The organism is Mycobacterium ostraviense (assembly GCF_002705925.1).
Classification (GTDB): Bacteria; Actinomycetota; Actinomycetes; order Mycobacteriales; family Mycobacteriaceae; genus Mycobacterium; species Mycobacterium ostraviense.
On sequence record NZ_NKRE01000001.1, the window covers coordinates 3,646,704 to 3,703,192 of the forward strand.

52 protein-coding genes, 2 tRNA genes and 9 pseudogenes are annotated in these 56,489 nt (G+C 65.1%); 32 read left to right on the top strand and 31 right to left on the bottom strand.

All coding sequences use genetic code 11. The features are described 5' to 3' along the window. Positions 1-98: 98 nt before the first annotated feature. A pseudogene (locus tag CDN38_RS29545) lies at positions 99-1,556 on the top strand (histidine phosphatase family protein); the annotation flags it as partial. Positions 1,557-1,913: 357 nt separating this feature from the next. Here the strand turns inward: CDN38_RS29545 and CDN38_RS30950 are convergent. The 3 genes from CDN38_RS30950 to CDN38_RS16945 all read right to left on the bottom strand — a co-directional run bounded on the left by CDN38_RS30950 (position 1,914) and on the right by CDN38_RS16945 (position 2,994). Then, entirely contained in the window at positions 1,914-2,156 is a 243-nt protein-coding gene (locus CDN38_RS30950) for a hypothetical protein (protein ID WP_233026913.1), read from the bottom strand. Then, entirely contained in the window at positions 2,153-2,788 is a 636-nt protein-coding gene (locus tag CDN38_RS16940; protein ID WP_075513045.1) for a nucleotidyltransferase domain-containing protein, read from the bottom strand. The genes CDN38_RS30950 and CDN38_RS16940 overlap by 4 nt, the downstream gene beginning before the upstream one ends. A gap of 140 nt (positions 2,789-2,928) precedes the next feature. Further along, positions 2,929-2,994 (bottom strand) — tRNA-Leu (locus tag CDN38_RS16945). 405 nt (positions 2,995-3,399) lie between these two features. On the opposite strand from CDN38_RS16945, the gene CDN38_RS16950 reads away from it, so the two are divergent. The 4 genes from CDN38_RS16950 to CDN38_RS29550 all read left to right on the top strand — a co-directional run bounded on the left by CDN38_RS16950 (position 3,400) and on the right by CDN38_RS29550 (position 4,893). Continuing rightward, complete coding sequence (locus CDN38_RS16950; RefSeq protein WP_201258302.1) at positions 3,400-3,741, top strand: hypothetical protein; 342 nt, start codon at positions 3,400-3,402, stop codon at positions 3,739-3,741. Then, a complete protein-coding gene (locus CDN38_RS16955) occupies positions 3,741-4,160 on the top strand; it encodes a PIN domain nuclease (protein ID WP_075513043.1) in 420 nt (139 codons plus the stop codon). The genes CDN38_RS16950 and CDN38_RS16955 overlap by 1 nt, the downstream gene beginning before the upstream one ends. Before the next feature lie 17 nt (positions 4,161-4,177). Next, positions 4,178-4,465 (top strand): hypothetical protein, encoded by a 288-nt coding sequence (locus CDN38_RS16960; protein ID WP_075513042.1) that lies wholly within the window; start codon positions 4,178-4,180, stop codon positions 4,463-4,465. A 266-nt stretch (positions 4,466-4,731) separates the two neighbouring features. After that, positions 4,732-4,893, top strand: coding sequence for a hypothetical protein (locus tag CDN38_RS29550; protein WP_161951696.1), 162 nt, complete (start codon positions 4,732-4,734; stop codon positions 4,891-4,893). A 361-nt stretch (positions 4,894-5,254) separates the two neighbouring features. Here the strand turns inward: CDN38_RS29550 and CDN38_RS16970 are convergent. After that, a tRNA-Thr gene (locus tag CDN38_RS16970) sits at positions 5,255-5,326 on the bottom strand. Between the two features lie 27 nt (positions 5,327-5,353). After that, positions 5,354-6,076, bottom strand: a complete 723-nt coding sequence (locus CDN38_RS16975) for a hypothetical protein (RefSeq protein ID WP_075513040.1) — start codon at positions 6,074-6,076, stop codon at positions 5,354-5,356. A 161-nt stretch (positions 6,077-6,237) separates the two neighbouring features. Here CDN38_RS16975 and phoP point away from each other — a divergent pair, with 161 nt between their 5' ends. Continuing rightward, the gene (phoP, locus tag CDN38_RS16980; protein WP_075513048.1) at positions 6,238-6,960 is read left to right on the top strand and encodes a two-component system response regulator PhoP; all 723 of its coding nucleotides are present in this window, start codon (positions 6,238-6,240) and stop codon (positions 6,958-6,960) included. A gap of 31 nt (positions 6,961-6,991) precedes the next feature. Continuing rightward, positions 6,992-8,425, top strand: a complete 1,434-nt coding sequence (locus tag CDN38_RS16985; protein WP_075513039.1) for a sensor histidine kinase — start codon at positions 6,992-6,994, stop codon at positions 8,423-8,425. On the opposite strand, the gene CDN38_RS16990 is transcribed toward CDN38_RS16985, so the two are convergent. Both CDN38_RS16990 and CDN38_RS16995 read right to left on the bottom strand, forming a co-directional pair. After that, on the bottom strand, positions 8,413-8,817 hold the full coding sequence (locus CDN38_RS16990) for an HIT family protein (protein ID WP_075513038.1): 405 nt from the start codon (positions 8,815-8,817) through the stop codon (positions 8,413-8,415). The two genes, CDN38_RS16985 and CDN38_RS16990, sit on opposite strands and share 13 nt — an antisense overlap. Before the next feature lie 36 nt (positions 8,818-8,853). Next, positions 8,854-10,227 carry a PE-PPE domain-containing protein gene (locus CDN38_RS16995; RefSeq protein ID WP_075513037.1) on the bottom strand — a complete coding sequence of 458 codons (1,374 nt, stop codon included), beginning with the start codon at positions 10,225-10,227 and terminating at the stop codon, positions 8,854-8,856. 293 nt (positions 10,228-10,520) lie between these two features. Between CDN38_RS16995 and CDN38_RS17000 the strand changes: the two genes are divergently transcribed. Next, positions 10,521-11,975 carry a hypothetical protein gene (locus tag CDN38_RS17000; RefSeq protein WP_075513036.1) on the top strand — a complete coding sequence of 485 codons (1,455 nt, stop codon included), beginning with the start codon at positions 10,521-10,523 and terminating at the stop codon, positions 11,973-11,975. A gap of 5 nt (positions 11,976-11,980) precedes the next feature. Here CDN38_RS17000 and CDN38_RS17005 read toward each other — a convergent pair whose 3' ends face one another. The 8 genes from CDN38_RS17005 to CDN38_RS17040 form a co-directional block, all read right to left on the bottom strand. Beyond that, positions 11,981-12,400, bottom strand: coding sequence for a ketosteroid isomerase family protein (locus tag CDN38_RS17005; protein ID WP_075513035.1), 420 nt, complete (start codon positions 12,398-12,400; stop codon positions 11,981-11,983). After that, positions 12,397-13,524, bottom strand: coding sequence for an NDMA-dependent alcohol dehydrogenase (locus tag CDN38_RS17010; RefSeq protein WP_075513034.1), 1,128 nt, complete (start codon positions 13,522-13,524; stop codon positions 12,397-12,399). Before CDN38_RS17010 ends, CDN38_RS17005 begins: the two co-directional genes overlap by 4 nt. Positions 13,525-13,623: 99 nt before the next feature. Continuing rightward, a complete protein-coding gene (locus CDN38_RS17015) occupies positions 13,624-14,169 on the bottom strand; it encodes a hypothetical protein (RefSeq protein ID WP_075513033.1) in 546 nt (181 codons plus the stop codon). Positions 14,170-14,182: 13 nt separating this feature from the next. Then, complete coding sequence (gene fdx / locus CDN38_RS17020) at positions 14,183-14,389, bottom strand: ferredoxin Fdx (RefSeq protein WP_075513032.1); 207 nt, start codon at positions 14,387-14,389, stop codon at positions 14,183-14,185. A 2-nt stretch (positions 14,390-14,391) separates the two neighbouring features. After that, a complete protein-coding gene (cyp51, locus tag CDN38_RS17025) occupies positions 14,392-15,744 on the bottom strand; it encodes a lanosterol 14-alpha demethylase (RefSeq protein WP_075513031.1) in 1,353 nt (450 codons plus the stop codon). Continuing rightward, positions 15,741-16,583 (bottom strand): SDR family oxidoreductase, encoded by an 843-nt coding sequence (locus tag CDN38_RS17030; RefSeq protein WP_075513030.1) that lies wholly within the window; start codon positions 16,581-16,583, stop codon positions 15,741-15,743. The genes cyp51 and CDN38_RS17030 overlap by 4 nt, the downstream gene beginning before the upstream one ends. After that, positions 16,584-17,801 carry a cytochrome P450 gene (locus CDN38_RS17035; protein WP_075513029.1) on the bottom strand — a complete coding sequence of 406 codons (1,218 nt, stop codon included), beginning with the start codon at positions 17,799-17,801 and terminating at the stop codon, positions 16,584-16,586. Then, entirely contained in the window at positions 17,798-18,421 is a 624-nt protein-coding gene (locus CDN38_RS17040; RefSeq protein ID WP_075513028.1) for a TetR/AcrR family transcriptional regulator, read from the bottom strand. Before CDN38_RS17040 ends, CDN38_RS17035 begins: the two co-directional genes overlap by 4 nt. A gap of 204 nt (positions 18,422-18,625) precedes the next feature. On the opposite strand from CDN38_RS17040, the gene CDN38_RS17045 reads away from it, so the two are divergent. From CDN38_RS17045 to purD, 6 genes and pseudogenes are all read left to right on the top strand, one after another. Continuing rightward, complete coding sequence (locus CDN38_RS17045; RefSeq protein ID WP_075513047.1) at positions 18,626-20,095, top strand: aldehyde dehydrogenase; 1,470 nt, start codon at positions 18,626-18,628, stop codon at positions 20,093-20,095. A gap of 10 nt (positions 20,096-20,105) precedes the next feature. Next, complete coding sequence (locus tag CDN38_RS17050) at positions 20,106-20,858, top strand: SDR family oxidoreductase (RefSeq protein WP_099319082.1); 753 nt, start codon at positions 20,106-20,108, stop codon at positions 20,856-20,858. After that, on the top strand, positions 20,855-21,727 hold the full coding sequence (locus CDN38_RS17055; protein ID WP_075513027.1) for an NAD(P)-dependent oxidoreductase: 873 nt from the start codon (positions 20,855-20,857) through the stop codon (positions 21,725-21,727). The genes CDN38_RS17050 and CDN38_RS17055 overlap by 4 nt, the downstream gene beginning before the upstream one ends. Then, positions 21,727-22,164 carry a carboxymuconolactone decarboxylase family protein gene (locus CDN38_RS17060; protein ID WP_075513026.1) on the top strand — a complete coding sequence of 146 codons (438 nt, stop codon included), beginning with the start codon at positions 21,727-21,729 and terminating at the stop codon, positions 22,162-22,164. The genes CDN38_RS17055 and CDN38_RS17060 overlap by 1 nt, the downstream gene beginning before the upstream one ends. 100 nt (positions 22,165-22,264) lie before the next feature. Continuing rightward, positions 22,265-23,627, top strand: a pseudogene (locus CDN38_RS17065) (HNH endonuclease signature motif containing protein). 81 nt (positions 23,628-23,708) lie between these two features. Continuing rightward, entirely contained in the window at positions 23,709-24,977 is a 1,269-nt protein-coding gene (purD, locus tag CDN38_RS17070) for a phosphoribosylamine--glycine ligase (RefSeq protein WP_075513025.1), read from the top strand. 46 nt (positions 24,978-25,023) lie between these two features. Here purD and CDN38_RS17075 read toward each other — a convergent pair whose 3' ends face one another. From CDN38_RS17075 to CDN38_RS17085, 3 genes and pseudogenes are all read right to left on the bottom strand, one after another. After that, complete coding sequence (locus CDN38_RS17075) at positions 25,024-26,571, bottom strand: serine/threonine-protein kinase (RefSeq protein WP_075513024.1); 1,548 nt, start codon at positions 26,569-26,571, stop codon at positions 25,024-25,026. A 158-nt stretch (positions 26,572-26,729) separates the two neighbouring features. Further along, complete coding sequence (locus tag CDN38_RS17080) at positions 26,730-28,277, bottom strand: gamma-glutamyltransferase family protein (RefSeq protein WP_099319416.1); 1,548 nt, start codon at positions 28,275-28,277, stop codon at positions 26,730-26,732. Positions 28,278-28,344: 67 nt separating this feature from the next. Next, positions 28,345-29,214: pseudogene (locus CDN38_RS17085) on the bottom strand (alpha/beta hydrolase-fold protein); the annotation flags it as partial. 296 nt (positions 29,215-29,510) lie between these two features. Here CDN38_RS17085 and CDN38_RS17090 point away from each other — a divergent pair. Continuing rightward, on the top strand, positions 29,511-30,134 hold the full coding sequence (locus CDN38_RS17090) for a TetR/AcrR family transcriptional regulator (protein WP_099187747.1): 624 nt from the start codon (positions 29,511-29,513) through the stop codon (positions 30,132-30,134). On the opposite strand, the pseudogene CDN38_RS17095 reads toward CDN38_RS17090, so the two are convergent. Next, positions 30,135-30,866 (bottom strand): annotated as a pseudogene (locus CDN38_RS17095) (DUF429 domain-containing protein); the annotation flags it as partial. It lies immediately after the preceding gene. A gap of 66 nt (positions 30,867-30,932) precedes the next feature. On the opposite strand from CDN38_RS17095, the gene purB reads away from it, so the two are divergent. Genes purB through CDN38_RS17110 form a run of 3 tightly spaced genes read left to right on the top strand, consistent with a single transcriptional unit; the run spans position 30,933 to position 34,614 of the window. Further along, the gene (gene purB, locus CDN38_RS17100; protein WP_075510080.1) at positions 30,933-32,357 is read left to right on the top strand and encodes an adenylosuccinate lyase; all 1,425 of its coding nucleotides are present in this window, start codon (positions 30,933-30,935) and stop codon (positions 32,355-32,357) included. Continuing rightward, entirely contained in the window at positions 32,354-33,622 is a 1,269-nt protein-coding gene (locus tag CDN38_RS17105) for a cytochrome P450 (RefSeq protein ID WP_075510079.1), read from the top strand. The genes purB and CDN38_RS17105 overlap by 4 nt, the downstream gene beginning before the upstream one ends. Next, complete coding sequence (locus CDN38_RS17110; protein ID WP_075510078.1) at positions 33,619-34,614, top strand: tellurite resistance/C4-dicarboxylate transporter family protein; 996 nt, start codon at positions 33,619-33,621, stop codon at positions 34,612-34,614. The genes CDN38_RS17105 and CDN38_RS17110 overlap by 4 nt, the downstream gene beginning before the upstream one ends. Before the next feature lie 6 nt (positions 34,615-34,620). Here the strand turns inward: CDN38_RS17110 and CDN38_RS17115 are convergent, their stop codons facing one another. From CDN38_RS17115 to CDN38_RS17125, 3 genes are read right to left on the bottom strand one after another with little or no spacing between them, the layout of a single operon-like run. Continuing rightward, positions 34,621-35,049, bottom strand: a complete 429-nt coding sequence (locus CDN38_RS17115) for a type II toxin-antitoxin system VapC family toxin (RefSeq protein WP_233026914.1) — start codon at positions 35,047-35,049, stop codon at positions 34,621-34,623. Beyond that, positions 35,046-35,282 carry a type II toxin-antitoxin system Phd/YefM family antitoxin gene (locus CDN38_RS17120; protein ID WP_082277041.1) on the bottom strand — a complete coding sequence of 79 codons (237 nt, stop codon included), beginning with the start codon at positions 35,280-35,282 and terminating at the stop codon, positions 35,046-35,048. The genes CDN38_RS17115 and CDN38_RS17120 overlap by 4 nt, the downstream gene beginning before the upstream one ends. 13 nt (positions 35,283-35,295) lie before the next feature. After that, on the bottom strand, positions 35,296-35,931 hold the full coding sequence (locus tag CDN38_RS17125) for a hypothetical protein (RefSeq protein ID WP_075510077.1): 636 nt from the start codon (positions 35,929-35,931) through the stop codon (positions 35,296-35,298). A gap of 55 nt (positions 35,932-35,986) precedes the next feature. Between CDN38_RS17125 and CDN38_RS17130 the strand changes: the two genes are divergently transcribed. Beyond that, complete coding sequence (locus CDN38_RS17130; RefSeq protein ID WP_075510086.1) at positions 35,987-36,880, top strand: phosphoribosylaminoimidazolesuccinocarboxamide synthase; 894 nt, start codon at positions 35,987-35,989, stop codon at positions 36,878-36,880. Next, entirely contained in the window at positions 36,877-38,988 is a 2,112-nt protein-coding gene (locus CDN38_RS17135) for a S9 family peptidase (protein WP_075510076.1), read from the top strand. The genes CDN38_RS17130 and CDN38_RS17135 overlap by 4 nt, the downstream gene beginning before the upstream one ends. 85 nt (positions 38,989-39,073) lie before the next feature. Here the strand turns inward: CDN38_RS17135 and CDN38_RS17140 are convergent, their stop codons facing one another. Next, the gene (locus tag CDN38_RS17140) at positions 39,074-40,690 is read right to left on the bottom strand and encodes a DHA2 family efflux MFS transporter permease subunit (RefSeq protein ID WP_180276422.1); all 1,617 of its coding nucleotides are present in this window, start codon (positions 40,688-40,690) and stop codon (positions 39,074-39,076) included. A gap of 158 nt (positions 40,691-40,848) precedes the next feature. On the opposite strand from CDN38_RS17140, the gene CDN38_RS17145 reads away from it, so the two are divergent. Then, complete coding sequence (locus tag CDN38_RS17145; protein ID WP_075510075.1) at positions 40,849-41,553, top strand: DUF2334 domain-containing protein; 705 nt, start codon at positions 40,849-40,851, stop codon at positions 41,551-41,553. Between the two features lie 35 nt (positions 41,554-41,588). Further along, on the top strand, positions 41,589-43,295 hold the full coding sequence (locus tag CDN38_RS17150; protein ID WP_099319083.1) for an FAD-binding dehydrogenase: 1,707 nt from the start codon (positions 41,589-41,591) through the stop codon (positions 43,293-43,295). A 77-nt stretch (positions 43,296-43,372) separates the two neighbouring features. Here the strand turns inward: CDN38_RS17150 and CDN38_RS17160 are convergent, their stop codons facing one another. Then, the gene (locus CDN38_RS17160; protein ID WP_075510073.1) at positions 43,373-44,011 is read right to left on the bottom strand and encodes an MBL fold metallo-hydrolase; all 639 of its coding nucleotides are present in this window, start codon (positions 44,009-44,011) and stop codon (positions 43,373-43,375) included. Positions 44,012-44,266: 255 nt separating this feature from the next. Here CDN38_RS17160 and CDN38_RS17165 point away from each other — a divergent pair, with 255 nt between their 5' ends. The 8 genes and pseudogenes from CDN38_RS17165 to CDN38_RS17200 form a co-directional block, all read left to right on the top strand. Then, positions 44,267-45,019 (top strand): LLM class flavin-dependent oxidoreductase, encoded by a 753-nt coding sequence (locus CDN38_RS17165; protein WP_075510072.1) that lies wholly within the window; start codon positions 44,267-44,269, stop codon positions 45,017-45,019. A gap of 291 nt (positions 45,020-45,310) precedes the next feature. Continuing rightward, the gene (locus CDN38_RS17170) at positions 45,311-45,802 is read left to right on the top strand and encodes a 6-pyruvoyl trahydropterin synthase family protein (RefSeq protein ID WP_082277040.1); all 492 of its coding nucleotides are present in this window, start codon (positions 45,311-45,313) and stop codon (positions 45,800-45,802) included. 477 nt (positions 45,803-46,279) lie between these two features. After that, positions 46,280-46,864: a PE family protein gene (locus CDN38_RS17175; RefSeq protein ID WP_099319085.1), complete on the top strand. Its 585-nt coding sequence runs from the start codon at positions 46,280-46,282 to the stop codon at positions 46,862-46,864. Positions 46,865-47,386: 522 nt separating this feature from the next. Next, entirely contained in the window at positions 47,387-47,827 is a 441-nt protein-coding gene (locus tag CDN38_RS17180; protein WP_099319086.1) for a 6-pyruvoyl trahydropterin synthase family protein, read from the top strand. Positions 47,828-47,863: 36 nt separating this feature from the next. After that, positions 47,864-48,355, top strand: a complete 492-nt coding sequence (locus CDN38_RS17185) for a 6-pyruvoyl trahydropterin synthase family protein (RefSeq protein WP_082277039.1) — start codon at positions 47,864-47,866, stop codon at positions 48,353-48,355. An 81-nt stretch (positions 48,356-48,436) separates the two neighbouring features. Continuing rightward, complete coding sequence (gene purS, locus CDN38_RS17190; RefSeq protein WP_036406575.1) at positions 48,437-48,676, top strand: phosphoribosylformylglycinamidine synthase subunit PurS; 240 nt, start codon at positions 48,437-48,439, stop codon at positions 48,674-48,676. Further along, positions 48,673-49,347, top strand: coding sequence for a phosphoribosylformylglycinamidine synthase subunit PurQ (gene purQ, locus CDN38_RS17195; RefSeq protein WP_075510067.1), 675 nt, complete (start codon positions 48,673-48,675; stop codon positions 49,345-49,347). Before purS ends, purQ begins: the two co-directional genes overlap by 4 nt. Before the next feature lie 609 nt (positions 49,348-49,956). Next, positions 49,957-50,713: pseudogene (locus CDN38_RS17200) on the top strand (adenylate/guanylate cyclase domain-containing protein); the annotation flags it as partial. Between the two features lie 23 nt (positions 50,714-50,736). Here the strand turns inward: CDN38_RS17200 and CDN38_RS17205 are convergent. The 6 genes and pseudogenes from CDN38_RS17205 to CDN38_RS30955 all read right to left on the bottom strand — a co-directional run. Next, positions 50,737-51,219, bottom strand: a complete 483-nt coding sequence (locus CDN38_RS17205) for a hypothetical protein (protein ID WP_075510065.1) — start codon at positions 51,217-51,219, stop codon at positions 50,737-50,739. Next, positions 51,216-51,994, bottom strand: a pseudogene (locus CDN38_RS17210) (transglutaminase-like domain-containing protein). The gene CDN38_RS17205 and the pseudogene CDN38_RS17210 overlap by 4 nt, the downstream one beginning before the upstream one ends. A gap of 25 nt (positions 51,995-52,019) precedes the next feature. Beyond that, a pseudogene (locus CDN38_RS17215) lies at positions 52,020-52,454 on the bottom strand (LLM class flavin-dependent oxidoreductase); the annotation flags it as partial. Between the two features lie 11 nt (positions 52,455-52,465). Continuing rightward, positions 52,466-52,570 (bottom strand): annotated as a pseudogene (locus CDN38_RS17220) (Rv0792c family HTH-type transcriptional regulator); the annotation flags it as partial. Between the two features lie 52 nt (positions 52,571-52,622). Then, entirely contained in the window at positions 52,623-53,084 is a 462-nt protein-coding gene (locus CDN38_RS17225) for a cupin domain-containing protein (RefSeq protein ID WP_075510064.1), read from the bottom strand. Then, a pseudogene (locus tag CDN38_RS30955) lies at positions 53,081-53,212 on the bottom strand (hypothetical protein); the annotation flags it as partial. The gene CDN38_RS17225 and the pseudogene CDN38_RS30955, both read right to left, overlap by 4 nt. A gap of 169 nt (positions 53,213-53,381) precedes the next feature. Here CDN38_RS30955 and CDN38_RS17235 point away from each other — a divergent pair. Then, complete coding sequence (locus CDN38_RS17235) at positions 53,382-55,247, top strand: PPE family protein (protein WP_075510084.1); 1,866 nt, start codon at positions 53,382-53,384, stop codon at positions 55,245-55,247. Positions 55,248-55,295: 48 nt separating this feature from the next. Here the strand turns inward: CDN38_RS17235 and CDN38_RS17240 are convergent, their stop codons facing one another. Further along, positions 55,296-55,799 (bottom strand): MarR family winged helix-turn-helix transcriptional regulator, encoded by a 504-nt coding sequence (locus tag CDN38_RS17240; RefSeq protein WP_233026915.1) that lies wholly within the window; start codon positions 55,797-55,799, stop codon positions 55,296-55,298. Between the two features lie 189 nt (positions 55,800-55,988). Between CDN38_RS17240 and CDN38_RS31900 the strand changes: the two genes are divergently transcribed. After that, the gene (locus tag CDN38_RS31900) at positions 55,989-56,114 is read left to right on the top strand and encodes a hypothetical protein (RefSeq protein WP_267888233.1); all 126 of its coding nucleotides are present in this window, start codon (positions 55,989-55,991) and stop codon (positions 56,112-56,114) included. Positions 56,115-56,489: the final 375 nt, after the last annotated feature.

The following is a 56,489-nucleotide window of genomic DNA, read 5'->3' on the forward strand; positions in this document are numbered from 1 at the left end:
GACCACGTTGTCGACCAATCAAGTCTGACCTACCGCCGAAGAGACGGCCTTGTCGGCGTTCTTCCCGCCCCTGCCGCGTTCGTTGTTCAGAAGCCTCCTTGAGCGCGGCGGCGGCATCGTATGCCAGTGCCGAGGCGACCGTCGCGGGCGCTCTCGTGTCAGCCGTTTCCGACGGATTCCAGACGGGGGTCTACGGTCCGATCCGCACGGCCGGCCAAGCCTGGATCACCAGCCCGTTCGGCCAGGTGCTCGACCCGGTCGTCAATGCGCCCACCCACCTGCTGCTGGGGCGCGACCTGATCGGCAACGGAACTGCCGGCACGGCGGCAAATCCCACCGGCGGCGCCAGCGGGGTGCTATTCGGTGACGGCGGGGCCGGCTATACGCCCACCGGCGGTCCCGGGGCTGTGGCCGGCGGTAGAGGCGGGAATGCCGGATTCATCGGCAACGGCGGCCCCGGGGGCGACGGCTTTGGCGGCGGGCCGGGCGGCATGGGCGGCACCGGCGGATTGCTGATGGGCAACGGCGGTACCGGTGGTATCGGCGGCGTCGGCGGTGCGGGCGGTCAGGCTTTGTTGTTCGGCACCGGCGGCCTCGGCGGGCCCGGCGCGCCGAGCGGTCGCGGCGGACTGTTCATCGGCGAGCCGGTCAACGTCGCGAACTGGCTGCACCCCAGCACCGGAAACCAGCAGTCGATCGTCATCGACTTCGTGCGACACGGGCAGACGACAGCCAACGTGGCGGGGGTGATGGATACGGCGATACCGGGAGCCAGTCTCACAGCGACGGGCCAGCAACAGGCGGTGGACATCGCCAACGTACTTTTCGCGCAGGGTCCCTTTGCCGGGCTGTTCGACTCGCAATTGGTCCGCACGCAGCAGACCGCCGCGCCGTTGGCTGCCCTGCTGGGCATGACCCCGCAGGATTTGCCGGGGCTCAACGAGATCAATGCCGGTATTTTCGAAGACTTTCCGCAGATAAGCCCGGCGGGCCTGCTATATCTGGTTGGCCCGATGGCATGGACGTTCGGATTCCCCATCGTGCCGATGCTGAACCCGGGTTCGATCGACTTCAACGGGGTGGTCTTCGGCCACACCTTCAACGGCGCGGTGCAAACGATGTACGACACGGCGGTGGCGAACCCGGTGCCGGCAGCCGACGGCAAGGTCACCGTGGTGTCCTACTCCAGCGCCTTCACCATCGGCGTCGGGACCATGATGGGCGTCGACAACCCAAATCCGCTGCTCATCCTCACCCACCCGCTGCCCAACACCGGCGTTGTCGTGGTGCAGGGCAATCCCACAGGGGGCTGGACGATGGTCAGTTGGGACGGGATACCCGTCGCGCCGGCGTCGTTACCGACCGAGCTGTTCGTCGACGTGCGTAACCTCATCACCGCGCCGCAGATTGTCGCTTTCGACATCGGCTGGTCGCTGTTCACCGGCGATCCGGCGACGATCGTGAACGCGGTCCGGACCGGGATCGACGAGGTCGGCACGGCCGTGGTCCAGTTCCCCATCGCGGTGGCCACGGACCTGATCGACGCCGTGTGGTGATCCGGCCCTGCTTCATGGCTGGGAGCAGCCCACTAACACCATCGCTCGGTCCGCACTGCGCACGATCGCCATCAACAGGTAGCGACCTGATCGGCAACGGAGCTGCCGCCACGGCGGCAAAATCCACCCCGGCGTCGGCGGGGTCCTATCCGCCCACCGGCGGTGCCGGCTATCCGCCCACCGGCGGCATCCCAGACAGTCATCCTTCCCTGCCGGTCGCGGGCTTCGTAATGCGGCGCGCGGCCTCAACCAGTTCGGAGGCGGCACGGCTTGCTTTCTTGCGGTCGTCCGAACTCGCCGACTGATGGGTATACGCGACTTTGGACTTCATGTTCAATAACGCGCGGAGGTGTCTGGCTACATCCGCTGCGCCTTTTCGAGCAGGGCGACCGCTTCATTGTGGTTCTCGCCGGTCGCGTATATGCCGAGTCGTGTACAACAAATGACATCGGCAGCCGCGATGCCCGCGTCGACGAATAGATCAACCGCAGCGTTCGGTGCGATGTTCTCAACCAGCACAGCGGCATCATGAAACTCTGTCGCCTTTTTCAGCCGGCCGGCCTGAAACGCGTCGGAGCTCTTCCTCGTGCGCCCAGTCATGGTGATCGTGCCTCGTTCGGCACCGTTCGGAGTTGCTTGATCAGCCACGCTCGTGACCCGGCTACGGTGAGCCCGTGATCGACCACATCTCGGATCATCGGCTCGGCACCAGCCGCGCGGAGCTCGTCGATGGTGTACTCGACAACGCGCGCGTCGTTACCTGTCCACGCGGTAACCGCTGAGGCAAGCTCGCCGACTTGGTCTGACCAGACGGCATCGGAGGAATCGTGGTTGCGCACGAGCAAGATATCCACGTCGCTGTGCAGTCTCATGGTGCCTGTCGCCGCGGATCCGAACACTGCGGCGTACACCGGTGGCTCCTGCCAGCCATCAAGGCGATGCTCGAGTCGAGTGAAAAACGTATTTGCGAGCCTCGCTAAAGCCCGGATCGGCTCTGCCGCGAGATGGTTGGTGTTGAGCCGGTACGCAAACGCGTTACCCACCCGGTCAGCTAGCACCACCCCTTGACCAACCAGTCTGGTGAGGACCTTCCGGATACCTTCCTCTGAAAAGTTGTTCAGGATGCGATGAATCTGGCCAGTGGTGAAGGTACCGTCGTGCGTTGCCAGTACTGCCAACACGTCGCCATCGAGAGTCGGTGTGACCGTCGCGAAGGGTCTGTTCAACTGCATCAAAGAACCCCTCTTGGCAAGGAACTATCGTTGGTTTACCCCGTACTATCCCCTACCCCCAGGTGGTCACCCTGAATGCCCCCGAACACCGGCCCGACAGCAGCTGAATAACACTCAGACTGCTGGATACGGTGTTCGGATGGAGCCCCCTGTCAGGATTGAACTGACGACCGCTCGCTTACAAGGCGACTGAAGCCCGGTTCGGCTGGGTGCGCACTTATTCGCACATGCCCGCCACCTGCGATTACGCATGCTTGACAGTCCGCCGTTGTTCGCCTGGATTCGCGGGAGTTGACGGCAAAGTGACGGCAAAATTGGTGGTACTCACGTACGAGATTCTCTGCTGGTTCACAGAGAGCTGCGCATTGTCCTATACCCCAAGCTTGTAGCTGTCGACCGTAGAGTTGGCCTGAGCTGTCCCCGCTACCAGCGGAAATGGCCCACGGAGAGCTCTCCGAGGCCATTTTCTTGGCGATCGGATATGCTTGGGAACATTTATATAGAGCAGCTAACTATTCTTTTAGTCGCCCAGATCGCCAGTCTTGCAGCGGCTGCCCGCCCCGCTGACAGCGCAGATGATGGGGAACCAAACGTCCGCTTGAGGATCGTCGATGCACGGAGCCAAAGGTTACGATGGTGCGCAAATTCCTCTGATCCTGGTGTATCAAAGCCATCATGGTTGGTGTATCCTTACTCTGATGACACGAATCACGGTCGATGTGAATGACGACTGGCTGAACGCCGCGAAAGAGGTTCTCGGAACCGACACGAAGGTCGCAACCATCAATGCGGCGCTGCGTTCTTTCGCGCTGCGCACGCAAGCCAGCAAGATCGTCGCCGCTCTCGACAGTGTCGCCATGGATTTCACCGATTCCGATTCCGCTTGGCGGTACGGTGCCGGCCGCGATCTCACTCGACTCGAAGAGGAGGCACGGGAACCCGAAGCTGTCTGATGGCGGGTGTCGTATATCTGGCCGACACGACGGTCTACGTGCTGCAGGGTCGCCATGCCGTGGTGCGTCGCCGATTCGAGGCGCTCCTGGCGCAGGGGCGACTCGCAGGTTGTCAGATGTCCGCTCTGGAGTACCTCAACAATGCCCCGGATCCGCAGGGCTACGAGATCGTCTGGGACGCGCTGCACGGACATCGCTGGATGGACGTGACCTCCGAGGCCATGAACCGGGCATTGGATGTACACCGAGAGCTCGCCAGCACCAGCCGGCACCGCCATTTCCGGCTACCCGACCTGATCATCGCGGCGACAGCGGAGCTAAACGGGGCGACTGTCCTGCATTACGACGCGGACTACGACCGTATCGCCGCGGTGACAGGCCAGGCCACGGAGTGGGTGGCAGCCAAGGGATCGCTGTAACGCTATGACTTGCACGAGTGAGCTTCGTCGTGGGTCGTCTCGACCGGTCGCTTGAGCGTTGGCCCGTACTGGCGCGGAAAAGCGCGAAGGATCTCCGCGGTCGCAAATTCCTCGCACCGGCCCAGCCGCGCGCCGACACCAAGTCCCGCAACCCCGACCAAGCGGTACTGGCCTGGACACGTGATTGGCTGGCCGAGCCGCTAGCTAGCGCTGTCACCGATCTCCGGGCCACACGAAAGCGGATTGTTCAGGAGACCGTGGGCCAGGAACTCCTCGCGACAACCTCGCTGGCAGATTGGTTTTAACGCGGCGCATGGAGCTTGACGATCCGTAGGAATCCGAGTCCTGGGCCGGCCTGTGGAGAGCGAAGCGATGTCCGATACAGCTGCCTACCGATCGTCGAATCTAGTCCCGAACTGGGCTTTTGCGGTGAAGGTTGACAAGCTCTTGCGACACGCCGATGTCTTGTCAAAGTAGCCCGGCGTTTCTTATCAATCTTCGCTGCATCTCGACACCCGAGGGCCGCGCCGCCCGCGCGCGAGGTGAGAAACACCTGCGGGCTGCATTTCAGATGTTCGAGCTGATCCAGACCGTCGACGCACCGCAAACCGTGAGGGCCTGGTTCATGGGCATGAACCTCCAAAAGGAAGATGTATCCCCGGCCGAGGCGCTTGCCGAGGGAAGTTACTGCGAGGTGACGGCTGCCGCCCGCGCGTTTGTTTCCGGAGGCTAAGAGGTCGACGCTGGCACCGCACCTAGGTGGGCTCGCTCTAGCCGGGGGCGTCTGACGCGAAGATTTCGTCCTTCCTCGCCGGTCCGGTAATTGGAAGCGGCTCTCGGACCGGTTTCTTGGTCGCCACGTGGGGGTCGAAGTCGATTTCCGCCTCCCGGTGTGACGGCAAGGAATTGAGTTGATGGCAAATGACGGGAAGAGCACCAGCTCGATCGCTGTCGGGTTCGCGGGATAGCGCCATGAGCTGCAATTTCGTGAAGCCTTCGGTCAGGATTGAGCTGACGACCGCTCGCTTACAATGGAGTGCCACCTTGCTGGCCGTCGGGATCGAGAAATAGCGCTCTGAGCTGTGCTTTTGCGGAGCCCCCTGTCAGGATTGAACTGACGACCGCTCGCTTACAAGGCGAGTGCTCTACCACTGAGCTAAGGAGGCCGGGTTAACCGGTGCCAGCCTAACGGGTCACCGCTCGCTGTCGATGACGCGTTGCGAGCGCACCGGCCGCGACGCCGAGCGGGGCCGGCGGCCCGGCAGCGGGATGCGCTCTGCGATGTTGCTGAGCGGGTTGACCACCATGGTGAGCGCGATCACGGCGTCCTGCAGGGTGGCGATCGCGGGCTCGAGCGCCTCCATCCCGGGCGCCAGCCGGGCCAGGGTGTCGGCCACGCCGGCGAGTTGTTCGAGCGGTCCGTTTTTCGACGTCAGCTTGTCGATCAGGCCGCCCTCGGCGAGTAGCCGATCAGCCAGCCCGTCCTCGGAAAGCACCCGTTCGACCAGGCCGTCTTCGGCCAGTATCTGGTCGGCCAGCCCGCCCGGTTGCAGCGCGCGCTGCATCGCACCTCCCTCGGCGGTGAGGCGGTCCAGCAATCCACCGGGTGCGGTCAGCAGGTCGACCACCCCACCCGGGCGCAGCATTCGGTCCATCGGCCCGTCGGGTGCGATCGCGCGTCCCAGCGGTGCGTCTTCGTCCAGGAGCTTGGCCAGCCGGTTGGCGCGCACGATCGCCTCTTCGATCCCCAACACGCTGGCCATTGCGTTGGACCCGGCATCGCCACCGGTCTCACCGAGTGCCTGCTTGGCCAGCCCGACTGCTGCGCCGGCCAGGTTGAGGCTTGTTTCGGCGGCGGCGAGACCAGCACGGGCCGGCAAGATCGCGATGGCCACGAGCGTGTTGCCGAGATTCATTCTGCGAGTCTATTCGCGACGCGGCCAAATAATTGCGCATGGGTTCAAGCCGATCAGCCGATTCCTGGCAGACTATTATCAGTCGACTGCCAACGAGCTCTCAGGAAGTACTCAATGAACGTGAAGCTAGTCCTCAACCACATGCTGCAGGAATGGTTGTCATGACCGCAGTGAACCCGGGCGAAGCCAGCACACCGGAAGCTCGCATCCTCGTCGTCGACGACGAGGCCAACATCGTTGAGCTGCTCTCGGTGAGCCTGAAGTTCCAGGGATTCGAGGTCCATACGGCCAGCAACGGAGCCCAGGCATTGGACCGGGCCAGGGAAGCCCGCCCGGACGCGGTGATCCTCGACGTGATGATGCCCGGCATGGACGGCTTCGGGGTGCTGCGCCGACTGCGGGCCGACGGCATCGATGCCCCGGCGTTGTTCCTGACCGCCCGAGACTCCCTGCAGGACAAGATCGCCGGGCTGACCCTGGGCGGCGACGACTATGTGACCAAGCCGTTCAGCCTGGAGGAGGTTGTCGCCCGGCTACGGGTCATTCTGCGCCGTGCCGGCAAGGGCAGCGCCGAACCACGCAATTCCCGCCTGACGTTTGCCGATATCGAACTCGACGAGGAAACCCACGAGGTGTGGAAGGCCGGCCAGCCGGTGTCGCTGTCGCCCACCGAGTTCACCTTGCTGCGTTATTTCGTGCTCAACGCCGGCACGGTGTTGAGCAAGCCGAAGATCCTCGACCACGTGTGGCGCTACGACTTCGGCGGCGACGTCAACGTTGTCGAGTCCTACGTCTCATACCTGCGTCGCAAGATCGACACCGGCGAGAAGCGGCTGCTGCACACCCTGCGCGGGGTGGGCTACGTATTGCGGGAACCACGATGAGCGCGCTCCCTTGCCCGGCTGGGTAGCGAGCATGGCCACGCACCGTCGACGCGGAATACCGCTACGGGTAAGCCTGGTCGCGGCCACCCTGGTTCTGGTGCTGTGCGGTCTGCTGGCTTCGGGCGTGGCGGTCACCTCGATCCTTCGGCACAGCCTGATCAGCCGGATCGACTCGACGCTGCTAGACGCCTCGCGCACCTGGGCGCAGTCCCCGTGGAAGCATTCGATGTCCCACGGGGAAGGGCCCGATCCCGCCCGGCCGCCGTCGAAGTTCTACGTGCGCGGCATCAGTCCCGACGGCCATACCGTTACCGCCATCAACGACCGCAATGCCGAGCCGGCGTTGCCTGCTAGCAACGACGTGGGTCCGGATCCGACGACCCTGCCCTCGGTGAACGGCTCCGACATCGAATGGCGAGCGGTCTCGGTGCACGGCACCCATGGCGGCCTGACCACCGTGGCCATCGATCTGTCCGACGTCCAGCACACGGTTCGATCACTGGTCTGGTTGCAGATCGGCATCGGCGCCGCCGTGCTGGTTGTCGTCGGTATCGCCGGCTACGCGGTGGTGCACCGTAGCCTGCGGCCGCTGGCCGAAGTGGAACAGACCGCCGCGGCGATCGCCGCCGGACAGCTGGACCGCCGTGTTCCCGAACGCGATCCCCGAACCGAGGTGGGCCGACTTTCGTTGGCGCTCAATGGGATGCTGTCCCAGATCCAGCAGGCGGTGGCGGACTCCGAATCTTCTGCCGAGAATGCCCGCGGTTCCGAGGGCCGGATGCGCCGCTTCATCACCGACGCCAGCCACGAACTACGCACGCCGCTGACCACCATTCGCGGCTTCGCCGAGCTGTACCGCCAGGGGGCGGCCCGCGACGTCTCCATGTTGCTGTCGCGGATAGAGAGCGAAGCCAGCCGGATGGGCCTGCTGGTGGATGACCTGCTGATGTTGGCCCGCCTGGACGTCCAGCGGCCGCTGGAGCACCATCAGGTGGACTTGCTGGCGCTGGCCAGCGACGCGGTGCACGACGCCCAGGCGATCGACCCCGAGCGCACGATCACCCTGGAATTCCTCGAAGGCCCCGGCACCCCCGAGGTACTCGGCGACAACGCTCGGCTGCGCCAGGTGCTGAGCAACCTCGTGGCGAATGCGCTGCAGCACACCCCGGAAACCGCCGACCTCACCGTCCGAGTCGGTACGGACGGGGACGACGCGGTGCTCGAGGTGGCCGACAAGGGACCGGGCATGAGCCAGGAGGACGCGTCGCGAGTGTTCGAGCGCTTCTACCGCACCGACTCGTCGCGGGCCCGAGCCAGCGGCGGTACCGGCCTGGGACTGTCGATCGTCGACTCCTTGGTCAAGGCTCACGGCGGTGCTGTCAGCGTGACGACCGCGCCGGGGGAGGGTTGCTGTTTTCGCGTCACCCTGCCGCGGGTCAGCGAGGTTGCGGCTCAGGTCAGTTGAGCCAGCGCGGCCTTGATCTTGGCCTGCGCCTCGTCGAGCGACTCCGGCGACGGGTTGCGGTCGACGTTGGCAAAGCCGAAGTCACGCAGGCTGCGGGTGGGGAACACGTGGATGTGCAGATGCGGAACCTCGAGCCCGGCGATGATCACGCCGGCCCGTTCGGTGTGGAACGCCTTGCAGACAGCCTTGCCGATCAGCTGGCTGACCTGCATGACGCGGGCGAACACCGCGGTGTCCACGTCCTGCCATTGATCGATTTCGGCGCGGGAGACCACCAGCGTGTGGCCTTGGGTCATCGGTTCGATCGTCAGGAACGCGACGACGTCGTCGTCCTCGTAGACGAAACGGCCAGGTAGTTCGCGGTTGATGATCTTGGTGAAGATCGACGCCATTCATCCAGCATAGGTGGGCGCAGCGGCGGCCCGACGTCACCCGAAAAGGGTGGGCGCGAACCCGAAAAGTCCACGCGCTACGGAGCCCATCACATCCCCGACGGTCGGCAAGCCGACCAGCGACCCGTGCGAGAAGTACGGTCCGGCGTTAGGTGTCAGCGACGAATAGCCGTCGTTGACAATCGGCTGCAGAAACGAGTTGAGGTTGTCGACGATTGGTTGTGGAACACCGATCTCCTGAAGCGGCAACAACATTGGCAGAGTCGATGAGGGGATCATGTAGTTGGTGATAGTGCCGCCCAAGGAGGTGGTTGTGCTGGACACCGCCACCGCGTCCGACAGCGAGGCCAGTGATGCCGTGTTGTGATAGTAGGCCGCTCCGAACAGAGAGTTCACCGCCGCCGGCAGATTCCAGGGTCGATCGGGCGGATTGCCCCAGAAATCGTACTGGCCGAACACCACGCTGACGTCGTACTGGGTGTTCGGTAGGCCCTGCACCGTGTAGTTGATCAACGGCACGGTCATCCCGTTCGGTAGGTAGATGTTCGCCAGGCCAAGCTCGGGGCTGGAGAACATGGCGAACTGCAGAGCATGAGGCGGCGGAGCGCTCGGATTGGCTGCCAGGTAAGCCAGTTCGCGGTTGACGACGATGGTTCCCTCCGACAGCCCGGCAATGTGCACCGGTGAGCCGTTGCCGTTGGCAAACGCATTCATGATCTGGTCATTGAGCGCTCGCTGTCCCATGGCAACGGCGTCGTTGGTGCCGGGAGCGGCCAGGCTACCGCTGAGGATGCCAATGCTGGCCGGGTAGTTGACAAGCTGAGCGGTGGTGCCGGGGAACCAGTTCTGCCCGATGGCATGGTTGAGTAAGTCGTACCCCTGCAGGATTGACACGGAGCTTGGGCCCGGGATGCCGCCCTGAAGGAGAACCTGTCCGAGATAGGGCAGGCTGGTGATGAAGTTCGGATAGTAGAGCGGTCCGGCACCGGGGATCGTGATCCTTGTACCCGCCGCTGCGCTGGCAATCGGGGCGAGACTAGCTATCGCGCTACCGGCGTTGCTGAGTGGCTGGCGGCCCAACAGGGCCTGGGCCGACGCGTTGACCGCGTTCCGCAGAGTTCGCTCGGCGTTGGCGATCTCGGTGATCACATACGAGCTCGCGGTTGCGGCCATGGTGCGCACGAACCGCTCATGTGACTGCGCCGCTTGTGCGATGACCGCCTGGCATTCCAGGTCGTGCACGCCGAACAACGCCGCGATGCGGGTAGAGACCTCGTCGCTGCCAGCCGCCAGCAATGACGTAGTGGAGTTGGCTGCTGCCGCGTTCGCCGCGGTGACCGCCGACCCGATCTCGGCCAAATCGCCGGCAGCAGTCACCAGCAATTCAGGGGTCGCCACGACATACGACACTGCTGACTCCTGGCGGGGGCACACGGGGCGGACATCAACGCCGTGTTTGCCCCGGGCGCGATCGGTGGCTGTGAGGGTACTCGCCGCTCGCACCCGAGGCGGGGCTTTTAGCGGGCTTGGGGCTTCTTGGTCGCTCGGTGGCAGCTTTTCTGGGCGTGCATGGTGTTGATGCGGGGTTGACCGCGATCAAGGGGGGATCCAATCTCGAAGCGAAATCGTTAGCACAGTGTTGCCATGTCGTTTTCCGCGGTCGCCAGAATCCTCGGTAACCCAATGCACGGGAGGGGACCTTGGTGCGGTTTCCCGCGGCAATGTTGGCCGTTCCTACGGCATTTCTGGCCGCGTGCGTCATTTCCGTTGTACCCGGGGTTGTTTCGCCAACGATTCCCGGTGCGGCGCGGGCGGCCGCCACGTTCGGTCCGCTGGCGCCGCCCAATCCGTTCATGGCGCCGAACGGCTTGGCGTCCATGCACAACGACGCCGCCTCCGCCGACGCCGGACCACTTCCGGGGCCCGGTGCCCGGCCGGCGGCGATCTTGGCGTACCCGCTGGTGGCCGCGTGCCCGACGATCACGCAGGGGACCGACGGCCTGGTGCTGGCGCTGTGCACGTCCGATATCACCCAGGCGCCGGTAGTTCACCTGATCGATCCCAACGGCATTGTGCCGCAGGTCATTCCGCTTGCCAGCATGGACATCGCCAAGGGCGGCCTGCTCGGCGGCGTCTACGCCTACTTGGACAACAACAACCAGCTGGTGATGATCGACGGAACCAACCACCTGCTGCGCATCGCGCATGTCAAAGACGCGAAGGGCCGCTGGCAACTGACCGTCACCGAGTCCACCGACGTGTCCAGCGCAATCCCACCAGGCGACCAATCCGTCGGCGTGGTCCCCGATTACCTCGGCAACGTCTGGTTTGCCACCGGCACCGGCGTGGTGGGCGTGGCAAAAACCGGCGGGGGCGTCGCCAGCGTGCAATTGCCTGCCGGCGAGCAAGTAGCGAACAGCATCTCCGCGTCACCCAGCAACCGCGTCGCGGTCGCCACCACGTTCGCTCTCTACGAACTCAACCTGGACGGTATGGGCAACCCGCAGGTGTTGTGGCGCCAGGCCTATGACCGAGGCCCGGCCCGCAAACCCGGGCAACTGAGCTGGGGAACCGGTTCCACGCCAACCTATTTCGGCCCAACCGGTGCCGACTACCTGACCATCGTCGACAACGCCGATCCGCTGGTCCACGCGCTGGTCTACCAATCCGGAACCGGCACGCTGTTTTGCCAGCAACCGGTGCTGACCCAAGGAGGACCGGGCAGCGAGAACTCTCCCATCGGTGTCGGGAATTCGATGTTCATCGCCAGCACCTACGGCTACCCCTATCCGGCGGTTCCGGCGGGCGCCGGTCCGGCAGTGCCGCCGACGGCGCCGTTCGTCGGCGGGATGACCAGGGTAGACGTCGAGCCCACCGGATGTCGCACGGTGTGGAACAGTCGAACTCGCAGCGCCGCATTGCCGCATCTGTCCATCGCCGACGGCCTGATCTACACCATCACCCGTATCGGGCTGGACAACACCACACCACTGGATGTTTTCGCGTTCGCCGTCATCGACCCTAACAACGGGAAAGTGCTTCTGCAGCAACCGAAATCGGCCACCATCCTCAGCGACCCGATTCAAACCGCCAGCATGGTGTTGATGGGGAACAAGATCATGCAGGGCAACATCACCGGAATCGGCCGGATCGGCTGATACGCCTATTCCTCCTTGCCGAACGTCATCATGTCGAGGTTCCAATAGCCGCGCATGTTGGTGATCAGCCCCTCGTCGTTGACGCGATAGGTGAACATGCCACGGACCTCGCTGGTGAAGCCGCCCGGAAACCTGCTGCGCAACACCAGGATATGGGCGATCTCGTTGGGCGAACTCGACGGGAACGTTTCCTCGCAAGTGATCGTCAACTGATTGGCCGCGATGTTGGTGTCGTAGAAAGCGGCAACGCCGTCCTTGCCGTGCACGCCGGTGCCGTCCGGATTCGTGACGGACTTGCCGATCGGGTCCTCGATCACCACGTCATCGGCCATCAACGCGAGCCAACCCTGCCGATCGTGAGCTTGCACGCAGCGCCACGACGACTGCGACGCCGTCAGTGCCGGGGATTGCGCCGTCTGGGTCATCGATCGGCGTCCGTGAATCGGATGACGCCACGAATGTTCTTGCCGTCCAACATGTCCTGGTAGCCGTCGTTGATCTGCTCTAGCCGGTACTGACGGGTGATCATGTCGTCCAGGTTCAGCTTCCCGGCCCGGTACATCGACAACAGCTGCGGAATGTCGTACTGGGGGTTGCCGCCACCGAAGATGGTGCCCTGCAGGTTCTTCTGCATCAAGGTCAACATCGCCAGGTTCAGCGTCACATTGGTGTCCAGCAGGCTGCCGATTGCGGTGAGGACGCAGGTGCCGCCCTTGGCGGTGATGGTCAGGTAGCTGTCGATGTCGGCGCCCTGCAGTTCGCCGACGGTGATGACCACCTTCTTGGCCATCAGACCGTAGGTCACCTCGGCGATTCCCATCAGCGCGGCATTCATGTCGGGGTAGACGTGGGTGGCGCCGAATTTCAGCGCCTGGTCGCGCTTCCACTCCACCGGCTCGACGGCGAAGATGTAGCGCGCGCCGGCGGCCACCGCGCCCTGCAGCGCGGCCATCCCGACGCCGCCGAGGCCGACGATGGCGACGTCGTCACCGGGGCGGATGTCGGCGGTGCGCACCGCCGACCCGTAGCCGGTGGTGACGCCGCAGCCGACCAGGCAGGCGACCTCGAACGGGATCGACGGGTCGATCTTCACCACCGAGCTGCGGTGCACCACCATGTACGGCGAGAATGTCCCCAGCAGCGTCATCGGGTAGACGTTTTGGCCGCGGGCCTGGATGCGGAAGGTGCCGTCGCTCACCGCCGCGCCGGCCAGCAGCCCGGCGCCCAGATCGCAGAGATTGCGCAGGCCGGCCTGACAGGTGGGACATTTCCCGCAGGACGGGATAAACGACAACACCACGTGGTCGCCCGGGGCGATATCGTCCACGCCCGGTCCGACCTCGGTGACGATTCCGGCACCCTCGTGTCCGCCCAGCACCGGGAAACCCGCCATCGGAATACCACCGGTGACCAGGTGGTTGTCGGAGCGGCACATGCCCGCCGCTTCCATCTGGATCTTGACCTCGTCCTTGACGGGGTCACCGATTTCGATCTCTTCAACCGACCATGGCTGATTGAATTCCCAGATCAGCGCGCCCTTGGTCTTCACCGTAAACCTGCTTTCATCGTTGAACTCGGCTACGAACGGTCCCGATCCTCCGCCGGAACGACCTATTGGCCTGAGTGTAGGTCAGCGCCGTGACCGGGCTCACCACAGCGGTACCGGAGCCTGGCCCAGCGGGTAATAGCCAGGCATTTTCTCGCCCGACATGCCCCGCTGGATCCGTTTCTGCATGCCCTCCGACAGCTTCCCGTTCTTCATCAACTGCAGATAGAGCGCGGAAACGTGCCCGAAGTCGAAGAAATCGCGCTGCCACTCGATGAGCTTGTCGGCATTGAGCCGAAACCAGCTGCCGCCGATGCCGTAGACCTCCTGCCGGCCGCCGTCGGCGTCGACGACGACCTGCTTCCAGAAGCCGACGATCTCCCCCTGGCGGTCGTCGATGATGACCTTCTGGTAGGGATACTGCCAATCCTGCAGTCCCTGCATCTCCAGGCCGAGCGCGATCTCGCGGATCTCGTCGATCCCGACGCACATCACGTCTTCTTTGGGGCCGATGTTCCAGCCGTACGTGGCGTCGACGGCGTAGAAGCCGGCCAGCGGGATCCAGTCGCCCGCCTGTTCGCAGTCTTTGTTGGCCTGCAGCCAGGACTGCACCCACTCGTCGAGTTCGGCACGTTCGAATGACACCATCGTCAGTCCTCCGTCAGTCCTCTGTCGTGGTGATGAAAAGTGCTTGGGTAGGACACATTCGGACCGCCCGCTCGATTTCCGAGCGGGCCGCCTCGGGCGGCTGGGCGTCGACGATCTCGACCTTGCCCCGTTTGGGCACCCGGAAATAGTCGGGCGCCTCCAGTTCGCACATCGCGTGGCCCTGACACAAATCCAGGTCCGCTTCGATCCGGTATCCCATCGTCAGCTCCTACGGCGGCGGTAGCGCACGGTGGCGGGCCGGGCCAACTGCACCACCATCTTGGAGTGGTCGTTGCGGTAACTCTCGGGCGGCTGGGCCATCTCGAACTCGTACTCGCGCAACAGCACCGAGAAGATCGCCTTGATCTGCATGGTGGCGAACGCCGCGCCCACGCAGCGATGCCGGCCGGCGCCGAACGGAATCCACGTCCAGCGGTTGATCAGGTCCTCTTGGCGTGGTTCGTCGTAACGCTGCGGCACGAATGCGTCGGGATCGGGGAAGTCCTCGGGAATGCGGTTGGAGATCGCCGGTGAGGCCGCCACCAGTTCGCCTGCGTGAATCGGATAGCCCTCGACCTCGAACTCGCCCTTGGCCACCCGCATCAGAATGATCAGCGGCGGGTGTAGCCGCAGCGTCTCCTTGAGCACGTTCTCCAGACGCGGAATCTGGCGCAGTGCATGGAAACTCACCGGCTGCCCGTCGGCGTAGAGTTCGTCGAGCTCGGTGATCACCTCGGCGTAGGAGTCCGGGTGGCGCAGTAGTTCGATCAGCGTCCACGCCGAGGTACCCGAACTTGTGTGGTGCCCGGCGAACATCAACGAGATGAACATGCCGGTGATCTCGTCGGCGGAGAACCGCGGGTGGCCGGCCTCGTCGCGGATCGACACCAGCACGTCGAGCATATCGCGGTCGCGTTTGTCCGTGGGCGGGTTGGCGATCCGTTGATGCATGATGTCCTGCACCAACGCCACCAATCCTTTTCGGGCTTCGTCGCGTCTGCGGAAGCTTTCGATCGGCAGATACGGGTTGACGTAGCACAGCGGGTCGGTGCCGCGCTCGAGTTCGTGATAGAAGTGCGCGAAGCGCGAGTCGAGCTGGTTGCGGAACTTGGTGCCGATCAGGCACGAGGTTGAGGTGTAGATGGTCAGCTCGGCGAAGAAGTCCAGCAGGTCGATTTCGCCTGTGTCACCCCAGTTTTCGATCATCCGGCGCACTTCGCGCTCGATGGTCGTGGCGTGGCCCTTCATGTGCTCGCCGCGCAGCGCCGAGTTGTGCAGCATCTCTTTGCGGCGCTCGGGGCTGGCGTCGAACACGACGCCTTTGCCGAAGATCGGCGTCATGAACGGATAGGCCTGCGCCTGGTCCAGCTCTTCGTCGGAGGACCGGAAGAAGAACTCGTTGGCCTTGGCGCCGGACAGCAAGACGACGTGTTTGTTGGCCAGTTGAAACCATCCGACGTCGCCGCACTCGTCGCGAACCCGCTGCATCAGGCCGATCGGGTCGATGCGGAATTCTTCGAGATGTCCGTGTTCGTCCTGGCCGCCGGACACTCGCGGCACGATGGCTGTGGTCATGAATCCAGCTTTCCCTCATCGACGAATGCTTTTTCATCGACACCGAGCTGCTGACGTTCTGTGGTGGCGGCCAGCGGCGCTTCCGGTTGCAGCTCCATGTTCACCACGAAGCCGCCCCGGGGTGTCTGCGCGACGAACGCGATCGCCCGGGCGATATCGGATGCCCGCAGGAAGTAGTTGTGGCGCGCCTGACCCCATTTGGCCCAGTCCTGCAGGGCCGGCCCGATCGACTCGACCGGCAGACTCCAGCCCATCCCGGTCTTGGTCGGGCCTGGATGCACGATCGACGCGCGCACCCCGGTGCCTTCGAGCTCCATCTGCAGGTTGGTCACCATTGCCACCAGCCCGGCCTTCGCCGCCCCGTAGGCGCCCATGTGCGGACGCTGACGCAGCGCCACATCCGAGCCGACGAAGATCAGGTCACCGCGCTGACGGTCCAACATGCCCGGCAGCACCGCCGTGGCCAGCCGGTTCGCCCCGATCAAGTGGATCTGGACCTGCGATTCGAAGCTTTCGGTGTCGGATTCGTGCAGCCGCCCAAAGTAGGTGTCGCCGGCGCCGGCGACCAAAACCTCGATGTCGCCGAGCTGTTCGGTCGCCCGGTGCACGAAGTCCTTGACCGAGTCGGGATCGGTGACGTCGAGTTGCAGTGCCACCGCCTCGCCCCCGCCGGCGCGGATCTTGTCGGCGATCTCCTGGCACTTCTCCACCCGCCGGGCACCCAGCGCGACCGGAAACCCGTGGGCGGCAAGTTCTATCGCGGTGGCGGCGCCGATACCCGAGGACGCGCCGGCGACAATCGCCGGCCTGCGGTCCGGGTGTGGCTGAAAGCGAGGCATTCAGCGGACCTCCACGGCTATCGGCAGCGAAGCGAACCCGCGGACATTGCTGGAGTGGACGCGAACGGCGTTGGCCTCGTCGACTTCATATCCGCGGATCCGCGTGAACAATTCGGTGAGCGCCACCCGAGCCTCCATCCGGGCCAGATGGGCCCCCAGGCAGAAATGCGCGCCACTACCGAAACTCAGCAGCTTGGAACCGATTTCGCGACCAATCAGATACTCGTCGGGATTGTCGAACACCCGCTCGTCGCGATGAGCCGAGCCGGGCAGCAGCAGCACGACATCGCCCTCGGGAATCCTGGTGTCGTAGAGGGTGAGCTCTCCGACGACGGTGCGGGCCAGGATCTGACTCGACGTGTCGTAGCGCAGGGTTTCCTCGACCCACAGCGGCACCCGCGACAGGTCGGCGTAGACCGAACTCAGCTGGTCGGGAAACTTGTGACCCCAATAAGCGGCGTTGGCAAGGAGTTTGGTGGTCGTTTCGTTGCCGGCGATCACCATCAGGAACATGAACCCGAGGATTTCCTCATCGGTCAGCCGGTCACCGTCGATCTCGGCCTCCAGTAGCGCCGAGGTCAGATCGTCGGTCGGCTTGGCGCGACGCTCGGCGATCATCTGCTGGTAATAGACGATGAGGTTGATCGACGCCTCGATTGCCGACGCCGGCACATCGGTGACTCCGTCCTCGCGGTGCATGACGCCGTCGGCCATGGCCCGGATCCGGTCGCGGTCGGCGACCGGAACGCCCATCAGCTCCGAGATCACGTCCATCGGCAGCTTGCCGGCGAATTCGGCGACATAGTCGACGGTTCCGGACGCCGCCCTTTCCAGCATCGTGTCCAGATGCTGTACGGCCAGCTCCGTCACCCGAGGCTCCAGTTCGCGAATCCGGCGCGGGGTGAATCCCTTCGACACCAGCGTGCGCAACCGAAGATGTGCCGGGTCGTCCATCGCCAGAAACGACATCGTCTTCGAGGCGTGCGGACCGCGGGACACCGGATCCAGCGAGACGCCGTCGCGGTTGGACAGCGTTGTGCTGTTGCGGAAACCCTGATGCACGTCCCGGTGTCGCGACAACGCCCAGAAGCCGAGTTCCTCGTTGTGGTACAGCGGCGCCTCGTCGCGCAGCCGGCGGTAGTACGGATACGGATCTTCGTGGAAGTCGTAGTCATAGGGGTCGAGAACAACGTCGGGGTTGCCGATATGGACGCTCATGCGTCACCGGCCTTTTCAGCCCCCGCCAGGATCAGGCGCACCACGTCGGCCAGCCGGTCGGCGATCTCGTGATAGGTGAACTCGCCACTGCCGGCTTGCACCAGCGCACCGAAGAACGCCATCTCCAAAGCGGATACGGTGGCGCGCTCGGCGTCGGGGCCGATGGCCGATGCGATCCGGCGGTGGATCTCGGCGCCGATGCGTTCGCGGGCGGCACGCACCGCGGGGTCGGCGCCGCCACCGAGCAGCGCGGCGGTACACGCGGCGCCGACCTCGGGTTCGTCGGCAACCACCAGGGCCAGCTGGCGCAGCGCCCGATCCACCCGGGTGGGCATGGGCACGTTGACGTCGGTGAAGTAGGGGACTTGCCGGACCAGGTCGAGGTAAACCTCGGCGATCAGGTGGTTTTTCGACGAGAAGTAGGTGTATGCGGTGGCCGGAGCCACCTTGGCCCGGGCCGCCACCATCCGCACCGTCACGTCGGTGTAGGAGTTTTCCCGCAACGTCTGCATGCCGGCAGCCACCACCTTGCGAAAGGTCTCCTCTTGGCGCCGGTTGCGTCGCCTGCCCTCGACCTGGCGCGCTTGGTCGGAGACGGTAACCAGTGCATCGCTGGACACCTGTCCAAGGTAGCGGAAGCTCACGGCGCCGGGCAACCCGGTACCCGGAAATCGGGCTTGGCTTGGAAAAACACCGCATGATGAGTCCTCATGGGCATCGTCTCTTGCACCCGCGCAACGCTTGAAGCTATGGTTCACGGGAGCGATATCGGACAGGTGTCCATCCAGGGCGGGAACAGCTGGCGAATCAGGTGGGAGGGACAGATGGCCCTGTTGGCCAACGGAGTCAGTGCACTCTTCATCGACGGGAAGCTGTCCGAAGGTGGTGCGGGCACCTTCCCCACGGTCAATCCGGCCACCGAGGAAGTGTTGGGTGTCGCCGCCGATGCGGACGCGGCAGATATGGGCCGCGCGATCAAAGCAGCGCGCCGCGCCTTCGACGACACCGACTGGTCGCGCAACACCGAATTGCGGGTGCGGTGTGTGCGTCAGCTGCGCGACGCGATGCGCGAACACGTCGAGGAGCTACGAGAGCTGACCATTTCTGAAGTCGGTGCGCCGCGGATGCTCACCGCCGCGGCCCAGTTGGAAGGTCCGGTCGACGACCTGGCGTTCGCGGCCGACACCGCCGAGTCCTATTCCTGGGAACAGGATCTCGGCCGGGCGGCACCGATGGGAATCCCGACCCGGCGCACCCTGGCGCGCGAAGCCGTGGGGGTGGTCGGTGCGATCACCCCGTGGAACTTCCCGCACCAAATCAACCTGGCCAAGCTGGGGCCGGCGCTGGCCGCCGGGAACACGGTCGTGCTCAAGCCAGCACCGGACACACCGTGGTGCGCGGCCGTGCTCGGCGAAATCATCGCCAACCATACCGACTTTCCGGCCGGTGTCGTCAACATCGTCACCTCCAGCGACCATGGCCTGGGTGCGCTGCTGGCCAAAGATCCTCGGGTGGACATGATTTCGTTCACCGGTTCCACCGCGACCGGGCGCAGCGTGATGGCCGACGCCGCCGCCACCGTCAAGAAGGTGTTCCTGGAGCTGGGCGGAAAGTCGGCGTTCGTGGTGCTCGACGACGCGGATTTGACGGGGGCGTGCTCGGTTTCGGCGTTCACCGCCGCCGTGCATGCGGGCCAGGGCTGCGCGATCACCACCCGACTGGTGGTGCCGCGGAGCCGCTACGACGAGGCCGTCGGCATCGCGGCGCGAACCATGTCGTCGATCAGGCCGGGCGACCCCAATGAGCCCGGAACCGTCTGCGGGCCCTTGATTTCAGCGCGCCAGCGGGATCGGGTGCAGGGCTATCTGGACTTGGCGATCGCCGAAGGCGGCACCTTCGCCTGCGGCGGGGGACGGCCGGCGGGCCGGGACGTCGGATACTTCATCGAGCCGACGGTGATCGCGGGCCTGACGAATGAGGCCCGGCCCGCACGGGAGGAGATCTTCGGGCCGGTGCTGACGGTGATCGCCCACGTCGGCGACGACGACGCCGTCCGTATCGCCAACGACTCGCCCTACGGCTTGTCGGGCACGGTGTACAGCGCCGACCCTCAGCGGGCCGCCGGGATCGCCGCGCGGCTGCGGGTCGGCACCGTCAACGTCAACGGCGGCGTGTGGTATTCCGCCGACGCGCCGTTCGGCGGCTACAAGCAGTCCGGCAATGGCCGCGAGATGGGGCTGCTCGGTTTCGAGGAGTATCTGGAAGCCAAACTCATTGCGACAGCTGCAAATTAGAGGAGACGGTGTGGGTCAATTCGAGAACAAAGTGGCTATCGTCACCGGGGCCGCTCAGGGTATCGGCCAGGCCTACGCCGAGGCCCTGGCCCGCGAAGGTGCCTCCGTGGTCGTCGCCGACGTCAACGCCGACGCTGCCATAGGAGTCGCCAAGCAGATCGTCGCCGACGGTGGCACGGCAATCCAGGTGCCGGTTGACGTTTCCGACGAGGAGTCGGCCAAGGCGATGGCCCAGCGCGCCGTCAGCGAATTCGGCGGCATCGACTACCTGGTGAACAACGCCGCGATCTACGGTGGCATGAAGCTCGACCTGCTGCTGACGGTGCCGTGGGACTACTACCGGAAGTTCATGAGCGTCAACCACGACGGTGCGTTGGTGTGCACCCGGGCGGTGTACAAGCACATGGCCAAGAGGGGTGGCGGCGCGATCGTCAACCAGTCGTCCACCGCGGCATGGCTGTACTCGAACTTCTACGGCCTGGCCAAAGTTGGGGTCAACGGGCTCACTCAACAGCTTTCCCGTGAGCTGGGCGGAATGAAGATCCGGATCAACGCGATCGCACCCGGGCCCATCGACACCGAGGCCACTCGGACCGTGACGCCGGGCGAGCTGGTCAAGGACATGGTCAAACAGATTCCGCTGTCTCGCATGGGGACACCCGAGGACCTGGTGGGAATGTGCCTGTTCCTGCTCAGCGACCAGGCCTCCTGGATCACCGGGCAGATCTTCAATGTCGATGGCGGACAGGTCATCCGATCATGACCGCGATACCCCGTCTCGGCTACATCGGCCTGGGCAATCAGGGTGCGCCGATGGCCAAGCGCTACCTCGACTGGCCGGGCGGCCTGACGGTCTTCGATGTGCGGACCGAAGCCATGGCGCCGTTCGTCGAGGGTGGTGCCACCGCGGCGGCGAGCCTTGCCGAGGTTGCCGACGCCGACATCATCAGCGTCACGGTGCTCGACGACGCTCAGGTGCGCAGTGTGATCGTCGGTGCCGACGGGCTGGCCGCACATGCCAAGCCGGGCACCATCATTGCGATTCACTCCACCATCAGCGACACCACCGCCGTCGAGCTGGCGCGACAGCTCGAGCCGCAGGGCGTCTACGTTGTGGACGCTCCGGTCAGCGGCGGTGCGGGGGCAGCCGCCGAAGGCAAATTGGCCGCCATGGTGGGCGCCGACGACGAGACGTTCCAGCGGATCGAGGAGCCGTTCCGGCGGTGGGCGTCGCTGGTGATCCATGCCGGCGAACCGGGCGCCGGAACCCGGATGAAGCTGGCCCGCAACATGCTGACGTTCGTGTCCTACGCGGCGGCTGCAGAGGCGGAAAAGTTGGCCGAGGCAAGCGGTTTGAGCCTGCGGGCGCTCGCCAGGGTGGTGCGCCACAGCGATGCCCTCACCGGTGGCCCCGGAGCAATCATGTTCCGGGAGACGACGGCGCCGATGAAACCTGACGACCCGCTGCGTCCGCTGCTGCAGCACACCCGTGCGCTGGGGGAGAAGGACCTGGGTTTGGCGTTGGCGTTGGGGGAGTCGCTATCGGTCGAATTGCCGTTGGCCAGGCTAGCGTTGGAGCGGTTGGCCGCCGGCCTCGGGGTACCGCACCCCGACCTAGCTGAGGAGACGTGATGGACGAGCTGCGCCGCAAGGGCCTGGACAAGATGAACGAGGTCTACGGGTGGGAGATGCCCAACATCGAGGGCGACGCATACTTCGACCTCACCGTCGATCACCTGTTTGGCGCCATCTGGACCCGACCGGGGTTGTCGATGCGTGACAAACGCATCATGACCTTGACCGCGGTGACCGCCATCGGAAATCGCGACCTCGCCGAAATCCAGATCAACGCCGCGCTGCTCAACGGCGAACTCGATGAGACGGAACTCAAGGAGATGGCCGTCTTCCTTACCCACTATCTCGGGTTTCCGCTGGGCTCCGCGCTCAACGGCGCGGTCGAAACCGTTGTGGCAAAGCGCAAGAAGGCCGCGGCGAAGGGTGTGGACGAGGACAAGAAGGCTAACGTCGACGCCGCGTTGAAGATGCACTCGGGTAAGGCCGTCGACTAATCTCGCGAGTCGAAGCAGGCGCTAAATCCCTTGTTTCACTGTGGTTTCAGTGGTCACATGACGGCGATTGTTGTCGGTGGCGGTCCCTAGAATTTCAGGTATGGGTTCGAACACGCGTGAGCAGATCGTGGGGGTCTTCAGCGCGCTCGATGACGACGTGGACCGCTTGTGCGAGACGTCTTTTGACGTGCTCACCACCCCCGAACGGTTACGTGCCCTGGAGCGGCTGGAGCGGGTGGCGCGGCGGCTGCGAACACCGCAGCATGCGCTGATCAATCAGCTCGCCGCGCAGGCCAGCGAAGAAGAACTGGGCGGCAAGCTGCGTTCGGCGCTGGCCGACCGGTTGCGTATCACCAAGGCCGAGGCCGGCCGGCGCATCGACGAGGCAGCTGATCTCGGGGAACGGCGGGCGCTCACCGGTGAGCCGTTGGCGCCGCAGCTCAGCGCCACCGCGGCCGCCCAACGCGACGGCCTGATCGGCGACGGCCATTTCGGTGATCCGAAGCTTCTTCTCGCACTTGCCCGCCGAGGTGGACCTGTCTACCCGGGGAGCCGCCGAAGCCGACCTGGCCCGCAAAGCCAGCGAGTATCGTCCCGACGAATTGGCCAAATACGCCCAGCGGATCATGGATTGGCTCAACCCCGATGGGGAATTTCGCGACCAGGAGCGGGCCCGTAAGCGCGGCATCATGCTGGGCAAGCAGGAATTCGACGGGATGTCGCGGATCAGCGGCATGCTGACCCCGGAGTTGCGCGCCGCCGTTGAGGCCATGTTGGCCAAGCTGGCCGCCCCCGGGGCGTGCAACCCCGACGACGAAACACCGGTCATCGACAACACACCCGATGAGGATGCAGTGCGCCGTGACACCCGCAGCCAGGCTCAGCGGAACCATGATGGCTTGCTTGCCGGACTGCGGGGGCTCTTGGCGTCGGGGGAGTTGGGTCAGCACAACGGGTTACCCGTGTCGATCGTTGTGACCACCACCCTCAAAGACCTCGAGGCCGCCACCGGAAAGGGTCTCACGGGTGGGGGCACCTTGGTGCCTATGTCGGATGTGATCCGTTGGGCCAGCCACGCTCATCACTATTTGGCCATATTCGATCGCGGCAAAGCCCTGGCGCTGTATCACACCAAGCGCATTGCGTCCCCCGCGCAGCGAATCATGCTCTACGGCAAGGATCGCGGTTGTACGAAGCCGGGATGCGATGCCCCCGCGTACCACAGCCAAGTCCACCATGTCCAAGGCTGGAAGGCCACCCACCGCACCGATATCGACCAGCTGACCCTGGCCTGCGGATCCGACAACAGACTCGTCGAGCAAGATGGATTCACCACCCGCAAAAATGCCAACGGCGATACCGAGTGGATCCCGCCATCGCACCTGGACCACGGACAACCGAGAACGAATAGCTTTCATCACCCGGAGAAGCTGCTGGCGCCCGACGACGACGCGGTGCCTTAAACCACCGAACCGAGCTGTGCAGCATCCGGCGTGGCGTGCTGCCTCCTGGGCCCAACCCGACCCCGGCTACTCTGACGTCTCGTGCGCGTCCTGGTAATCGGCTCCGGTGCCCGTGAACATGCCCTGCTGCTGGCGCTGGCCAGAGATCCGCAGGTCACGCACCTCATCGTGGCTCCCGGCAACGCCGGTACCGCCCGCCTGGCCGAACAGCACGATGTCGACATCACCTCCGACGAGGACGTCGTCGCCCTGGCGCGGCGGGTCCACGCCGATATGGTGGTCATCGGTCCCGAGCTGCCGCTGGTGCTCGGGGTGGCCGACGCCGTGCGCACCGCCGGCATCGTCTGCTTCGGTCCGAGCAAGGATGCCGCCCGCATCGAAGGTTCCAAGGCATTCGCCAAAGACGTGATGGCCGCGGCCGGCGTGCGCACGGCCGCCAGTCAAATCGTCGACAACCCGGCCCATTTGGACGCCGCGCTGGATCGGTTCGGGCCGCCCGCAGGCGACCCGGCGTGGGTGGTCAAAGATGACCATCTGGCCGCCGGCAAGGGCGTGGTGGTCACACCGGACCGCGTTGTCGCCCGCGCCCATGCGGCGGGACTGCTCGAGGCCGGGCATCCGGTGCTGCTGGAGTCTTATCTCGACGGCCCGGAGGTGTCGCTGTTCTGTGTGGTCGACGGCGAGACCGTGGTGCCGCTGCTGCCGGCGCAGGACTTCAAGCGGGTCGGCGAGGGTGACACCGGACCCAACACCGGCGGTATGGGCGCTTACGCGCCGCTGCCGTGGCTGCCCGACGAGGTCTACCGGGAGATAGCCGGTCAGATCGTAGAACCCGTTGCGGCTGAACTCGTTCGGCGCGGCAGCCCATTCTGTGGCTTGCTGTATGCCGGTCTGGCGATCACCACGAAGGGTCCCGCGGTGGTCGAATTCAACTGTCGTTTCGGCGATCCCGAAACTCAGGCGGTGCTGGCGTTGCTGGAGTCGCCCCTCGGGCAGTTGCTGTACGCGGCGGGCACCGGAAAATTGGCGGAGTTCGGCGAATTGCGCTGGCGAGACGGCGCCGCCGTGGCGGTGGTGCTGGCGGCCGAAAACTATCCCGGGCGGCCCCGGGTGGGCGACGTCGTCGTCGGCTCCGAAGCCGAAGGGGTGCTGCACGCCGGGACCGTCCGACGCGAGGACGGCACCGTCGTGTCATCCGGCGGCCGGGTGCTGTCGGTGGTGGGCACCGGCGCCGACCTGTCAGCAGCGCGAGCGCACGCATACCACATCCTCGGTTCAATTCGGTTAGCCGGCAGCCACTTCCGGAACGACATCGGGTTGCGTGCCGCAGAGCGGAAGATCAGCGTCTAGCTACCGGGACCGACAGGCAATACCGCCGCGGTCGTGGATGTGTTGCCTACCCCCGGTGTTGCGGACAGAAGGCGGTGATCGCCGCGTTGACGCCGGCGGCAGCCTGTGCGGGCGAGATTCCGGTGTTGTTCACGGTCGCGGCGGCGGCATCATCGGGGCTTGCCCCGTTTTGAAGGTCGGTGCACACGCCACGGCCAGTGGCGGCGGCAGTCGCGGGGTCGGTGACGATGACACCCGGGATCTGCGACACCAGACCGAGGAAGGTCTGTTCGGGGTCGGGTGTCGGTTGCTGCGAGACCGGCGCGGGCCGTCGGGGCGCCGGCGCGGCCGCAGCGGATGACGCGGGCGGAGTGTCCCTGCGTGTGGGCGGCTGCGCCGCTGTGGGTGGCGGCACGTACTGCGCCACCGGTCGAGGCGGCGCCACCGTCGGCGGCGGCGGGTACTCCGCCGGCTGGCGAGGCGACGCCACAGACGCCACAGTCGGCGAGGCGGCAGGCGGGCCCGGTGTCGAGTCGGTGTCGAACGGGTAGCCACTGGCGCCGACGGCGGTGACCGCGATAACCGTTGATGCCGCGGCGAAGAGCCGCCACCGACTACGTCGTTGCCGTGTGCCGGCCTTAGCCACGGCCGAGGGCACCGCCGCGCTGTCGAGTGGCCTGTTCGCCAAGGGTCTCGGCATGGTCGAAGCCGACGCTAACGGATGTTCGACGCGACGGGCTGCGTGTGCGAACGCGTCGGCGAAATCAGTGCAGCAGGCGAAGCGATCGGCGGGCTTCTTTGCGAGCGCTACGGCAAGCACCGGGTCGAAGGCAGCGAGCAGCGGGTGGATCTGCGCGAGTTCCGGAGGCGGGGTGGTCAGGTGGCGGCTGATCACAACCGCCGGGTTGGTGTGCGGGAACAGTGCCGATCCGGTCAGCAAATGGTAGGCGGTAGCCGCTAGCGCGTACTGATCGGCGCGTCCGTCAATCGGCTCGCCCGTTAGCTGTTCCGGCGCCGCGTAGGGAAACGTGCCGATGGTCATGTTCGTCGCGGTCAGGCCACTGGTCTCGCCGATGCTCCGAGCTATTCCGAAGTCCCCCAAGAGAATCCGCCGATCGCCGCCGTCCGGCTCGGCGAGCAGGATATTCGCGGGGCTGACATCGCGGTGCATGACATCGTGATGCTGATGCGCGTAGTCGAGTGCGCTTGCGATCGCTGCGATTATCGTGGCTACTTGATCTGCCGGCATTCCGGCCGGAAAGCGGTTCCGCAACAGGCTCGCTGCGTCGGTTCCGTCGACGAAGTCCATCGAGATCCATAGCTTCCCGTCGAACTCGCCTCGGTCATTGACCCGCACGATGTTCGGATGCCACAGCGCGGACGCCACGTCCGCCTCTCTGATGAATCGCCGCCGATAGTCGTCGTCAGCGGATACCTCACTGCCCAATATCTTCAGCGCTTCGCGGCGCGGCAGCCGTGGATGCTGGGCAAGGTAGACCTCGCCCATTCCCCCGGAGCCCAGCAAGCGGACAATCGTGTATCCGGCAAAAATCTCACCGACTTTCAACCCGATGCCCGGGACTTGATGACGTAACCCATTCATCGCACCGTCCATTACCGGAATGCCGAGTACATTCTCAGCGCAGTTTGCGATTAGCTGGGGTTAATATTACCCAGTACTTTACCGCAAGGCCACCCTAGGTTTTCTACGCGTTTACCGCCCGTTCATCTTTCTTCTAAGAGAATGCCGGGCACTTCGGTGCAGATCACGGGTCAGAACGCCACAGCCTGACCGTCGCGGCGCGGGTCACTGGCCGCGACATATCCCTCATATCCGTCATCGAGACGCCAGATCGCCTGGCAGCTGCCGAACTGGTTGTAGTCGTCCACCGTGACCAGCTCATGCCCGCGGCTGCGCAAGTCGTCGAGTGTTGCCGGCGGAAAGCCGTTTTCGCAGCAGACCTGCAGTCCCTGCACCCACCGGAATCGTGGGCCGTCGCACGCCGTCTGGGGGTTCTGACCGTAGTCGGCGATGCGGACCAGCACCTGCAGGTGGCCCTGTGGTTGCATCTGGCCACCCATCACGCCGAAACTCAGCACCGGAGCGCCGTCCTTGGTCACGAACCCCGGAATGATGGTGTGGAAAGGCCGCTTGCCCGGCCCGACCTGGTTCGGATGACCTTGCGTCGCAACAAAACCCGAGCCGCGATTCTGCAGTGAGATTCCGGTTCCCGGCACCACCACTCCGGACCCGAAGCCCAGGTAGTTCGACTGGATCATCGACACCATCATCCCGGAGGCATCTGCGGCGGTGAGATAAACGGTGCCGCCCCTTGGGCTTCCAGCCGACGCCGGCTTGGCGTGTTCGAGATCGATCAGCGAGGCGCGCCCCCGCAAGTACTGTTCGTCGAGCAGGTGCTCCGGAAGCAGCGGCATGTGGTCGATGTCGGCGACATACGCCTGCGCGTCCGCGAATGCGAGCTTGAGCGCCTCGATCTGCAGATGCACGCTGTCCGCGGAATCGACTGGCAGCGAGGCCATATCGAACTGCTCGAGGATTCCGAGCGCGATCAGGGCGACGACGCCCTGTCCGTTGGGCGGCAACTCGTGAATGGTGTAGCCGCGGTATGTTCCGGTGATGGTGTCCACCCAGTCGCTGCGATGGGCGGCCAGGTCGCTGACTCGCATCGCAGCGCCGTTGGCTTTGGCGTGCGCTTCCAGCTTTTCGGCCAACTCTCCCCGGTAGAACGCCTCACCATGGGTGGCGGCGATCTTCTCCAGGGTGTCCGCATGGGCTGGAAACCTGAACAGCTCACCGGGTTTCGGCGCGCGGCCACCGGGCAGGAACGCCTCGGCGAACCCGGGCTGCGACGCGAACAGGGGCACCTGAGCCTCCCATTGCGCCGCCACGGTCGGTGACACCGGAAACCCCTTGCGGCCGTAAGAGATAGCCGGCTCAAAAAGTCGTTCGAACGGCAGGCTGCCGAACTCGGCGTGCAGATCGGTCCAGGCCGACACGGCGCCCGGCACCGTCACCGAATTCCAGCCGAGCGCGGGAACGCCGTTGCCGCCGAAGTATTCCGGTGTCCACGCCGCAGGTGAGCGGCCGGAGGCATTCAGCCCGTGTAACCGCGTGCCGTCCCACACGACGGCGAACGCATCGGAGCCGATGCCGTTGGACACCGGCTCCACCAGTGTCAGGGTGATGGCGGTGGCGATAGCCGCGTCGACCGCGTTCCCCCCTTCGGCGAGCATCCGCAGGCCGGCCTGGGCGGCGAGCGGCTGTGAGGTGGCGACGACGTTTCGGCCCAGGATCGGCATTCGCGGCCAGGCGTAGGGGAAGCTCCAACCGAACGGATTCACCGGGCGATCCTCGCATGCCCGGCGGTCACGCTGTCAGCAGCGGCGCCATCCAGGTCAACTCGGCGGGCAGCTGTGAGCTCCAAAATCCGCCGTTGTGCCCGCCGGGGGAGAAGCCGCCCGCGGGCGGGTTCGGCAGTTGAGCGATGAACTGTTTGGTCGCCGAATAAAAGGGATCGCTATCGCCGCAATCCACCCGGATCGGAATGGAACCCAGCGCGGGCATGCCGAACACCGAGTTCGCCGCAAAGTCGTCGGCTCCGTCGAACGCACCCGGTGCGGCCGCGCCGGCCGACAGCCACAGCGCCGGGCTCACCGCGCAGATCGCCGCGGTCCGGGCCGGTCCGAGCCGGCCGCCGAGCAGCAACGCCCCGTAGCCGCCCATCGACCAGCCCAGAAACGCCACCCGCGAGGTATCCAGGTTCTGGGTGTCCAGCAGCGGGATGAGCTCACTGAGCATCATGGCACCGGAATCCTCACCGGAAGCCCGTTTATGCCAGTAGCTGCCGCCCCCGTCGACGGCGACCACAGCAAACGGCGGTAGCCCGGCGTTGACGGCCTGCGCCAGGCCCTGTTCGACACCGCCGGCCATCACGGTGGCCGCGTCGCTGCCCTTGCCGTGCAGCGCGATCACCGGCCGCAGCGGCTTGGTTTGGCCCGGCGGACGTGCGATCGCCCAATTCGTCGATATGCCCCCGCGTGCCGCCGACACGAACGAGCCGGTCGTCATCGTCGGCGCGGCCTGAGCCGGCGGCGGTGGATCGAGCGGCCGTGTCGGCGCCAACGGAACGTTTGTGCCAATCGCCGGCGCCGGTGTGGCATGCGAAGTCCGTGGCTGCAACAGCGTTTCGAGTGCGAATACGCCGCCTGCGCCAAGGGTCGCACTGGCGCCTAGTACTGCAGCCGTAGATCGGGATCATTGCTTCTGCCTTCGTCGGTAGTGGGAAAGGCGTGCTCGGTATTGGTGTCGTCGGCGCCATCGTGACCAGGCTATTCGGTTGTCTTCACAAACTCTGAACAATGCCGCGGTCACCGCTCTGAGCAGCGCAGACACGCCCAGTATCAATGATCCCGATCTACGGCTGCAGTACTAGGCCGAGCACGGCGCGGCGACTTAAGTCCGGCATGCGGGTCATCATGCCATGGCCGTTTAGCGAAAATGGCAATGCAGTACCAATTTCACTGGCAGCATGGGTGGGCGTGACGGCAGCAGTTACTCCAAAAGGAGAACGTCGGCGGTATGCGTTGGTGAGCGCCGCCGCCGAGCTGCTTGGCGAGGGTGGATTCGAGGCAGTGCGCCACCGGGCCGTCGCCCGGCGCGCCGGGCTGCCGTTGGCTTCTACCACCTACTACTTTTCGTCCCTTGACGACTTGATCGCCCGTGCGGTCGAACACATCGGGATGATCGAGGTGGCGCAGTTACGGGCCCGGGTCAACGCGCTGCCGCGGCGGCGCCGGGGACCCGAGACCACCGGTGAAGTGCTGGTCGACCTCCTTGTGGGGGACGTGGACGGCCCCGGGCTCGCCGAACAGCTGATATCGCGATACGAGCGGCATATCGCCTGTACCCGCCTGCCCGCGTTGCGGGAAAGCATGCGCCGCAACCTACGCCAGCGCGCCGAGGCGGTTGCCGAGGCCATCGAGCGATCCGGCCGGTCGGTGCGCATCGAACTGGTGTGCACCCTGATCTGCGCGGTCGACGGTTCGGTGGTCTCCGCGCTGGTCGAAGGGCGCGACGCGCGCGGCGCCGCGCTGGCAACCGTGGTCGATCTCATCGAGGTGCTTGCGCCGGTCGACCAACGGCCGATCCGGGTGTAATTCCACCGGCAACGTCGGCGTGACGATGTAGCCGGTCGCGAAGTCTCCGTAGACGGTGATGTCGGACGGGCGGCGTTCGGCGTACAGCGCGATGTATGCGCAGACGACGGCGTCGATCGGGTCTTCGGCGCGACGCAATTCGCACTTGCGCCCGGCGGCCCGCACCTGCCGGCGCAACGAGAGCCAGTCGCCATGACCGGTCACCCGCAGCGGCGTTCGGGTGTTTTCGAGTCCCTCGATACCGCCCATCAACCGCAGTAGCTCCGATTTGAGCCCTTCGACACCGCGGCCGGGCTTGGCCTTGTACTTCAGCGTGCGGGACAGCCGGAACAGCGCCACCGTCGCCGCATGCGGGTAGACCTCGATGGCCCGCCGGACATCCGCCGAGAACGGATCCATATCCAGGCCCAGCGCACCGGCCAGCCGTGCCGCGCGCGGGCCGTCGGCGAACTCGGGTTTTCCGGTATTCGTCGGATGCGCACCAGCCTCGAACGCGCGGAAGTCGCGGTTGAGTGCGGTCTCGGCCGGCCGCTGACCGGACGGGTTGGTCACCACCAGCGGCGCGTCGAATGCGACCCGGCAGGGGCCGGCCGTGTACGGCCGCAACGCCGCCAGCACCGAGGAGTCGTCGCGGCCGGCGCAGATGTGCACCAGAACACCGTCGGCGTCGAGTACTGCCACACCGGTCGGGTTGGCAGTGGCCCAGGCCAGATCGACGCCGGCGAAGTACATTCGCCAAGGGTACGGCCGACGGGAGTCCGCGCGATTTGACCGCGTCCGACCGTAAGCTGTGTCTTCGTGGGCATTCCGAACGTGCTGGCTACCCGGTACGCCAGCGCCGAGATGGTCGCGATCTGGTCGCCGCAAGCCAAGGTGGTCGCCGAGCGGCGGCTATGGCTGGCGGTGCTGCGGGCACAAGCCGAACTGGGAGTGGCGGTTCCGCAGGAGGCGATCGCCGACTACGAGCGGGTGCTCGACGACGTAGACCTGGACTCGATCGCGGCCCGGGAGCGGGTGCTGCGCCACGACGTCAAGGCCCGCATCGAGGAATTCAATGACCGCGCCGGTCACCAGCACGTGCACAAGGGCATGACCAGCCGTGATCTGACCGAGAACGTGGAGCAACTGCAGATCCGGCAATCGCTGGAGCTGGTTTTCTCCCACGGCGTGGCAGTGGTGGCCCGGCTGGCCGAACGGGCGGTGGCCTACCGCGACCTGGTGATGACCGGGCGCAGCCACAACGTCGCCGCGCAGGCCACCACCTTGGGCAAGCGGTTCGCGTCGGCGGCGCAGGAAACGCTGATCGCGTTGACCAGGCTGCGAGAACTGATCGACCGCTACCCGCTGCGCGGCATCAAGGGCCCGATGGGCACCGCGCAGGACATGCTGGACCTGCTGGGCGGCGGGAAAGAAGGCGCGGCCAAGCTGGCCCGGCTGGAACGCCGCATCGCTGACTTCCTGGGCTTCTCAACCGTTTTGACCAGCGTCGGGCAGGTGTATCCGCGCTCGTTGGATCATGACGTGGTGTCCGCGCTGGTGCAGCTCGGCGCGGGACCGTCGTCGCTGGCCCACACCATCCGGCTGATGGCCGGGCATGAGTTGGTCACCGAGGGTTTCGCGGCGGGGCAGGTCGGCTCGTCGGCGATGCCGCACAAGATGAACACCCGTAGTTGCGAACGGGTCAACGGGTTGCAGGTGGTGCTGCGCGGGTACGCCTCGATGGTCGCCGAGCTGGCCGGAGCGCAGTGGAACGAGGGCGACGTATTCTGCTCGGTGGTGCGCCGAGTTGCCTTGCCGGACAGCTTCTTTGCCATCGATGGACAACTGGAGACGTTTCTGACGGTGCTCGACGAATTCGGCGCCTACCCGCGGGTGGTCCAGCGGGAGCTGGATCGCTACCTACCGTTTTTGGCCACCACCAAGGTATTGATTGCGGCGGTGCGCGCGGGTATGGGCCGCGAGGGTGCGCACCACGTGATCCGCGAACACGCGATCGCCACCGCACTGGCCATGCGCGAGGGCGCCGAACCCGACCTGCTGGACCGGTTGGCCGCCGATCCGCGGCTGCCCCTGGACCGCGCGGCGCTGGACGCCGCCCTCGCCGACCGCAAGGCGTTCACCGGCGCTGCCGCCGACCAGGTCGACGAGGTGGTCGCGATGGTAGACAAGCTGGTAGGCCGCTACCCGGAAGCCGCTACGTACACACCAGGAGCAATCCTATGACTCTCGCGGGCGCGCTCTCGAGCATCGACTTCACCGACCTGGACAACTTCGCCAACGGATTCCCGCACGAGCTCTTCGCGGTCCACCGCCGGGAAGCGCCGGTGTACTGGCACCAGCCGACCGACAACACCCCCGACGGTGAAGGCTTCTGGTCGGTCGCAACGTACCCGGAAACGCTTGCGGTGCTGAAGGATCCAGTGACGTACTCGTCGGTCACCGGCGGCGAGCGGCCATTCGGCGGCACGCTGCTGCAGGACTTGGCCATCGCCGGCCAGGTGCTCAACATGATGGACGACCCGCGGCACGCCCAGATTCGCCGGCTTGTCAGCTCCGGGCTGACGCCGCGGATGATCCGCCGCGTCGAGGATGATCTGCGGGCCCGGGCGCGTCGGCTGCTGGACGCGGTGCAGCCGGGCGAACCGGTCGATTTCCTGGTCGACATCGCCGCCGAACTGCCGATGCAGATGATCTGCATTCTGCTGGGAGTGCCTGAATCCGAACGACATTGGCTGTTCGAGGCGATCGAGCCGCAGTTCGACTTCGGCGGCTCTCGCAAGGCGTCACTGTCCCCGCTGTCGCCGGTGTCGGTTTCCGAAGAAGCCGCGCAGGCGGGGTCGCGGATGTACGCCTACGGCCAGCAGTTGATCGCGTCCAAGCGCGCCGACCCCACCGACGACATGTTGTCTGTCGTCGCGAACGCGATGCTCGACGATCAAGATGCGCCGGCTCTGTCGGATCTGGAGCTCTATCTGTTCTTCAGCCTGCTGTTCAGCGCCGGCGCCGAGACGACACGCAACGCGGTGGGCGGTGGGCTGCTGGCGCTAGCCGAACACCCCGAGCAATTGCGGGCGCTGCGTAACGATCTCGATCTGTTGCCGACGGCGGTCGAGGAGATGGTTCGCTGGACGTCGCCGTCGCCGTCCAAGCGGCGCACCGCGACCCGCGATGTCACTCTGGGCGGACACTCGATCCGGGCGGGGCAGAAGGTACAGATCTGGGAGGGCTCGGCCAACCGCGACGCCGCCGTGTTCCACCACGCCGACGAGTTCGACATCACCCGAAAGCCCAACCCGCACTTAGGGTTCGGCCAAGGTGTGCACTACTGCCTGGGAGCCAATCTGGCTCGGCTGGAACTGCGGGTGCTGTTCGAGGAGCTGCTCTCGCGGTTCGCCGACGTGCGGGTGGTGCGGCCGGTCGAATGGACTCGCAGCAACCGGCACACGGGAATCCGGCATTTGGTCGTGGAACTACGTGAGGGGCAGTGACATTTCGGCTCGCCGATGCCGAGCCGTCACCCGACTCGTTCGCCGCGGTGATGGCCACCGGGATCCTGTCGATTGCGGCGGCTAAGCACCAATACGGCCGGTTCAGCGACACATTGGGTGTTCTCGCAACGGTGGGACTGCTGGTCCTCGTCGTCCTCGTTCTCCTCACGAAGGCGATCGCATCATGGGATCTGAAGGAACCCGATGTGACGCTGCGACTGTTCACCTTCGTAGCCGCCTGCGCGGTTCTGGACAGCCGGTTGGCCTCCTACCGGGCGGTGCTGCAGATGCTCGGAGTGGTGGCGCTGTTGTCGTCGCTGGTGCTGATCGTCCCGTCGGTCCGCGACATGTCGGCCCACCCGTGGCGAGAGCTGCGCGACCGTTCGCACGGCGCCTGGGAGCTGGCCAGCGTGGGCACGTCCGGTTTGGCGATCGTGGCCACACTGGTGGCGCGGCACACGCCTGAACGCTGGTGGCTTGGGTTGGCAGTGCCGGTGTGGGCGGTGGCGCTGTGCATCTACGCACTCATGACCTGGCTGATCGTGTGGCGCGCGGTCGCACAACGACACGAGCGCGGGGGTGCTGCGGGTTTCGAGCCCGACTCCTGGATCCTGATGGGCGGCTTGGCCATTGCGACGCTGGCCGGTGACGACATCCACATCCTCGCACCCGCCGGGCTGGGTCCGACGGTACGGATGGTCACCGTGGTGACCTGGGTGGCGGCCACGTTGTGGATACCGCCGCTGGTCTACTTCGGCCTGCAGCGGCTCAGCCGCCGACCCGCCATGCTGCGCTTCGCCGGTGTGTGGTGGGCATTGGTGTTCCCGCTGGGCATGTACTCGGCGGCCACGGATGTCATGGGGGCCGAGCTCGGTCGGCGATCGCTGAGCACCGTATCGTTGGTGTTCTTCTGGGACGCCCTGGCGGCATGGCTGATCGTGGCCGTCGCGGGCGTGTTACGGGCGGTCGGCACCCGCGAAAGTTCCGATTAGCTCGGCTCAGCGCGGCGGGTTCGGGCGAGCGACCGGGCGCAACCCCAGTCGCGGGATTCCGGTGAAGTCGTCCGGGTTGCACGTGTATAACGCGACATCATGAGCGATCGCGCTGGCAGCGATCAAGGCATCATAGGCGCGTGCTGCCGGTTTTCGACCGGAGGCGCGAAGCGCTGCGGCAACCCCGCCGAAGGCTCGGGCGCACTCGGCATCGAAGGCCAGAACTTCGAAGTCGGCCTCAGCCTGCTGTAGATGTTGCTGGCGCGCCGCGCGTTCATCGTCGTTGCGGGCAACGTGCGTACCGACGGATAACTCCGCCAGGGTGATCGCACTGATTACCGATTCGTCGGGAAGGCTTGCCGGGTCCCCGATTTCGCCCAGCAGAATCACGGTGGAAGTGTCCAGCATGCCGCGCGTCGGGGCGTCGTCCGTCACAGCGACGGATCGATCAGGGTGTCGACATCCCGGCGAAACGCGTCGGGGTTCACCCTCGGGAGGTGCTTGCGCCGGCGAATGAGTTCGGCTGGGCCGAGGCTGGGTCGGGGGAGGGGGCGCAGTTCGGCCACGGGGATGCCGTCGCGGGTGACGACGATGCGCTCACCGCGCTCCACGCGGCGAAGTACTTCACCCCCGCGGTTCCGCAAATCCCGCACCGTCACCGAGTCCATGGGCGGTAGTGTATCACCGGTGATACGTGCTGGCCGTTCGCAGCCTGATCCCGGCCGCTCGCAGCTCGAGTGCCGCCAGGCCACGGATGGTGGCGGGATCCTCACGGCGCCAACCGCCGACCGGATCCGCGCTGACAGCGGCCAGTTTGGCCGGCGAGCGGTTCGCCAGTGCCCGCAGCGCCAGCAGCTGCTGACCGGCCGCCGTGGCGGCCAACGCGGTCACCGCCAGCTTGCGGCGGAAGAACCGCAGCCGCAGGAACAGCCACGGCATGGCCACGGCCAGGATCGGCGTCGCGGCGACCGCCAGTGCCAGCAACACGGCCAGCCAGCTCGCGGTGGTGTCCAGGCTGTGGCCGGCGCCGGCGATGTCGAGCGCGGCCTCGCTGGCGGCCGTGATCGGCGTGCTGATCGCATCCCCCACCAACGGGATGTGCTGAGCTCCATGACCCGCCGACGCCAAGTTGCCGGCAATGCCCTGGGAGCCGTTCTCGATTTGGCGGCCCGCCTCGGCGATGGTCGAGATGGCGCTGTGGACGGCCAGACCGACCAGCACCCAGACCGTCGTCCACGCGGCGACGGTGATATCGCTGAACAACTGGATGGCCAGCCGGACGGGTCGGGTCGAGTAGGGCAAAAACCGTGATCGCATAGCACAGATACCAGCACAGTGTGCGGCCCGACCCCACCGATAGGCTGGCCCGATGTTGCGTCCTGCATTGTCCGACTACCAGCATCTGGCCAGCGGCAAGGTCAGGGAGATCTACCGCGTCGACGACGGCCACCTGCTGCTGGTTGCCACCGACCGGATCTCGGCATACGACTACGTCCTGGACAGCACCATCCCGGACAAGGGCCGCATCCTGACGGCGATGAGCGTGTTCTTCTTCGGCCTGGTCGATACCCCCAACCATCTGGCCGGGCCACCCGATGATCGGCGCATTCCCGATGAGGTGTTGGGCCGAGCGCTGGTGGTGCGCCGACTGGAGATGCTTCCGGTGGAATGCGTGGCCCGCGGCTATCTGACCGGTTCCGGTCTGCTCGACTACCAGACAACCGGAAAGGTCTGCGGGATCGCCCTGCCGCCGGGTTTGGTCGAGGCGAGCAAGTTCGCTGCGCCGCTGTTCACCCCGGCGACCAAAGCCGCGCTGGGCGACCACGATGAGAACATCTCGTTTGCCCGGGTGATCGAGATGGTCGGTGGGGTGCGCGCCAACCAGCTGCGCGACCGTACGCTGCAGATCTACGTTCAGGCCGCCGACCACGCCCTGAGGAAGGGGATCATCATCGCCGACACCAAGTTCGAGTTCGGCATCGACCGCGACGGAAACCTGCTGCTGGCCGACGAGATATTCACCCCCGACTCGTCGCGGTATTGGCCGGCCGACGAACACCGGCCCGGCGTAGCGCAGACCAGCTTCGACAAGCAGTTCGTCCGCAACTGGCTGACCAGCCCGGAGTCCGGCTGGGACCGCGGCGGCGACCAGCCGCCGCCGCCGCTGCCCACCGCCATCATCGAGGCCACGCGGGAACGTTACATCGAAGCCTACGAACGCATTTCGGGTCTGCGGTTCGGCGACTGGATCGGGCCGGGCGCATGACGGACCACGCCGCACCGCCGGTGGCCAAGCGGGTGGAGGCTCGGCGGGAGCACCACGGTGACATCTTTGTCGATCCCTATGAATGGCTGCGGGACAAGGACGATCCCGAAGTGATCGGCTACCTGGAGGCTGAGAACGCCTATACCGACCAAGCGACCGCTCATCTGGAACCATTGCGGCAGAAGATCTTCGACGAGATCAAGGCGCGCACCAAGGAAACCGACTTGTCGGTGCCGACCCGGCGCGGCAACTGGTGGTACTACGCCCGTACCTTCGAGGGCAAGCAATACGGCGTCCACTGTCGTTGTCCGGTTGCCGATCCCGACGACTGGGACCCGCCACGATTCGACGAGAACACCGAGATACCCGGTGAGCAGGTGCTGCTCGACGAGAACCAGGAGGCGGACGGGCACGACTTCTTCGCGCTGGGCGCGTTGAGCGTCAGCCTGGACGACAACATACTTGTCTACTCCGTCGACGTTGTCGGCGACGAGCGATACACGTTGCGGTTCAAGGATTTACGCACCGAGGAAAGATATCCCGACGAGATCGCCGGCATCGGCCCCGGAGCGACCTGGGCTGCTGACCACCGCACCGTCTACTACACCACGGTGGACGACGCGTGGCGCCCGGACACGGTATGGCGCTACCGGCTCGGGCCGGGAGCCGCGTCCGAGCAGGTCTATCACGAGTCCGACGAACGGTTTTGGCTCGCGGTGGGGCGCACCCGCAGCAACGCCTATATCGTTATCGCGGCGGGCTCGTCGGTCACCTCCGAGATCCGCTACGCGGACTCGGCCGACCCGGCCGCCCAGTTCGCCATCGTGCTGCCGCGCCGCGACGGCGTCGAGTACTCCGTTGAGCATGCGATCATCGGCGGACAAGACCGCTTTCTCATCCTGCACAACGACGGCGCGGTGAACTTCACCCTGGTGGAAGCCCCGGTCGAGGATCCGGCGCGGCAACGCACGCTGATCGCGCACCGCGAGGACGTCCGGCTCGACGGTGTGGATGCCTTCGCTGGCCACGTGGTGGTCAGCTACCGGCGCGAAGCGTTGCCCCGGATCCAGTTGTGGCCGTTCGGCCCCAAGGGGGAGTACGGCGAACCGGAGGAGATCGCCTTCGACTCCGAGCTGATGGCGGCCGGGCTGGGTCCCAATCCCAACTGGGATTCGCCCAAGCTGCGCGTCGGCGCGGGATCTTTCATCACTCCGGTGCGGATCTACGACATCGATCTGGTCACCGGCGAGCGCACCTTGCTCAAAGAGCAGCCGGTACTGGGCGGCTACCGTCGCGAGGACTACGTGGAACGCCGTGATTGGGCTCACGGGGACGACGGCACCCGCATCCCGATTTCGGTCGTGCACCGGACCGACATCGAATTCCCCGCGCCCGCAGTCATCTACGGCTACGGCGCGTACGAGATGTGCGAAGACCCCCGGTTTTCCATTGCCCGGCTGTCACTGCTGGACCGGGGAATGGTGTTCGTCATCGCGCATGTTCGCGGCGGCGGTGAGATGGGCCGCTTGTGGTACGAGCACGGCAAGATCCTGCACAAGAAGAACACCTTTACCGACTTCGTCGCGGCGGCAAAGCATCTGGTGGATTCGGGGCTGACCCGCCCGGAGCGGTTGGTGGCCCTGGGCGGCAGTGCGGGCGGTTTGTTGGTGGGCGCGGTGGCCAATATGGCGCCGGAGCTCTTCGCCGGAATCCTGGCGCAGGTACCCTTCGTCGATCCGCTGACCACCATCCTCGATCCCTCGTTGCCACTGACCGTCACCGAGTGGGACGAGTGGGGAAACCCGCTCAACGACAGCGATGTCTATGCATACATGAAGTCGTACTCGCCGTATGAAAACGTGGCAGCCAAACGGTACCCGGCCATCCTGGCGATGACGTCGCTCAACGACACCCGGGTCTACTACGTGGAGCCGGCCAAATGGGTTGCAGCGCTTCGGCACGCCAACACCGACGGCAAGCCGGTCCTGTTGAAGACGCAGATGAACGCCGGGCACGCCGGGATAAGCGGACGATACGAACGCTGGAAGGAGACTGCTTTCCAGTACGCCTGGCTGCTGGCTGCCGCCGGATGCGACACGGAAGACTGACACGAGCCGCGAGCGTGACGCCGCAGTCACATTCGGACCCGAACGTGACTGCAGCGTCACGTTGCGAACCCTGAGCGATTTGCGTTCAAATGCTCGCGGTGCCCGCCGGTGTCTTGGGCAGGAACGCCGCAGGGATCAGTGTCGACACCATCAGCACGACCGCGATCACGAATACCACCGTGTAGGCGTGCGAAAGGTCGTGCAATACCCGGCTTGCGAAGTCGGGGGCAAGGGCCTGCTGCGGTATCACCGACGGGTCAACCGCGACGCCATGTCTGACCGCCTGCTGCTGCAGGGCAGCGATTTTGTTTGCCACACTGATGTTTTCGCTGCGATTGAACTGGTTGGTGAGAATCATCGACATCAGCGCGGTTCCTATCGAGCCGCCGACCTGCTGGGTGACGCTGATCACCGCCGACCCCCGGGCAATCTCCCGCGGAGCCAGTGTCTGGATCGCGGCGCCCGAGAGCGGCATCATCGTGCAACCGGTCCCCATGCCCAACACCAACAGGCCGACCAGCAGCGTCGGCAGGTAGTCCGCCTGCCTGGACGCGCCGAAAACGAAGATGCCCAGTCCGGCGGCGATCAGCGTGAGGCCCACGAGCACGCTTTTGCCCGGTCCCCGCCTGTCCATGAAGGCGCCGGCGAACGGCATGGTCAGCATGGCTCCGAGGCCGTTGGGAATCAGGTGCACCCCCGACTGCATCGGTGTTTGATGCAGAACCTGCTGGAGATAGCTCGGCAGCAGCAGCGCCGCACCGAAATAGGCTACGGCGAATGTCACGAAGGTCAGATTTGCTCGGGCGAACACCCGATTCGTGAACAACCGCAGATCCAACAGCGGGTGATCCGCGCGGTGCCAGGCATGCCACCCGAACAGGCCAACTAGCATCAGCCCGACGATCACCGGCACTGCCACGTAGCGGTCGGTCACGCTGCCGCGTCCCGGGATGGAGGAAATCCCGAACAGGAACGTGGCCAGGCCGGGCGACAGCAGCAGCACCCCGACGAGGTCGAAGCTCTCCGCCGGTGCGGGCTGGTCTTTGGGGAAGACGAGTGCCGCGAGGGTGAACGCGATCAGCCCAATCGGCAGGTTGACCAGGAAGATCCACGGCCAGCTGAAGGCACCGATCAGCCAGCCGCCCAGGATCGGCCCACAGATCGGGCCGAGCAGCATCGGGATGCCCAGCACCGCCATCATGCGTCCCAGCCGCTTGGGGCCGGCCACGCGGGTCAGGATGGTGAACCCCAACGGCATCAACATGCCACCGCCGATACCCTGAATCACCCGGAAAGCGATGAGCGCCAGAATGTTTGGCGCCAACGCACACAGCAGTGAGCCGAGCGTGAACGCCAGGATGGAACCCATCCAGAGTCGCTTGGTGCCGAACCGGTCGGCCGCCCAGCCCGTTACCGGGATCACAGTCGCCAGCGCCAGCGTGTAGCCGGTCATGGTCCAGCCGACCACGGCCTGGGTGGAGTCGAACTCGGTGATGAAGGTGCGTTGCGCGACACTGACGATGGTGGCGTCGAGGATCGACATCACCGAGGCCAGCATGCAAACCCCGGCGATCCGGAAAAGCCGCGCATCGAGCCGGTCGGGGTAGACGTGTTCGCCGGGGCTGTGCTGCCCCGTGGCAGTTGTGGGCAGCCCAGCGTCGGCCGGTGCGGAACGCGCCTTGTCCATGGCGCTGCTGAGCATATCGACACGTGTCACCGCTACCGCTGCCGGGACCGGCTCGGCCCCCGGCGGCCGGCCGCGCGGCGAGCCGGATATCCGCATGTCAGAGGCACTGGATAGCCGCCTGCTGGCTGCGTGTACTTCACCGTCCGGAAACCTGGCATCGGCAAACTGAACGTGTGTCTGGAAAACTGATCGTCTCGGTCTCGGGAATAGGTGAGCGTACCCTGGCCGGCGTCGAGGCATTCTGCGCGGAGATGGATGCCCGATCGGTGCCGGTGTCGCTGCTGGTTGCTCCGCGCCTCAAGGGTGACTACCGCCTCGACCGGGATCCCCGCACCGTCGAGTGGCTGGCCGTCCGGCGCGCCGGTGGCGACGCCCTGGTACTGCACGGCTACGACGAAGCGGCCACCAAGAAACGGCGCGGCGAATTTGCGACGCTGCTTGCCCACGAAGCCAACCTGCGGGTGATGGCCGCCGACCGGGTGCTCGAACACCTGGGGCTGCGTACCCGGCTGTTTGCGGCGCCGGGCTGGGTGGTGTCCCCGGGTGTCGTCAAGGCATTGCCGGGAAACGGTTTTCGGCTGGTTGCGGATTATCACGGGATCACCGATCTGGTCCGCAAGACCGCCGTGCGTGCCCGAATACTGGGCATCGGTGAGAGCTTCCTGACCGAGCCGTGGTGGTGCCGGATGGTGGTGCTGTCGGCCGAACGAATCGCGCGACGCGGCGGCGTGGTGCGTGTCGCCGTTTCGGCCCGGCAATTGTCCAAGTCCGGTCCGCGCCAGGCCATGTTGGATGCCATCGACCTGTCGATGATGCACGGCTGCACACCGACGGTGTATCAATGGCGGGCCAATAGGGCTGTGCTCGACGCCGCCTAGCTCACGCGCGGCCGCAGGGTCAGCCGCCAGGAGCGGTGGCACTACCCTGTACCGACATGAGTGATGCTTCGGTAGGTTCGGGGCCCGTGTCGGACGGGTTTACGGCTGACGCGATCATCGTCGGAGCGGGCCTGGCCGGCCTGGTAGCCGCCTGCGAACTGGCGGACCGCGGCTTGCACGTGCTGATCGTCGATCAGGAGAACAGCGCCAACCTGGGCGGGCAGGCGTTCTGGTCGTTCGGCGGCCTGTTTTTCGTCGACAGCCCGGAGCAGCGCCGGCTGGGCATCCGCGACAGCCATGAGCTCGCATTACAGGATTGGCTGGGGACGGCCGCTTTTGATCGGCCCGAGGACCATTGGCCGCAGCAATGGGCCCATGCCTACGTCGATTTCGCGGCGGGGGAGAAGCGCAGCTGGCTGCGGGCCCGCGGACTGAAGATCTTCCCGCTGGTGGGCTGGGCCGAGCGCGGGGGTTACGACGCGCAGGGCCACGGCAACTCGGTCCCGCGATTTCACATCACCTGGGGCACCGGACCCGCCCTGGTCGAAATCTTCGCCCGTCAACTGCGGGACCGCCCGAATGTGCGCTTCGCGCACCGGCACCAGGTTGACCGGCTGATCGTCAAAGGTGACGCCGTAACCGGCGTTCGGGGCACCGTATTGGAGCCGTCGGACGAACCGCGCGGCGCGCCGTCGTCGCGAAAAGCACTGGGCAAGTTCCAATTCCGCGCGTCGGCAGTGATCGTGGCCAGCGGTGGCATCGGCGGCAATCACGATCTGGTGCGCAAGAACTGGCCGAAGCGGATGGGCCGCGTCCCCAAGCAGCTGCTCAGTGGGGTGCCGGCACACGTCGACGGCCGGATGATCGGCATCGCCCAAAAAGCCGGAGCGCGGGTGATCAACCCCGACCGGATGTGGCACTACACCGAGGGCATCACCAACTACGACCCGATTTGGCCCGATCACGGCATCCGGATCATTCCCGGCCCGTCCTCGCTGTGGCTGGACGCGGCGGGCAATCGGTTGCCGGTCCCGTTGTATCCCGGTTTCGACACGCTCGGCACCCTCGAGCACATCACCCAGTCCGGTTACGACTACACCTGGTTTGTGTTGAACGCCAAGATCATCGAGAAGGAATTCGCCCTGTCCGGTCAGGAGCAGAATCCCGACCTGACCGGGCAAAGCGTGCGTCAGCTCCTGCGGTCGCGGGTCCGGTCCGGACCACCGGGGCCGGTGCAGGCCTTCATCGACCGCGGCGTGGATTTCGTCAGCGCCGACTCGTTGCCTGAGTTGGTGGCCGCGATGAACGAGTTGCCCGAGGTCGATCCGCTGAATTACGCGACGGTGGAAGCCGCGGTCACGGCACGCGATCGTGAGGTGGCCAACAAGTTCACCAAAGACGGCCAGATCACCGCGATTCGCGCCGCCCGCGGCTACTGGGGCGACCGGTTGGGGCGGGTGGTGGCGCCGCACCGGTTGACCGATCCCAAGGCGGGCCCGCTAATTGCCGTCAAGTTGCACATCCTGACCCGAAAGACGTTGGGCGGCATCGAAACCGACTTGGACGCGCGGGTCCTCAAGCCCGACGGCACCCCACTGACAGGGCTGTATGCGGCCGGCGAGGCCGCCGGATTCGGCGGGGGCGGCGTACATGGCTACCGGGCGCTGGAGGGTACCTTCCTGGGTGGTTGCATCTTCTCCGGCCGCGCCGCCGGCCGCGGAGTCGCCGCGGACATCACGTAGCGGCGACCTTCAACAGGCCCCAGAGGCCCCAGCAAAAGCCCCCGCACGCCCGGCGTCAGCGGCTATTGCGTCTCGCCCTAGAAGGCGACCGCGTTTTCCTCCGGCAACACCTGGAAATCGGTGTCGGTCATCTCGGTGAGCCGGCCGTAGTAGATGCTGCGTGCGTCGGGAGCGATGATCCCTTGGTGGATCGGCACCGCCCGAGCCGGTGCGACCGCACGCAGATAATCCACAGCCTCGGAGATCTTCATCCACGGCGCGGCAGCCGGAGTGGCCAACACGTCCACCGGCTCGTCGGGCACGAACAGCGCGTCACCGGGGTGCATCAGCCTGGCGCGGCGATCACCGTCGTCGACCAGATACGAAATGTTTTCCACCACAGGAATTTCCGGGTGGATCACCGCGTGCTGACCACCCACGGCCCGGATGGTCAGCGCGCCGACCGCCAGTTCGTCGCCGACGTGCACCGCCCGGCACGGCGCGCCCAGCTGCGCGGCGGTTTGCGGATCCGCATAGAGCGCCGCATCCGGGTTGCCCTCGAGCAGCGCAGGCAGCCGCGCGGCATCGACGTGATCGGGATGTTGGTGGGTGATCAGGATTGCCGCCAGGCCGGTGATCCCCTCGAAGCCGTGCGCGAAGGTGCCGGGATCAAAAAGCACGCTGGTGCGGCCGAACTCGGCGAGCAGGCAGGAATGCCCGAAATGCGTCAGTTGCATGTCCACGATTGTGCCCCGATGCGGTCCGCACCGATGCGTGTCCCCCGGGGATGTTCGCGTCGCAGCCGCACGGGCACGGCCAGAGGTGCCCAGTCCAGACTCGCCTCGGTGCCCAGGTGACGAGCTGCGGCTCGGTGGTCGTCGAGGATCGCCACGGCGGCACTTCCGGGTAGCCGCGGACTCGCGCGCTGGCGGAACTCGGCCTGCCGCAATTAGTTTGCTGCGTATGAATCCGGCACACGGTAGGGTCGGCTCATGTTGAGACTCGACGTTGTCTACAGTGCGGCGACGCACACCTGGCCAGAGCTGCGAGACAACGTGCTGCGGGCCGAAGCGGAAGGGTATGGCACCGCGTGGGTTTATGACCACATGTCGGGTGCGGTGCTATCGAGTCCTCGGATGCTGGAATGCTTCTCACTGGCCGGCGCCTTGGCGGCAGCCACGTCCGCGATAGGCATCGGCACCCTGGTGGTGAATGCCGCCAATCGGCCGGCGGGGGTGACGGTCGCTGCGGCAGCCTCACTGCAAGAGATCAGCGGCGGGCGCTTCATGTTCGGTCTTGGCGCCGGTGCCGCGCCGGGTAGCCCCTGGGCGCTAGAGCATGAGCTGCTCGACTTCCCGCTGCACCATTCGATGCGGGAGCGACACGATCGCCTTTGCGACGTGCTGGATCTTTGCGACGTTCTGTGGGACCCGCATCGAGCCGATAAATGGGCAGGCTTTCCGTTGCCGTCGCCCCGCCCGCCGGTGCTGCTCGGAATCAACAGCGTCGCCCTGGCCTCGATAGCCGGTGCCCGATGCGATGGCGTTAACGTGCGACTTGATCACCCGCGGATCGGTCAGTTCTTCGACGCGGCGCGTCGGGCCCGGGCCGCATCCACCAATGCCGGTGCGCCCTTCGATATCAGCGCCACTACGCCAATGAGCGAAGCCGCCCTCGATCCCGACGGGCAGGCCCAACGCCGGCTGGCAGAGCTGGGTGGCCAGCGGCTTATCCTGGTTTCCTGAACGGAATTGGCGCTTACTTATGGGGGCGCTGCCGCGCCTCGTACGCTTGCCCGATTAGGGCGGGCCTTGGTCCCGTATCGACCTGCATCTAGTATCACTGCGTTGATTTCGACCGCACTATCGCAAAGGTCATCCCCGCGTATCGATGATCGGAGGTAACTGGCGCTTTAATTCGCTGACTGCACGTTTCAGGCAATCCGGAGGTTATTCGCATCGACGTACCGGCCCCCTCGATTGAATCAAACACCTTGCGCCCCTGCGCATCACATAGAAGGAATCAGTGAGCAGGTTATGCCGTACACCATCAAACAAACATTCCGTGTTGAAATAGGCCACCGCACCTGGAGCCATCACATGCCCACCAGTAGAGGTGGCAGCGAGTTCTACACACCGGATTTGATAGCCAATAAATGTGCAAACATTCACGGCCACACGATCTTTGTTTCCGTGACTCTGGTCGGGGACAGTCTTGATGAGCAGTATTTCCTCTTGGATACCGACCTGCTGGAACAGGCATTCCGGCCGATCCTGGACGAGTTCGACTTCGCTTTCGTGGTCGACCGGCACGACCCGCTCTATGAGGACATCGCCGCGGTGGTGCACAAGGGTGGGCTCAAGCTATGCACGGTGGATTTTTCGCCCACATTCGAAGGTCTGGTGCGGCACTTTTATGACCGCCTGCAGGCCGTTATCGCGGACAAGGGGTTGGCCGACCAGCTCCGAATCAAGGAAATGAAGGTGCTCGGCGAACTGACGGTGGAGGCCACCTACAGCGGCGAATAGGTCTGCGCAGCCCGCAGGCAACCGGCGCCTGGTTGTTGTGGGCAGGAGAACTCCTGTCGGACGAGGGTTTTCACCAAGATGTGCAGATCCTGTCGCGCGCGGATCCGCGGCGCCGCGGTGATGTGCGACAGCACAAGGCCACACGATTCGACGGAAAGGCTACTTCTTAACGGTTCAGGACAAGCGGGAGTGTGTCCCCAGTTCTACGGCGCGTTGTCCCGAACGGGGTGTCTCCGGGAAATGAGTCCAAGCTGTTCATCGTCACGCACATTCCAAAACGCATCGACAATGCCCGGAGGCTGCCCAAAGCCGTCTAAAGACTCCAGCCGACTCCCGAAGCCTTAGCGACCAAGGATTCCCTGGACACAAATCGCGAGTTCGCCGCGAAACATCAAACCAACTGCGCAGTTCGGGCTACGACCCCGGCTACTGATACGGATTGCATCGATGATGCCGGGCGCGGCTACGAGGTGCCGGATGTCGCACGTACTTGTTGTGCCGCAGATCGTGGCCGCGACGGCCGCCGACGTCGGGCGGATCGGCGCCTCGCTGGCCGCGGGGAACGCGGCAGCCGCGGCTTCGATGGCTGCGGTGGTGAGCGCGGCCGGCGACCAGGTTTCGGCGGCCGTCGCCGCGCTGTTTTTTCAGCGCGGCCAGGGCTATCAGGCACTGGCGAAACGGGTCGCGGCGTTTCATCACGAGTTTGTGCAAGCCCTCAGCACCGGTGCCGGCTCGTATGCCGTCGCAGAGGCTGCTAACGCGTCGCCGCTGCAGACGCTGCTGTCTCACCCGCTTATCGGCAACAGCGCCAACGCCACCACGCCGGGCGGCAACGGCGCCGACGGCGGCTGGTTGTTCGGCAGGGGCGGCACGGCCGGTGTGGGTGCCATGGCACGGGCCGGCGGCGCCGGGGGTGCCGGTGGTAACAGCGGGACCGGCGGTCAGGGCGGCGCCGGCGGGTCGGCCGGCAATGGCAAACTCGGAGACCTGGGCGGAGCCGGCCGAAGCAATCCCGGCCAATCTGGCACCGGCAGCACCGCCGGCGCCGGCGGCGTCGCGTGAGGTTGGGCAGCGGGCGCCCACATGAAGGCTGGAAGCCCGGTGGCTCAGGGCTCGACTTGGGCCGCTCCCGATGGTAGCCAGGACCCAAGTTGAGCCCAGTCGCGCTGTGGCACAACGCGATCGGTAGACCAACCACTCCTTGATAGGCACGACCGACTCCGGCGACCAGGAATCAACAGTAACGGCTGGGCAGACCGGCGGCATAGTTATGCACGACCCCCAAATCAAGATCAAATATTCAACGGGGTACGCCACTCGCGTCGGTGGATTGTGGCCAAACCCAAATCAAGATCAAAAATTCAACCGGTACACACCACGCGAGTCCACCGCTGGATTCAGGCTAAACCGACGAAGTCGAAGAATCGCACGATGGCCTCCTGCATCATGTCGTTGGATTTGACCGAAAAGCTTGGCCTTGCCTGGAAGTGGATCTAATATTCACTCCGTGACGCTGACGGGAGGTCGTCTCACAGCTCGACAATCCTAGCTACGTCTTAGCTTGCCCTCCGGAGGTGTCGAACCATGAGCCATACGATCGAGAAGACTTTTCGTTTCGACGCGGGCCATCGTTCTCTGGGCTTCAACTACAAAAAAGAAGAAACCATCCACGGCCATACCTGGCAGCTAAGACTGATCCTTGAATATGAGGCCCAGCTGGATGATATGAAAACCGTGTTCGATACCAATGAGCTGGCCGTCATAGTCGAGCCGATAATAAGCGATCTAGACCATTCCTTCATTATCTGGGACCAAGACCCGATATACGACGACTTCCTCAAGGTCTGTGAGCTGGCAGACGTGGCAGACAAGGTGTATACGGTCGATTTCAACCCCACGATCGAGGGGCTCGTCGAGCACATCTATAAAAGGGTGAACAGCCAGCTCAGGCTTTCGGGCTGCGTGTTGAGGCGGGTGGAACTCCAATGCGCGTCGACTCTCAAAGCCAGCTACGGACTCAATTAGCCAAGTCGTGTCTCCATCACAGCCAGGGAGCAGTTCATGCCGTATACGATCAAACAAACTATCCGTCTGGAAATGGGTCACCGCACCTGGACCCACGACATGCGCACCAGCAGAGGCGGCAGTGAACTTTACACTCCCGAATTGGTGGCCAACAAATGTGCCAACCTGCACGGACATACGATTTTTGTCTCGGTGACTCTCGTCGGAGACAGTCTTGACGAGCAATACTTCCTCTTGGATACCGATCTACTCGAGAATGCATTCCGGCCGATCCTCGACGAGGTCGACCACGCGTTCGTGGTGGACAGGAAGGACCCGCTGTACGAGGACATCGCCGCGGTGGCGCGCAAGGGCGGACTCAAATTGTGCACGGTGGACTTTTCGCCCACCTTCGAAGGGCTGGTACGGCACTTCTACGATCGCCTGCAATCGGTCATTCAGGAAAAGGGGTTGGCTGACCAGCTCCGAATCAGGGAAATGAAGGTTCTCGGCGAGCAGACGGTCGAGGCCACGTACTGCGGGGAGTAGCCTCAACGCGCCTGGGACACGGCGCGGCAGCTGCCGCCGGTAGAGTTGGGCCCGAGCAATCGGATCTGAGGAGGAGCGCCGGTGGCGCGGGTGGTCGTGCATGTCATGCCCAAGGCGGAGATTCTCGATCCGCAGGGTCAGGCAATCGTTGGTGCGTTGGGCCGGCTCGGTCATGCCGGAATCTCGGATGTGCGGCAGGGCAAGAGATTTGAGCTCGAGGTCGACGATTCCGTCGACGACTCCACGCTGGCCGAAATCGCCGAATCGCTGCTGGCGAACACGGTCATCGAGGATTGGACGATTAGCCGGGACCCGCAGTGACAGCTCGGATCGGGGTCATCACGTTTCCGGGCACGCTCGATGACGTGGACGCCGCGCGCGCGATTCGGCAGGTGGGCGCTGAGGCGGTGAGCCTTTGGCACGCGGATGCCGATCTCAAGGGAGTCGACGCGGTCGTGGTGCCCGGCGGCTTCTCTTACGGCGATTATCTGCGCGCGGGTGCGATCGCCAGTTTTGCACCGGTGATGGGCGAAGTGGTGGCCGCTGCCGCAGGCGGTATGCCGGTTTTGGGTATTTGCAATGGATTTCAGGTGCTCTGTGAGGCCGGGTTGCTGCCCGGCGCCCTCACCCGCAATGTGGGGTTGCACTTCGTCTGCCGTGATGTGTGGCTGCGGGTCGCGTCCACGTCGACGGCCTGGACATCGCGTTTCGAACCGGACGCCAACGTGCTGGTGCCGCTGAAGTCCGGTGAGGGCCGTTATGTGGCACCCGACGCGGTGCTGGACGAATTGGAAGGTGAGGGGCGGGTGGTGTTTCGGTACCACGACAACGTCAACGGCTCACTGCGCGACATTGCCGGCATCAGCTCGGCCGACGGTCGGGTGGTCGGGTTGATGCCCCACCCTGAACACGCGATCGAGGCATTGACCGGTCCATCCGACGACGGTCTTGGCCTGTTCTATTCGGTGCTGGACGCGGTGCTGGTGGCCTGAGGCCGACCGATGTCGGCGCTGCACATGACACCGGAACTTGTTGTCGTGCACTTCGTCCGATCACGTCGGCCCTATCGCCCACGCAACCGGCGCGGCCCGCAATCGACGCTGGTTCAGCGGACCTGCGGTGGTTGCCGACGACACATGCCGGCCGAAACCAACCCGACTTGTATCAGGCTAGTGCGCAGTTCGTGGATTGTGGTGATCGCTTCGGAGAGGTCGTCGATTTGCGGTCGGCAGCGATAAGTGCGACGCACGGTGCGCACGAATCCCCGGGCATGGCTCGAACACCTGCATCCGGTGGTCGACGGAAGGCGCTGCGCGACTGACCAACAGGTGATTCTCAATTGTGAAAGCGCCGGTGCTAGCGCACTTGGGAATCGCGTTATAGCCAGCCCGCGGTACTGACGTGGCTCATGTGATTACTGATGCCGTCGAGCACACATCCGGACCAGCTTCCCGGCCGAACGGCACGTCACTGCCCGCGCGCTGCGCGCCGCCGGCGCGCTCTGGAATCGGCGCCTGGTGCCCAAATCCGCACCCGCTGCGAACCGAACCCGTATGTCAGAGCGTTACAGCGAAGGGTAACGCCCGGAGTGATAAACCGGATGGCTCACCGCAACGTCGGTGCGAGATGTGCATTTGGCACTGCCACGCGTGGATTCCGGCGACCTCGAATGCTAGTCGGAGGCGGTCGACGGAACTGAACTCGGCGAGCTGCCGCTGCCGCAGGACAACAAATCGAACCCAGTGGTGAAGAACGCCATGCAGCAACTCTTTTCGTCGATATCATCGGTTCCACCCGCTTGGTGACGGCCCGGCCTCCGACCGAAGTCGTCCGACTGCTCAACAGTTTCTTCGCCGTCATCGTCGAGGAAGTCGGGCGCCGCCACGGCCTGATAAACAAGTTCCAGGGCGACGTTACTTTGGTGGTCTTTGGCGCACCGGCGAGTGTCTGTTCACCAGAAACCGACGCGCTGGCCACCGCACGAGCCATTGCACACCGGCTCGCCGCCGAGGTTCCGAATGCCGGGCCGGCATCGGCGTCGCCGCCGGAATAGTCTTGGCGGGCAACGTGGGTGCTTACGAACGATCCGACTATACTGTCATCGGCGAGCCAGTGAACATCGCTGCTGGGTTGTGCGAGTTGGCGAAGTCATTCCCGCACGGCATCCTTTCTTCAGCCGAAATTGTGCAGGCCAGTGGCGCAGGCGAACAGACGACGTGGGAGGTTGGCAGGCAAGTAGTGCCGCGTGGCCACGGCAAGCGGACTCGACTGGCCAAGCCAAGGCGGGGGCCGCATGTGCGGACGACGGCGGTCTGTACGCGAGCCAGCCGAAGGCAGACGAATCACCGTAATAATTAACAAGTTCCAGCGACTTACCAGCCTCACCCCGCATCGAGCAGCAACGGCGCTGTGGGTTGTGGCAACCCGGCAACCGGGCTCAACTGGCCGAACAGATCCACCGCGGCGTCGAGGGCGCGGTCGACGTTATCTGCGAACTCGTTGAACCAGACGGGACCTGGAATCCATTGGGAATTGCAGGCGGTTACGCCGACGCGCTGCGGATCGGAAGACCCGTGCACGATTGCGGTGACTGCGTGATTCCGGGCGTTCCACAGGTCGGCGAACTGGGCCAGCCGGGCGCGGTCCGCGGCGGGGAAAAAGTATGCGGGAGCCACCCGAATGGTGAACACGTCCGGATGCGCGAGCGAGATCTCCAGATGGATGTGCAATCTCCGCGGGTAAGCGTTTGCAACGAAGAAGAACTCACCGTCGTGCCGGCCGCGGAAGTACCGCTTTCCGCGGGTGCGTAAGTAGTGTTCGACCAGGTTCGTCGACAGTGGCTCACCCAGTGGCGAAGTCGTCATGGACTCATGCTGGCGGCGGTACCTTGGTTGCTGCTGGGAGACGAGGTAGCCGGATACGAAGAATCTGTTGAGAATTCGCTGAGTGAACATCTCGAACCCGGCGACCGACGCGCCACCGCTTCCCGCCGAGGGCCGGCCCACAGTTCGACGTCGTCGGCTACGCGAGCGTGAAAGTCACTGGACTCCAAGGCATCAACACTGCTCCTGCGACCCGTGCGTACCATTGGGCGACGTCGGCGGGGTAGTCGGCGTAGCTGCCGTTTTCCCGCAGGATGGGACCCGCCACTGTCGTAATGTCGGTGATGCCGTCGAAATCGCGCCGGTAGGGTCTGCCCAGCCGCGCCGCCGTCGTCGCGTCGATGGTGGCGTCCAGCTTGACCCATCGGTTGCCGAGATAGGCTTCGCCGAGGGAGTGCCACGGCTACGGCCTGCCGGATTTGCCTCCCCACAGGGCACGGACCTCCGGGGAGAGAAACTCCTTGTCCGGGGAGCTCAACGTCTGGAAGGCGATGCGGGCCGGCACGCCCACCGCTCGGCATAGGGCGACGAACATGCTCGCCTTTCCCATGCAGAAGGCGACACCGTGCCGGAGCGCGTCGCTGGCCCGGTGTTCGCCCCGGGCGAGGTAGCGGAATGCGGCAAGGATGTCGTAGGGCAGATCACGCACGTAGTGATAGATGCGTCCGACCCGCTCGATATCGGATGCGGCGCCGGGCACCAGCGCAGTTGCCGTCGCCCGGACCAGCGGATGGTCGGCGTCGATGTAGTCGGTCACCCACGGGCGGAAACGGAATGCCTTAGGCCTCGAACTCGCGCTGAAACCAGCCTGCGCCCAATCCCAGATCGAGGCGTCCCTCGGAGATCACGTCGAGGGTGGCGGCCATTTTGGCCAGCACCGAGGGATGGCAATACGAGTTGCACAGCACACTGGTGCCCAAGCGCAGCCGGGTGGTGTCGCGCGCCAGCGCCGTCAAGGCCGTCCAGCCTTCCAGCAGGGGCAGCGTTGTCGGCCGTGCGTCCCGGCCGGCTTCACTGGATTGGCCGCCGATGCCGGCGTCCTTGACGTAGTCGTCCGGGCTGACGGTCAGGAAATGATCGCAGAGCCAAATGGAATCGAACCCGTAGTGCTCTGCGGCCCTCGAGACGGCGACCATATCGGGGTAGCTGCTGACCGCCAGCCCGTTGACCGTCAGCGCCAGGACAAGTCCGAAGTGCGGGTCATTCGATCCGGCAATGTTCATGTGAATTACGGCCTTTCGATGATTCCGGCGCCTGGCTCGGGCAGCGTTCGCGGCAGCGTGACGGAGAACCGGTACCGATCGGGTCGGTAGTGGAACACCACCACCTTGCTGAGTGAGCCGATCGCGGTCACCGTGCTCAGCCCACTCGACGAGGCGGCCGGTTCAGAGCGGATACAGCCCCGGTAGGTTGACCACGATCGGCTCCTGGGTGCTGCGCGCGATGACCACCTCCGCGGGCGTGGTCGGGTCCGGGTTCTCTTCCCGGTGCGGCAGATACGGCGGGATGAAGAGGTAATCACCGGGCCGGGCCGAGATCCGCACTTCCCCGACGCCATCGTGAAACACGAACTGGGGGTGGCCACTTCGTACATAGATTGCGGTTTCGGAGTCACCGTGATGGTGGTTGGCCGACGCCGTTTCGGGCGAGACGTGCGTCTCGCCCATCCACAGCTTCTCGGCGCCGACGGAACGTCCGCTGAGCGCGGCGAATCGCCGCATTCCCTCCGATTGTGCGGTATCGGGACTGATTTCGGATGATCTGACGTGGTGTACCCGGTTGCGCGCGGCGGTAGCCGGCGTTGCGCCGCTGGGGAATTCCGGGTGAAATGCGTCCGAGGTCACCATGAGCACTCCCTTCCCAGTTCATTCTCGACCACCGCGGCGCGCCGACCCGACAACCTGCAGCGGTCCGCGGCGTTCTGCCCCACCGGGCCGGCGCCGAGCACCACGTCGCCGTGGGAATCGTCGGGCATCTCCCAGTCCCTTCGCCGGTTCTTGTCGACGCTATGCCTCCGGCAACCGCACTCGTCGCGAATTGACGCCAGACCGGCACGCCGGCAACAGGTTTGCAGATTTGCTGATTATCGCCGTCCGGCGAGACTAAGTTTGGTGCATCCGCTCCTGGCGAGTAGAGGAGTCATGATGTCGCCAAATTTTGCGTTGTTGCCGCCGGAAGTCAATTCGGCGCTGATGTTCGCCGGCGCGGGCCCGGCGCCGTTGCTGACGGCGGCCGGCGCCTGGGATGCGCTGGCCGAGGAGCTGAGCCTGTCGGCGGCCTCGTTCTCAGCGGTGACGGCGAGCCTGACCGCCGGATCGTGGCAGGGTCCGGCGGCGGCGGCAATGGCGGCCGCGGCGGCCCCGTATGCGGCGTGGCTTGACGCAACAGCGGCGCAGGCCGCCGGGACGGCAGGTGGAGCCCGGGCGGTCGCGGGGGTGTTCGAGGCGGCGCAGGCCGCCGTCGTGCACCCCGCGGCGGTGGCGGCCAACCGCTCTCGGGTGGTGTCGCTGGTGTTGTCGAACCTGTTCGGGCAGAACTTCCCGGCGATTGCGGCTGTCGAAGGCGCCTATGCGGAGATGTGGGCCCAGGATGTGGGCGTGATGGCCGGCTACCACGCCGGTGCCTCGGCGGCGGCAGCGCAGCTGACGTCCTGGCAGCAGTCGCTGTCCAGCGCACTGGGGATCCCGCAGAACATCGGCGTCGGCAACAACGGCAGCGGCAACGTGGGCAACGGAAACCATGGTGACGCCAACGTGGGCAATGGAAACATCGGCAATTCCAATGTGGGCAGCGGCAACACCGGCAGCTCCAACCTGGGCAGCGGCAACACCGGCAGTTCCAACGTGGGCGGCGGCAATCGCGGTGACAGCAACGTGGGCGGCGGCAACTCGGGCACCAGCAACGTCGGCGGCGGCAACAGCGGCACCCAGAATGTGGGCTTCGGCAACGAAGGAAACGGGAATATTGGCGGGGGCAACAAGGGCGATGGGAACGTTGGTTTCGGCAACGTGGGCCCCACGAACAGCCCCGCGCACAACAACATCGGTAGTGGAAACACTGGCAGCTTCAACCGGGGTTCGGGCAATACCGGGGATTCGAACTGGGGCTTCGGCAACACCGGCAATGGCAATATCGGCTTCGGAAACACCGGGAACGGGAACATTGGCTTCGGGCTCACCGGAGACAATCAGATCGGTATCGGTGGGCTCAACACGGGAAGCGGGAACATCGGGTTCGGCAATTCGGGCACCGGAAACATCGGCTTTTTCAATTCCGGCACCAACAACGTCGGCTTCTTCAACTCGGGCTTTGCCAACGTCGGCTTTGAGATATCGGGGACAAACAATACCGGCTTTCAAACCACGGGCGGCACCGTCACCGGTTTCTGGAATACCGGGCTGCAAGATACCGGCTTCGGCAACACCGCCGGGGAGGCCACGGGTGCGTTCAACTCCGGCCGTAACGCCACGGGTTTCTTCAACTCGGCGAACGAGAATACTGGCATGTTCAACTCGGGCCGGGGGAACACCGGCTTTTTCAACTCGGGTGAGCGCAACACCGGCTTCTTCAATGCCGGCGCTACAAACACCGGGTTCGGCAATTCGGGCAATATCAACACCGGTGGCTTCAATTCCGGCAATCTGAACACGGCCATCGGGCAGGTGGGCGACGGGCCCGGCCAGAGTTCCGGCTTCGGAAATCTGGGCACCGGCACCTCGGGCTTTTTCAACCAGGGCGACGATACCTCAGGCTTCACCAACGCCGCGGAGAAGTCGTCTGGTGGGCGTAACTTGGGGCCGTTGGGTTCGGGCTTCAACAACTTCGGCTTCGGCGGCTCGGGCTTCTATAACTCAAGCGATAGAGGTTCGGGCTTCTTCAATGGTGTCAACAATGGCGTGGGATTCCAGAACTCGGGCTTCTTCAATATCGGTATCCGCAACTCGGGCGTCGGAAACATCAGTGAATTCCCCGGCACCGATAGTGGGCACTCGGGCTTTTTCCACCGCTGAGACGGCCGGGTCACCGGCGGCGCACTCGGCTTTCGCTCGGGCTAACTGCTAATACCAGCCCGGCTCTTTGACCGGGAACATGCCGGGATCGAAATCCAGCTTCGATCTGGCGACTGCACCAAGTTCGCCCAGCAGCCTGATCAGTTCGTTGCGGCCGTCGTCACCGAGGCGTTTGCGGATCGCCCGGTCCAGGGCAGCCGCTTTGCGCAGCCGCGCCGTGACGTACTCGATGGCCTTCGGTGCCAGCTCGACAACCTTCTCGCGCTGGTCGGTGGTTGACGGCGTGACGTGCACGTAGCCGCGGCGGCGCAAGTCGGCGACGACCTTGCTGGCTGCCTGGCGACTGACGCTGAACTGCCGGCCCATCTGGGAGATCGTCATGGGCTCCGGCTGGGAATACAGGGCGAAGACGTAGATCATCGGGAACTGCAGATCCGGAAAACCCGCGGCCTCCATCTCGACATCAATTCGCCGGGAATAGCTCCACCAGGCAATCCGCAGCGCTAGGCCGAGTTCTGTCTGCGGTGCTCGGGTACTGGGTCTGGCCGCCACGTTCGACAGCATAGGCGATCGGCTTTGCCGACGGCCGTCGTCACACGCGGTGGAGCCACTGCGGCGGCCCGGACGTGGCCGGCCGACGCGACGGCGGCCAACGGCACCTTCGACTTCTCGGCGATCTCACGGTAACGATTATGTCAATCATGTTTGACAACATAAGAAGCGTGGACCTAGCATCTCTTATTGTCAACTGCTGACGACAAATTGTGGGTGGAAGTGAACCGCGTGCATGCAGCTGCCGCCGGAAACGGCAAGCAGACCGGGGCGACGATGCCGCCGGGCGCGGAGCCGTCCTCGGCGCCACTGTGAATCACAGTGTGTCACGGACGTTTCAGCGTCGACGATCGCAAGATTGTCGTGGGCTCGTTTCGGCCAACCTCGAAAGGTGTTCGGAATGTCGAAGATTCGCATCATGTCGGCCGGTGTCCTCTGCGCCGTTGGCGTGTCGCTGGCGACAGACCCGCTGGGTAGCGCGGCAGCCTCCGCCGACCCCGGCCCGCCGCTTCCGCCCCCGACGCAGGACGTCGGGCCCGGGCCGGGGGGCGGGCCTCCAGGTGAACAGGCGGGTCCTCCGGGTCAGCAGGCCGGGCCTCGGGGTAGGCACGGCGGACCTTCGGGCCAAGTGGGCGGCCAACAGCCGGCAGGGGGCCAGCCGCCGGGAGCTGGCGGACCGCCGGGAGCGGG

Excerpts from the sequence above, each read along its gene's own strand:
- CDN38_RS30950 (WP_233026913.1), bottom strand. The coding sequence starts at position 2,156 with ATGACTGGGCGCACGAGGAAGAGCTCCGACGCGTTTCAGGCCGGCCGG.
- CDN38_RS16940 (WP_075513045.1), bottom strand. The coding sequence starts at position 2,788 with ATGCAGTTGAACAGACCCTTCGCGACGGTCACACCGACTCTCGATGGC.
- CDN38_RS16950 (WP_201258302.1), top strand. The coding sequence starts at position 3,400 with ATGCACGGAGCCAAAGGTTACGATGGTGCGCAAATTCCTCTGATCCTG.
- CDN38_RS16955 (WP_075513043.1), top strand. The coding sequence starts at position 3,741 with ATGGCGGGTGTCGTATATCTGGCCGACACGACGGTCTACGTGCTGCAG.
- CDN38_RS29550 (WP_161951696.1), top strand. The coding sequence starts at position 4,732 with ATGTTCGAGCTGATCCAGACCGTCGACGCACCGCAAACCGTGAGGGCC.
- CDN38_RS16975 (WP_075513040.1), bottom strand. The coding sequence starts at position 6,076 with ATGAATCTCGGCAACACGCTCGTGGCCATCGCGATCTTGCCGGCCCGT.
- phoP (WP_075513048.1), top strand. The coding sequence starts at position 6,238 with ATGACCGCAGTGAACCCGGGCGAAGCCAGCACACCGGAAGCTCGCATC.
- CDN38_RS16985 (WP_075513039.1), top strand. The coding sequence starts at position 6,992 with ATGGCCACGCACCGTCGACGCGGAATACCGCTACGGGTAAGCCTGGTC.
- CDN38_RS16990 (WP_075513038.1), bottom strand. The coding sequence starts at position 8,817 with ATGGCGTCGATCTTCACCAAGATCATCAACCGCGAACTACCTGGCCGT.
- CDN38_RS17005 (WP_075513035.1), bottom strand. The coding sequence starts at position 12,400 with ATGACCCAGACGGCGCAATCCCCGGCACTGACGGCGTCGCAGTCGTCG.
- CDN38_RS17015 (WP_075513033.1), bottom strand. The coding sequence starts at position 14,169 with ATGGTGTCATTCGAACGTGCCGAACTCGACGAGTGGGTGCAGTCCTGG.
- fdx (WP_075513032.1), bottom strand. The coding sequence starts at position 14,389 with ATGGGATACCGGATCGAAGCGGACCTGGATTTGTGTCAGGGCCACGCG.
- cyp51 (WP_075513031.1), bottom strand. The coding sequence starts at position 15,744 with ATGACCACAGCCATCGTGCCGCGAGTGTCCGGCGGCCAGGACGAACAC.
- CDN38_RS17030 (WP_075513030.1), bottom strand. The coding sequence starts at position 16,583 with ATGCCTCGCTTTCAGCCACACCCGGACCGCAGGCCGGCGATTGTCGCC.
- CDN38_RS17035 (WP_075513029.1), bottom strand. The coding sequence starts at position 17,801 with ATGAGCGTCCATATCGGCAACCCCGACGTTGTTCTCGACCCCTATGAC.
- CDN38_RS17045 (WP_075513047.1), top strand. The coding sequence starts at position 18,626 with ATGGCCCTGTTGGCCAACGGAGTCAGTGCACTCTTCATCGACGGGAAG.
- CDN38_RS17055 (WP_075513027.1), top strand. The coding sequence starts at position 20,855 with ATGACCGCGATACCCCGTCTCGGCTACATCGGCCTGGGCAATCAGGGT.
- CDN38_RS17060 (WP_075513026.1), top strand. The coding sequence starts at position 21,727 with ATGGACGAGCTGCGCCGCAAGGGCCTGGACAAGATGAACGAGGTCTAC.
- CDN38_RS17075 (WP_075513024.1), bottom strand. The coding sequence starts at position 26,571 with ATGGACGGTGCGATGAATGGGTTACGTCATCAAGTCCCGGGCATCGGG.
- CDN38_RS17080 (WP_099319416.1), bottom strand. The coding sequence starts at position 28,277 with ATGCCGATCCTGGGCCGAAACGTCGTCGCCACCTCACAGCCGCTCGCC.
- CDN38_RS17105 (WP_075510079.1), top strand. The coding sequence starts at position 32,354 with ATGACTCTCGCGGGCGCGCTCTCGAGCATCGACTTCACCGACCTGGAC.
- CDN38_RS17120 (WP_082277041.1), bottom strand. The coding sequence starts at position 35,282 with ATGGACTCGGTGACGGTGCGGGATTTGCGGAACCGCGGGGGTGAAGTA.
- CDN38_RS17125 (WP_075510077.1), bottom strand. The coding sequence starts at position 35,931 with ATGCGATCACGGTTTTTGCCCTACTCGACCCGACCCGTCCGGCTGGCC.
- CDN38_RS17135 (WP_075510076.1), top strand. The coding sequence starts at position 36,877 with ATGACGGACCACGCCGCACCGCCGGTGGCCAAGCGGGTGGAGGCTCGG.
- CDN38_RS17140 (WP_180276422.1), bottom strand. The coding sequence starts at position 40,690 with ATGCTCAGCAGCGCCATGGACAAGGCGCGTTCCGCACCGGCCGACGCT.
- CDN38_RS17160 (WP_075510073.1), bottom strand. The coding sequence starts at position 44,011 with ATGCAACTGACGCATTTCGGGCATTCCTGCCTGCTCGCCGAGTTCGGC.
- CDN38_RS17165 (WP_075510072.1), top strand. The coding sequence starts at position 44,267 with ATGTTGAGACTCGACGTTGTCTACAGTGCGGCGACGCACACCTGGCCA.
- CDN38_RS17170 (WP_082277040.1), top strand. The coding sequence starts at position 45,311 with ATGCCGTACACCATCAAACAAACATTCCGTGTTGAAATAGGCCACCGC.
- CDN38_RS17175 (WP_099319085.1), top strand. The coding sequence starts at position 46,280 with ATGTCGCACGTACTTGTTGTGCCGCAGATCGTGGCCGCGACGGCCGCC.
- CDN38_RS17180 (WP_099319086.1), top strand. The coding sequence starts at position 47,387 with ATGAGCCATACGATCGAGAAGACTTTTCGTTTCGACGCGGGCCATCGT.
- CDN38_RS17185 (WP_082277039.1), top strand. The coding sequence starts at position 47,864 with ATGCCGTATACGATCAAACAAACTATCCGTCTGGAAATGGGTCACCGC.
- CDN38_RS17205 (WP_075510065.1), bottom strand. The coding sequence starts at position 51,219 with ATGACGACTTCGCCACTGGGTGAGCCACTGTCGACGAACCTGGTCGAA.
- CDN38_RS17225 (WP_075510064.1), bottom strand. The coding sequence starts at position 53,084 with ATGGTGACCTCGGACGCATTTCACCCGGAATTCCCCAGCGGCGCAACG.
- CDN38_RS17235 (WP_075510084.1), top strand. The coding sequence starts at position 53,382 with ATGTCGCCAAATTTTGCGTTGTTGCCGCCGGAAGTCAATTCGGCGCTG.